The 56,803-nt window shown below is 70.2% G+C and carries 51 protein-coding genes and 1 pseudogene (1 of these 52 running past the window's edge); 27 read left to right on the top strand and 25 right to left on the bottom strand.

The features are described 5' to 3' along the window. Window positions 1-87: 87 nt before the first annotated feature. From ABT158_RS35060 to ABT158_RS35035, 6 genes are all read left to right on the top strand, one after another. Window positions 88-1,092: a tyrosine-type recombinase/integrase gene (locus ABT158_RS35060; protein WP_352360945.1), complete on the top strand. Its 1,005-nt coding sequence runs from the start codon at window positions 88-90 to the stop codon at window positions 1,090-1,092. A gap of 190 nt (window positions 1,093-1,282) precedes the next feature. After that, a complete protein-coding gene (locus tag ABT158_RS35055) occupies window positions 1,283-1,405 on the top strand; it encodes a hypothetical protein (protein WP_352321808.1) in 123 nt (40 codons plus the stop codon). Between the two features lie 95 nt (window positions 1,406-1,500). Beyond that, a complete protein-coding gene (locus tag ABT158_RS35050; RefSeq protein ID WP_352360942.1) occupies window positions 1,501-1,890 on the top strand; it encodes an STAS domain-containing protein in 390 nt (129 codons plus the stop codon). Window positions 1,891-2,163: 273 nt separating this feature from the next. Beyond that, entirely contained in the window at window positions 2,164-3,249 is a 1,086-nt protein-coding gene (locus ABT158_RS35045; protein ID WP_352360940.1) for an AI-2E family transporter, read from the top strand. Window positions 3,250-3,447: 198 nt separating this feature from the next. Then, on the top strand, window positions 3,448-4,404 hold the full coding sequence (locus ABT158_RS35040) for an acyl-CoA desaturase (RefSeq protein ID WP_502911593.1): 957 nt from the start codon (window positions 3,448-3,450) through the stop codon (window positions 4,402-4,404). After that, on the top strand, window positions 4,401-4,916 hold the full coding sequence (locus ABT158_RS35035) for a DUF5994 family protein (RefSeq protein WP_352360938.1): 516 nt from the start codon (window positions 4,401-4,403) through the stop codon (window positions 4,914-4,916). The genes ABT158_RS35040 and ABT158_RS35035 overlap by 4 nt, the downstream gene beginning before the upstream one ends. A 23-nt stretch (window positions 4,917-4,939) precedes the next feature. Here the strand turns inward: ABT158_RS35035 and ABT158_RS35030 are convergent, their stop codons facing one another. Beyond that, window positions 4,940-5,380: an ATP-binding protein gene (locus tag ABT158_RS35030; RefSeq protein WP_352361107.1), complete on the bottom strand. Its 441-nt coding sequence runs from the start codon at window positions 5,378-5,380 to the stop codon at window positions 4,940-4,942. Between the two features lie 434 nt (window positions 5,381-5,814). Between ABT158_RS35030 and ABT158_RS35025 the strand changes: the two genes are divergently transcribed. Next, entirely contained in the window at window positions 5,815-6,204 is a 390-nt protein-coding gene (locus tag ABT158_RS35025) for an STAS domain-containing protein (RefSeq protein ID WP_352360936.1), read from the top strand. A gap of 159 nt (window positions 6,205-6,363) precedes the next feature. Here the strand turns inward: ABT158_RS35025 and ABT158_RS35020 are convergent, their stop codons facing one another. Next, the gene (locus ABT158_RS35020; protein ID WP_352360934.1) at window positions 6,364-9,159 is read right to left on the bottom strand and encodes an ATP-binding protein; all 2,796 of its coding nucleotides are present in this window, start codon (window positions 9,157-9,159) and stop codon (window positions 6,364-6,366) included. A 134-nt stretch (window positions 9,160-9,293) separates the two neighbouring features. Between ABT158_RS35020 and ABT158_RS35015 the strand changes: the two genes are divergently transcribed. The 3 genes from ABT158_RS35015 (at window position 9,294) to ABT158_RS35005 (ending at window position 11,480) form a co-directional block, all read left to right on the top strand. After that, window positions 9,294-10,079, top strand: a complete 786-nt coding sequence (locus tag ABT158_RS35015) for an alpha/beta fold hydrolase (RefSeq protein WP_352360933.1) — start codon at window positions 9,294-9,296, stop codon at window positions 10,077-10,079. Further along, window positions 10,076-10,618 (top strand): dihydrofolate reductase family protein, encoded by a 543-nt coding sequence (locus tag ABT158_RS35010; RefSeq protein ID WP_352360931.1) that lies wholly within the window; start codon window positions 10,076-10,078, stop codon window positions 10,616-10,618. The genes ABT158_RS35015 and ABT158_RS35010 overlap by 4 nt, the downstream gene beginning before the upstream one ends. A 544-nt stretch (window positions 10,619-11,162) precedes the next feature. After that, a complete protein-coding gene (locus ABT158_RS35005) occupies window positions 11,163-11,480 on the top strand; it encodes a hypothetical protein (protein WP_352360929.1) in 318 nt (105 codons plus the stop codon). Between the two features lie 373 nt (window positions 11,481-11,853). Here ABT158_RS35005 and ABT158_RS35000 read toward each other — a convergent pair whose 3' ends face one another. Both ABT158_RS35000 and ABT158_RS34995 read right to left on the bottom strand, forming a co-directional pair. After that, window positions 11,854-12,555 carry an integrase core domain-containing protein gene (locus ABT158_RS35000; protein WP_352360927.1) on the bottom strand — a complete coding sequence of 234 codons (702 nt, stop codon included), beginning with the start codon at window positions 12,553-12,555 and terminating at the stop codon, window positions 11,854-11,856. 167 nt (window positions 12,556-12,722) lie between these two features. Continuing rightward, window positions 12,723-12,881 carry a hypothetical protein gene (locus ABT158_RS34995; protein WP_352360925.1) on the bottom strand — a complete coding sequence of 53 codons (159 nt, stop codon included), beginning with the start codon at window positions 12,879-12,881 and terminating at the stop codon, window positions 12,723-12,725. 236 nt (window positions 12,882-13,117) lie between these two features. On the opposite strand from ABT158_RS34995, the gene ABT158_RS34990 reads away from it, so the two are divergent. The 3 genes and pseudogenes from ABT158_RS34990 (at window position 13,118) to ABT158_RS34985 (ending at window position 16,108) form a co-directional block, all read left to right on the top strand. Next, window positions 13,118-14,005 carry a hypothetical protein gene (locus ABT158_RS34990; protein WP_352360923.1) on the top strand — a complete coding sequence of 296 codons (888 nt, stop codon included), beginning with the start codon at window positions 13,118-13,120 and terminating at the stop codon, window positions 14,003-14,005. Window positions 14,006-14,940: 935 nt separating this feature from the next. Beyond that, window positions 14,941-15,125, top strand: a pseudogene (locus ABT158_RS51350) (IS701 family transposase); the annotation flags it as partial. Between the two features lie 749 nt (window positions 15,126-15,874). Beyond that, window positions 15,875-16,108 carry an Imm21 family immunity protein gene (locus ABT158_RS34985; protein ID WP_352361105.1) on the top strand — a complete coding sequence of 78 codons (234 nt, stop codon included), beginning with the start codon at window positions 15,875-15,877 and terminating at the stop codon, window positions 16,106-16,108. Window positions 16,109-16,163: 55 nt separating this feature from the next. Here the strand turns inward: ABT158_RS34985 and ABT158_RS34980 are convergent, their stop codons facing one another. The 4 genes from ABT158_RS34980 to ABT158_RS34965 form a co-directional block, all read right to left on the bottom strand. Beyond that, window positions 16,164-16,592: a DUF6086 family protein gene (locus ABT158_RS34980; protein WP_352360921.1), complete on the bottom strand. Its 429-nt coding sequence runs from the start codon at window positions 16,590-16,592 to the stop codon at window positions 16,164-16,166. A 392-nt stretch (window positions 16,593-16,984) separates the two neighbouring features. Further along, window positions 16,985-17,338, bottom strand: a complete 354-nt coding sequence (locus ABT158_RS34975) for a tyrosine-type recombinase/integrase (RefSeq protein ID WP_352361103.1) — start codon at window positions 17,336-17,338, stop codon at window positions 16,985-16,987. Further along, a complete protein-coding gene (locus tag ABT158_RS34970; RefSeq protein ID WP_352360919.1) occupies window positions 17,338-17,598 on the bottom strand; it encodes a transposase in 261 nt (86 codons plus the stop codon). The genes ABT158_RS34975 and ABT158_RS34970 overlap by 1 nt, the downstream gene beginning before the upstream one ends. A gap of 57 nt (window positions 17,599-17,655) precedes the next feature. Then, window positions 17,656-18,156, bottom strand: coding sequence for a hypothetical protein (locus ABT158_RS34965; RefSeq protein WP_352360917.1), 501 nt, complete (start codon window positions 18,154-18,156; stop codon window positions 17,656-17,658). Window positions 18,157-18,502: 346 nt separating this feature from the next. On the opposite strand from ABT158_RS34965, the gene ABT158_RS34960 reads away from it, so the two are divergent. Then, entirely contained in the window at window positions 18,503-18,856 is a 354-nt protein-coding gene (locus ABT158_RS34960; RefSeq protein WP_352360915.1) for a hypothetical protein, read from the top strand. A gap of 530 nt (window positions 18,857-19,386) precedes the next feature. Here ABT158_RS34960 and ABT158_RS34955 read toward each other — a convergent pair. Both ABT158_RS34955 and ABT158_RS34950 read right to left on the bottom strand, forming a co-directional pair. Next, window positions 19,387-20,028, bottom strand: coding sequence for a response regulator (locus ABT158_RS34955; RefSeq protein ID WP_352360913.1), 642 nt, complete (start codon window positions 20,026-20,028; stop codon window positions 19,387-19,389). Then, window positions 20,003-22,012 (bottom strand): sensor histidine kinase, encoded by a 2,010-nt coding sequence (locus tag ABT158_RS34950; RefSeq protein ID WP_352360911.1) that lies wholly within the window; start codon window positions 22,010-22,012, stop codon window positions 20,003-20,005. The genes ABT158_RS34955 and ABT158_RS34950 overlap by 26 nt, the downstream gene beginning before the upstream one ends. Before the next feature lie 433 nt (window positions 22,013-22,445). Here ABT158_RS34950 and ABT158_RS34945 point away from each other — a divergent pair, with 433 nt between their 5' ends. Next, window positions 22,446-23,087, top strand: a complete 642-nt coding sequence (locus ABT158_RS34945; RefSeq protein ID WP_352360909.1) for a hypothetical protein — start codon at window positions 22,446-22,448, stop codon at window positions 23,085-23,087. A 221-nt stretch (window positions 23,088-23,308) separates the two neighbouring features. Here ABT158_RS34945 and ABT158_RS34940 read toward each other — a convergent pair whose 3' ends face one another. Both ABT158_RS34940 and ABT158_RS34935 read right to left on the bottom strand, forming a co-directional pair. After that, window positions 23,309-24,172, bottom strand: coding sequence for a hypothetical protein (locus ABT158_RS34940; RefSeq protein ID WP_352360907.1), 864 nt, complete (start codon window positions 24,170-24,172; stop codon window positions 23,309-23,311). 131 nt (window positions 24,173-24,303) lie between these two features. Next, complete coding sequence (locus ABT158_RS34935) at window positions 24,304-24,456, bottom strand: hypothetical protein (RefSeq protein ID WP_352360905.1); 153 nt, start codon at window positions 24,454-24,456, stop codon at window positions 24,304-24,306. Between the two features lie 381 nt (window positions 24,457-24,837). Here ABT158_RS34935 and ABT158_RS34930 point away from each other — a divergent pair, with 381 nt between their 5' ends. Genes ABT158_RS34930 through ABT158_RS34920 form a run of 3 tightly spaced genes read left to right on the top strand, consistent with a single transcriptional unit; the run spans window position 24,838 to window position 31,253 of the window. Next, on the top strand, window positions 24,838-25,221 hold the full coding sequence (locus ABT158_RS34930) for a YbaB/EbfC family nucleoid-associated protein (RefSeq protein ID WP_352360903.1): 384 nt from the start codon (window positions 24,838-24,840) through the stop codon (window positions 25,219-25,221). Next, a complete protein-coding gene (locus ABT158_RS34925; protein WP_352360901.1) occupies window positions 25,218-25,520 on the top strand; it encodes a hypothetical protein in 303 nt (100 codons plus the stop codon). The genes ABT158_RS34930 and ABT158_RS34925 overlap by 4 nt, the downstream gene beginning before the upstream one ends. A 6-nt stretch (window positions 25,521-25,526) precedes the next feature. Then, the gene (locus tag ABT158_RS34920) at window positions 25,527-31,253 is read left to right on the top strand and encodes a WXG100-like domain-containing protein (RefSeq protein WP_352360899.1); all 5,727 of its coding nucleotides are present in this window, start codon (window positions 25,527-25,529) and stop codon (window positions 31,251-31,253) included. A 177-nt stretch (window positions 31,254-31,430) separates the two neighbouring features. Here the strand turns inward: ABT158_RS34920 and ABT158_RS34915 are convergent, their stop codons facing one another. Continuing rightward, complete coding sequence (locus ABT158_RS34915) at window positions 31,431-32,342, bottom strand: LysR family transcriptional regulator (protein WP_352360897.1); 912 nt, start codon at window positions 32,340-32,342, stop codon at window positions 31,431-31,433. A gap of 228 nt (window positions 32,343-32,570) precedes the next feature. Here ABT158_RS34915 and ABT158_RS34910 point away from each other — a divergent pair, with 228 nt between their 5' ends. Together ABT158_RS34910 and ABT158_RS34905 are read left to right on the top strand one after the other, a co-directional pair. Next, window positions 32,571-34,331, top strand: coding sequence for an adenine deaminase C-terminal domain-containing protein (locus tag ABT158_RS34910; RefSeq protein ID WP_352360895.1), 1,761 nt, complete (start codon window positions 32,571-32,573; stop codon window positions 34,329-34,331). A gap of 123 nt (window positions 34,332-34,454) precedes the next feature. Next, a complete protein-coding gene (locus ABT158_RS34905) occupies window positions 34,455-35,075 on the top strand; it encodes a YczE/YyaS/YitT family protein (RefSeq protein ID WP_352360893.1) in 621 nt (206 codons plus the stop codon). A 12-nt stretch (window positions 35,076-35,087) separates the two neighbouring features. Here the strand turns inward: ABT158_RS34905 and ABT158_RS34900 are convergent, their stop codons facing one another. Then, entirely contained in the window at window positions 35,088-35,663 is a 576-nt protein-coding gene (locus ABT158_RS34900) for a hypothetical protein (RefSeq protein WP_352360891.1), read from the bottom strand. Window positions 35,664-35,793: 130 nt separating this feature from the next. On the opposite strand from ABT158_RS34900, the gene ABT158_RS34895 reads away from it, so the two are divergent. Together ABT158_RS34895 and ABT158_RS34890 are read left to right on the top strand one after the other, a co-directional pair. Further along, window positions 35,794-36,354 carry an RNA polymerase sigma factor gene (locus ABT158_RS34895; RefSeq protein ID WP_352360890.1) on the top strand — a complete coding sequence of 187 codons (561 nt, stop codon included), beginning with the start codon at window positions 35,794-35,796 and terminating at the stop codon, window positions 36,352-36,354. A 20-nt stretch (window positions 36,355-36,374) separates the two neighbouring features. Further along, a complete protein-coding gene (locus tag ABT158_RS34890; protein WP_352360888.1) occupies window positions 36,375-37,031 on the top strand; it encodes a hypothetical protein in 657 nt (218 codons plus the stop codon). A gap of 54 nt (window positions 37,032-37,085) precedes the next feature. Here ABT158_RS34890 and ABT158_RS34885 read toward each other — a convergent pair whose 3' ends face one another. From ABT158_RS34885 to ABT158_RS34875, 3 genes are all read right to left on the bottom strand, one after another. Further along, complete coding sequence (locus ABT158_RS34885) at window positions 37,086-38,288, bottom strand: sensor histidine kinase (RefSeq protein WP_352360886.1); 1,203 nt, start codon at window positions 38,286-38,288, stop codon at window positions 37,086-37,088. A gap of 84 nt (window positions 38,289-38,372) precedes the next feature. Beyond that, window positions 38,373-39,884, bottom strand: coding sequence for a glycerol kinase GlpK (glpK, locus tag ABT158_RS34880; protein WP_352360884.1), 1,512 nt, complete (start codon window positions 39,882-39,884; stop codon window positions 38,373-38,375). 36 nt (window positions 39,885-39,920) lie between these two features. Then, on the bottom strand, window positions 39,921-40,727 hold the full coding sequence (locus tag ABT158_RS34875) for an MIP/aquaporin family protein (protein WP_352360883.1): 807 nt from the start codon (window positions 40,725-40,727) through the stop codon (window positions 39,921-39,923). A gap of 110 nt (window positions 40,728-40,837) precedes the next feature. On the opposite strand from ABT158_RS34875, the gene glpD reads away from it, so the two are divergent. Further along, on the top strand, window positions 40,838-42,520 hold the full coding sequence (gene glpD / locus ABT158_RS34870) for a glycerol-3-phosphate dehydrogenase (RefSeq protein WP_352360881.1): 1,683 nt from the start codon (window positions 40,838-40,840) through the stop codon (window positions 42,518-42,520). A 96-nt stretch (window positions 42,521-42,616) separates the two neighbouring features. On the opposite strand, the gene ABT158_RS34865 is transcribed toward glpD, so the two are convergent. Then, the gene (locus ABT158_RS34865) at window positions 42,617-43,603 is read right to left on the bottom strand and encodes a S66 family peptidase (protein WP_352360879.1); all 987 of its coding nucleotides are present in this window, start codon (window positions 43,601-43,603) and stop codon (window positions 42,617-42,619) included. Between the two features lie 179 nt (window positions 43,604-43,782). Here ABT158_RS34865 and ABT158_RS34860 point away from each other — a divergent pair, with 179 nt between their 5' ends. The 3 genes from ABT158_RS34860 (at window position 43,783) to ABT158_RS34850 (ending at window position 45,773) form a co-directional block, all read left to right on the top strand. Next, on the top strand, window positions 43,783-44,229 hold the full coding sequence (locus ABT158_RS34860; protein ID WP_352360877.1) for a hypothetical protein: 447 nt from the start codon (window positions 43,783-43,785) through the stop codon (window positions 44,227-44,229). 67 nt (window positions 44,230-44,296) lie between these two features. Continuing rightward, the gene (locus ABT158_RS34855) at window positions 44,297-44,839 is read left to right on the top strand and encodes a hypothetical protein (RefSeq protein ID WP_352360875.1); all 543 of its coding nucleotides are present in this window, start codon (window positions 44,297-44,299) and stop codon (window positions 44,837-44,839) included. Between the two features lie 25 nt (window positions 44,840-44,864). Beyond that, window positions 44,865-45,773 (top strand): cation diffusion facilitator family transporter, encoded by a 909-nt coding sequence (locus tag ABT158_RS34850; RefSeq protein WP_352360873.1) that lies wholly within the window; start codon window positions 44,865-44,867, stop codon window positions 45,771-45,773. A gap of 127 nt (window positions 45,774-45,900) precedes the next feature. Here the strand turns inward: ABT158_RS34850 and ABT158_RS34845 are convergent, their stop codons facing one another. From ABT158_RS34845 to ABT158_RS34820, 6 genes are all read right to left on the bottom strand, one after another. Then, window positions 45,901-46,824 carry an ABC transporter ATP-binding protein gene (locus tag ABT158_RS34845; protein ID WP_352360871.1) on the bottom strand — a complete coding sequence of 308 codons (924 nt, stop codon included), beginning with the start codon at window positions 46,822-46,824 and terminating at the stop codon, window positions 45,901-45,903. After that, on the bottom strand, window positions 46,824-47,798 hold the full coding sequence (locus tag ABT158_RS34840) for an ABC transporter ATP-binding protein (RefSeq protein ID WP_352360869.1): 975 nt from the start codon (window positions 47,796-47,798) through the stop codon (window positions 46,824-46,826). The genes ABT158_RS34845 and ABT158_RS34840 overlap by 1 nt, the downstream gene beginning before the upstream one ends. Next, window positions 47,795-48,760 (bottom strand): ABC transporter permease, encoded by a 966-nt coding sequence (locus tag ABT158_RS34835; protein WP_352360867.1) that lies wholly within the window; start codon window positions 48,758-48,760, stop codon window positions 47,795-47,797. Before ABT158_RS34835 ends, ABT158_RS34840 begins: the two co-directional genes overlap by 4 nt. After that, window positions 48,757-49,674, bottom strand: coding sequence for an ABC transporter permease (locus tag ABT158_RS34830; RefSeq protein WP_352360865.1), 918 nt, complete (start codon window positions 49,672-49,674; stop codon window positions 48,757-48,759). The genes ABT158_RS34835 and ABT158_RS34830 overlap by 4 nt, the downstream gene beginning before the upstream one ends. 34 nt (window positions 49,675-49,708) lie before the next feature. After that, window positions 49,709-51,346, bottom strand: a complete 1,638-nt coding sequence (locus ABT158_RS34825) for an ABC transporter substrate-binding protein (protein ID WP_352360863.1) — start codon at window positions 51,344-51,346, stop codon at window positions 49,709-49,711. 77 nt (window positions 51,347-51,423) lie between these two features. Next, window positions 51,424-53,937, bottom strand: a complete 2,514-nt coding sequence (locus ABT158_RS34820) for a collagenase (protein WP_352360861.1) — start codon at window positions 53,935-53,937, stop codon at window positions 51,424-51,426. Window positions 53,938-54,090: 153 nt separating this feature from the next. Between ABT158_RS34820 and ABT158_RS34815 the strand changes: the two genes are divergently transcribed. Further along, window positions 54,091-55,047 (top strand): LysR family transcriptional regulator, encoded by a 957-nt coding sequence (locus ABT158_RS34815; RefSeq protein ID WP_352360859.1) that lies wholly within the window; start codon window positions 54,091-54,093, stop codon window positions 55,045-55,047. A gap of 25 nt (window positions 55,048-55,072) precedes the next feature. On the opposite strand, the gene ABT158_RS34810 is transcribed toward ABT158_RS34815, so the two are convergent. Continuing rightward, window positions 55,073-56,803, bottom strand: the 3' portion of a protein-coding gene (locus tag ABT158_RS34810; RefSeq protein ID WP_352360857.1) for an ABC transporter ATP-binding protein. 261 nt of this gene lie beyond the right edge of the window; the window shows 1,731 of its 1,992 coding nt (coding positions 262-1,992); its start codon lies off the right edge, out of view — the gene reads right to left on this strand; the stop codon is at window positions 55,073-55,075.

Genomic DNA, 56,803 nt, shown 5'->3' with positions numbered 1-56,803 from the left:
CTGAGTGCCAACGCTCGATAAGTCCTCGGTACCTTCAGTCTACCTCCTACTTCCGGAATCACATAATTCCGGAAGTAGACTCTGTGGATGACTTCCGGAAACTCGCCCTCGGGAATCACGGAGCCGGCCGGAGTCGCTTCCGGAAACCCGCGCCGGTCGCGGGCCGTCCCGCTCCCCGCTCCCTACGCCGCCGTCCTGGCCGACTACACCGCCGCACTTGAGCGCGCCCCGCTGGCCGACTCCACCAAGACCAAGTACACCTCCCGGCTGCGCGGCTACCTGGACTGGCTGGCCGTCCAAGCCGACGCCGCCGCCCTGGACGGCGATCCGCTCACCGATGCGGTCGCGGCCGCCGGCGCGGTACGCGACTTCCGCCGCCACCTCAAGGACGGCCGCCGCGCTCCCAACACCATCGATGCCTACCTGTCGGCCATCGACGACTTCTACGCTCGCCGCGGCCTCGGCAAGCCCCAGACCCAGCGCGAACGCGACTCCCGGCGCACCGCCCCCCGAGTCCTGGACGCCCGGCGCACCCGCCGCTACGTCCGCCACGTCCAGCTCACCGCCTCCCCGCGCGACAAAGCCGTCGCCCTGCTGCCCTACTACGCCGGACTGCGAATCTCCGAAGTCGTCGGCCTCGACCTGACCGACGTGCGCCTCTCAGCCCGCACGGGCGAACTACGCATCCGCGGACAGGGCCGCGACGACGGCAAGATCCGCCTGCTGCCCGTCCACCCCGACCTGCGCCAGGCCCTGACCGACTGGCTGGCAACCCGCGCCGGCTGGAAGGGAGCCGGCACCCACCCAGCGCTGTTCCTCAACCAGCGCGGCGGTCGCCTGAGCGACCGCGCAGCCCGCGACATCATCACCGGCCTCGGCGACGCCGTCGGTCTGGGCGAGGACCCCACCGAGCCCTTCAGCTCGCACGTCCTGCGCCACACCTTCGCCACCCAGCTCATCCGCCACGGCACAGACCCCGTCCTGGTCGCCGACCTCCTCGGCCACGGCTCGTTGGACACCACCCGCCGCTACGGCCTGCCGACCGAAGCGGACAAGGCAGCCGCCTTGAACGCCCTGATCAGCGACCACTAGCTGTACTGACCACAGAGGTTAGGTCGAGACGACACGCGAAAAATGATCTTGTAAAGGGGTGAGGGCCTTCGGTTCGGTGTGGATTGCGACATCTACACGCCGACCAGAAAGGCCCTCATGCCGTAACGCGCCGCTGACCGAACCCGGACGCCTGCGCCTGGCCCGCTGTGCCGGCCGGCTGAACGACGGCTTGAACGCCGAGCAGACGCTGGAGCGCATCACGACCGCCCTGAGCGAGTATGCCGGGGACCACCACAGCGACGACACCGCCCTGCTGCTCCTGCGCGTACCCACTGCTGAGGAGAAGCCATGACGACCGGCCGTACCGAACCGCGCCGGTGACAGGACGGGCGTCGCGACACATCAGAGAGCGGGCGCGGGGCAGAGGGCCCCCGAGAGGAGGCGTCGATGCCTTCGCAGCCGATGTCGAACGACCCGCCGCCCTTGCGGCTCAGCGTGCGCGCGGCGCCTCCGGGCCAGGTGGTGGCCGTCCACGGCGCACTGGACCTGAACACTGCCACGCACCTGGAACACGAAGTGGTCAAGGTGTGCCGGCAGCAGAACCCACCGTTAGTGATCATGGACATGTCCGGGGTGGAGTTCTGCGACTCCTCCGGGCTGAGCAGCCTGGTCCGTGTATGGAGGCAGATCGACCATGACGGCGGCGCGCTGGTCTTGATCGGCCTGCACGGCACATGTGAGCAACTGCTCCGCAGGACCGGCCTGCTGGGGCGCATATTTCCCACCCACCCCACTCTGGCGCAGGCACAGGACGCGCTGGCTCGGACACGGCAGTGATCGGCGAACCGCCATCGTCAATCCCGGAACCCAAGACGTCGGCAGGTGACCTCGCGCGTGTCGGCCGCCCCGATGGCGTTCACCCCCGCGGTGCTCACCGCAAGCCAAGTCGGCACCACGCAGGCCGCCGGGCTCGTGACGCAAATTCTCTGCTTCAACTTTCCTTTACCGAAGCCGGGAAGTGCGCCTATTTCCGACCGGTGGGGAAGTTTCCCGTGCGTGGACTCACCTCAGGAGCGCCTGTTGCGGTTGGTGCCTGCGACCTTGGCGAGGATGGCCGCGTGGTGCGCGTGCCTGATCGTCATCGGCATCGTGGCCAACTACGTGCTCGGTTTCGTGGCGACGATGCGCATCGTCGCCCTGCCGGTGGCAGTCGCCCTGTTGCTGACCGCGCTGCTGTTCCCGCTCACCCGGCGGCTGCGCGAGTCGGGGCTGCGGACGATCTACGCCACCTGGGTCACCATGCTGGTCGCGCTCGCCGTGCTGGGCGGGACGGGCTGGATCATCGGCGTGCGGGCCAATGAGGAGTTCCCCGGCCTGCTGACACAGGTCAGGCAGACGGCCAAGACGGTGGAGGGCTGGCTCTACACCGGCCCTCTGCACGTGAAGCCCGTTCAGCTCAGCGGCTGGGTGGACGAGATCGCCAAGCTGGTCACCGAGCGGCAGCAGCAGATCACCTCGACGGTTCTGGCGGGGACCGTGGTGGTGGTGGAGGCGCTGGCCTCGATCGTGCTCCTGCTGTTCGTGACGTTCTTCCTGCTCAAGGACGGTGACCAGATCTGGTCCTGGTTCCTCAAGGGGTTCGGCCGGATGGCGCCGCGGGTCGACCGGGCCGGGCGGACCGCCTGGACCACGCTGTCGCACTACGTGCAGGGCACGGTGGCCGTGGCCGCGGTGCACGGCGTGCTCATGGGTGTGGTGCTGGCCGTCATGGGAGTACCGCTGTGGGCGGCACTGGCCGTACTGATCTTCCTGGCCAGCTTCGTCCCGATCGTCGGCATCCTCTTCGCCGGCGCGGTCGCGACGCTGGTCACGCTCGGCGCGAAGGGCCCGATCTACGCGCTGATCTTCGTCGGCATCCTGATCGTCGAGCAGCAACTGGAGAACCACGTGCTCCAGCCGCTGATCGTCGGCCGGGTGCTGCACTTCCATCCGCTGGCGATCATCATCGTGCTGGCCGTCGGCGGCATCCTGGCCGGGATCGCGGGCGCGGTCGTGGCCGTGCCGATCACCGCCATCCTCTACCGGGCCGTGCCCGAACTCTTCAAGGACGACCCGCTCGCCCTCCCGGCAGGAGCGGCCCCGGAACCGCCGGCGAAGGCGGTGCCTCCCGGGAAGGAACCCGAACAGAAGGATTGACGGGCTCGGAGGCGAGCGCGAGTGGTGTCCGGGCCGTGGCGGCCTCATGCGGGACGGGCGCGCCCGATCCGTTGGCGGTGGGATGTCCCCCGCCCGTCCGAAGCTTGGCATCGACACGGGAGTGGCTTCCGTGCGTGTGGGCAAGTGAATTGCCGTCCAGGGGGCTGGAGGACGCTGCCGTGTGGGGAGGAAGTCGGCATGGCTTCGTCAGGAACAGGTGTCATCGAGCGGGCCGGCGCGGCACCGCTCATCGGCGGCCGTAAACCGGTCGCGGCGATGGTCGCGTTGTGGGTGTTCGTGCTGGTGCCGTTCGCGGCGCTGGCCGCCGCCGTGCCGGTGGCCTGGGGGTGGGGGCTGAGCTGGACCGACGTGGCGATAGCCGCCTCGGGTTACGTACTGACCGGGCTCGGCGTCACGGTGGGCTTTCACCGCCATCTCACCCATGGCGCGTTCAAGGCGGAGCGGTGGCTGCGGATCGGTCTGGCCGTAGCCGGGTCCCTGGCGGTGCAAGGCTCGGTCATCCAGTGGGTGGCCGACCACCGGCGCCATCACGCCTTCGCCGACCGTGACGGCGACCCGCACTCGCCCTGGCGTTACGGCAGCAGCGTGCGCGGCCTGGCCGAGGGGCTGCTGTTCGCGCATGTCGGCTGGATGTTCGGGCGTGACCTCACCAATCGGAAACGTTTCGCCAAGGACCTGCTCAACGACGCCGGCATCGGCCGGGTGGACCGGTTGTTCGGACCGCTGGTGGCAGCCTCGCTGCTGCTGCCGCCCGCGATCGGCCTGCTGGTCACCGGCACCTGGCGCGGCGCGCTGACCGCATTCTTCTGGGGCGCTCTGGTACGGATCGCGCTGCTGCACCACGTCACCTGGTCGATCAACTCCATCTGCCACGTCTTCGGCGAACGGCCGCTGATGACCCGCGCCGGAGACCGGGCCGCGAACTTCTGGCCACTAGCTCTCCTGTCATTCGGCGAGAGCTGGCACAACGGCCACCACGCCGACCCCACCTGCGCCCGCCACGGCGTGCTGCCCGGCCAGATCGACCTCTCCGCCCGGCTGATCCGACTGCTGGAGCGGCTCGGCTGGGCCCGTGACGTGCGCTGGCCGACCCCGGCGCGCCTGGCCGCACGACGCCGCGAGCCCTCCCCATGACCGGCTCCGAGGAGGTGCGGCTCAGCCTCGATCCCGACCTCGCACGTCGCGGCGCGGTGGACGGCGCGTGGTGGCCCGCCGGCTACGACGCCGGCGCGGAACTGCCCGCACTGATCGCCGCCATCGACCAGCGGCTGGAGCGGCGGGTCCTGCGCGTCGGCCTGCACGTCGACACCTGGCATAGCATCCCGCATCGCATCGCCGCCCCCGGCCGCCAGGTCAGAGTGGGCTGGTTCCGCACCATCGACCCCCACCTGATCAACCTCATCATTCCGGGGATCGAACACATCAACCTGCTCGTCATCCCACCCGACACCACACCCGCAGCCGCCGAGAAGGCACTCGACCTGGCCACCCGATGCCGAGGCCGCACCCGCTCCGGCGACCTCCTCACCGCCGCAGGCCACGACGGTCCCGCCGACACCGCCGCCGAGGAGGAGCAGCGCCTGGCCGGTTGGGACAACGAAGGCGGCCGGACCCGACAGCCCGCCCGCGAGGACCCCACACCCTGATCACGCGTTCGGTGGCGGGAAAGTCAGTCCCGCAGACGGACGACGATGACGACGGTCGTGCCGGCCGGGCCGGTGGTCACCGTGAGCGAGTCGCTGAGCTCGGCCATCAGCCACAGCCCGCGGCCGTGGTCACGGTCGCGGGCAGGCATCGATGCCCGCTGCTGGTAGTGGCGGGCCGGGATCCCGGGGCCATGATCGCTGATCTCGCAGCACAGCAGGCCATCGGCCTGCCACAGGCGGACCCGCCCGGACCCACCACCATGATCGAACACGTTGGCCACACCTTCGTGCACCGCCAGTTCAAAATCTTCCCGCCGAGCCGACGACAGCCCCTGCTGGGTGGCATGGGCGCTCACGCCCTTCCGCAATGCGCTCTGATCGTACGTGGCCGCACCACCCGGCCCGGACGTACTCAGTGCCCAGGTCAGCAACGGGTCTCGGCATTCCGGCGGCGGCCCGAACATCCCGCTCACCGGTCACGCCCGCTCATCGCCGGTCACCGGGGGCGACCGGCTGCCCTCCGAGGGAGCTGCCATCTGAACGCGCCGCACGCCCGCCCCCTCGTCGCGACATGTCGACAGAGGTCGGGACATCAGACGACGGAGGGGCCGCGACGGTCGGCACGGGCAATGGAATGGCCGACGGCGCCTTGGACATCATGGTCCCTTCGATGGCGCGATCAGCGTGACTTGCGAGAGCGACGACAACCGCAGTGCGATCAGATCCTGACTCGCGACACCCCTACCCCTGCGGCTAAGGGGGAAACGGCCCAGGGGTCCGGCTGCTGGCGACGCCCTTGCTCCCCATCGACAAGCCTCCTCCATCCATGAGATCGCCAAGCCCACTCGAAGAGGCTCAAGCGGGCGCGGGGCAGAGCGCCTCCCGAGAGGAGGCGTCGATGCCTTCGCAGCCGATGTCGAACGACCCGCCGCCCTTGCGGCTCAGCATGCGCGCGGCGCCTCCGGGCCAGGTGGTGGCCGTCCACGGCGCACTGGACCTGAACACCGCCACGCACCTGGAACACGAAGTGGTCAAGGTGTGCCGGCAGCAGAACCCACCGTTAGTGATCATGGACATGTCCGGGGTGGAGTTCTGCGACTCCTCCGGGCTGAGCAGCCTGGTCCGTGTATGGAGGCAGATCGACCATGACGGCGGCGCGCTGGCCTTGATCGGCCTGCACGGCACATGTGAACAACTGCTCCGCAGGACCGGCCTGCTGGGGCGCATATTTCCCACCCACCCCACTCTGGCGCAGGCACAGGACGCGCTGGCCCGAACACGGCGGTGATCGGCGAACCACCACCGTCAACCCCGGAAACCACGACGTTGACAGGTGACCTCGTGGTGGCTCGCGGACTTCGCCGAAGCCCGCATGGGGTCCTTGCGTCTGCCGACGATTACGTCCATGCAGTTCAAGCAGCATGTGAGTATCCGTGGAGGACTCCTGTTACGGGGTTCTCCTACCCGTCCTCGTGATCAGTGCTTCGAGGGCGGCTCGGCCCTCTTCGGCGCGATGTGGGATCAGCAGGAGGGTATGGGCCCGTTCCAGCCGGGCGTCGATGCCCTCCCACTGGGCGACCGAGGCCGTCAGCGCGTCCGGGTCCGCGTGGAGCCTGCCGCCGGCGCGAGCCAGGCATGCCGAGGCCCAGCGGTTCTCACCGGCTGTCAGGAGCGCGGCCGCGAGCCGGTCCGGGGCATCAGGCAGCCCGGCGACGACGGCCAGCTCGGCTCCCGCCGCCTGCGCGTACGCCGCGTAACGTCCCATCGAGAACGTGCCGAAAGCCCTCCCCACCAGGGCGGCCGCGTCGCTCAGGTCACCGGACTGCAGCGCGGCACGGGCATCGACGAACGCGCCGAAGGAAGTCAGCCGGGCATGCCCGGCCTGCGCGTGGTCGACCACCACGCCGGCCCTGTGACGCCAGAGCCGGAAACGGACCCGGTCGTCGAGAAGCCCGTGGGCGAGCGCCACGGCCGACACGGAAGGCAGCAGCCATCCGGCCGGGGGCCGGCCGGCTCGTTCCCAGCCCGCCCACATCCGTTCGCCGTAGCGCAGGGCCGCGCCGAGGTCCCCGGTGAGGACGAGCGCGGGGATCAGCCTGCTGGCCGAAATGTAGGGGTGGTCCCCGACGAGGTCGTCGGCCATCATGATCCGACCGGCGGTGATCGCCGCGGGCAGATCTCCCGCGACGATCGCGTCGGTGCAGGCCACGTGCAGGGTGTCCACGATCTCGATGGCCGAACGCGGGTCGTCGCGGTCCATCACGGACAGCAGTGCCAGCCGCTCCTCGGTGTGCCGCCTGGCTTCGCGATGCCGGCCGGCCCGTACGGCGGCGGTCGTCACCGCGTCGAGTCCCGCGCTGATGAGCACGGCGTCGCCCGTCGTCCGTGCGACGGCGAGCGCGCGGGCGGCCAGGGCCGGGTCCGGGTCGAAGGCGCCCGGCCGCTCGGTCCAGGCTGCCGCCGCGGCGATTGCCGCCGCCACGATCGGGTCGCCGGGGTCTCCGGCCTCGGCGGCTTCCGTGAGATGACGGCGAAGCCGCTCGCCGGGAATGCCGTCGGGGAAGGAGGCGAGAAACCTCGCTGCCGTCTCCACCGCACGGGCCAGGGCGATTGCGCGGCCGTTCTCGTCGCCTGCGGCGTGGGCCTGCGCCGCCGAGGCGAGCAGCAGGTCGAACACGTATTGCCCGGAGATGTTGTCCAGGGAGCAGTCGGCCGCGTTCCGCAGGTCCTTGGCCGCTTCGGCGGGGCCGGGCGCTCGTTCGGCTGCCTGCCGGTAGTGGCTTTGGGCCTCGGCCAGGAACCGGCGGGCGAAGGTGAGCTGCCCCAGCGAGCGGGCCAGGCCGTGCGCAGCCTCGCCCGGTCCAGGCGGTGCGGCGGCCAGCGCCGCCCGCAGATCGTCTGCGACCTCGTCGAACTCCCGCCGCCAGACCTCGGCGCCGTCCTTCTCGCTGTCATCGACCGGCGCCGCCGCCCCGGCGTCGTGCTGTCTGGCGGCGATCAGCCGCTCCTGCATCGCCGTCGCGGTACCGGCGGCCCACAGCAGATGGAGTTCCCGAGCCGCGTCGTGCTCGCCGGCGCCTCGTAACAAGTCCTCGGCGAAGGCTCTGACGGTCTGCAGGAGCCGCCATCGGCTCGCCGTCCCCTGGGTGCGTACGACGAGACTCTTGTCGACGAGCCGCCCCAGCACATGGCTCACGGCGCCGGGTGGGCGGCCGGCGGTGAGCGCCGTCGCGGCGGCCAGGTCGAAGCCGCCGCAGAACATCGACAGCCGCCGGAACAGCGCCTGCTCTTCCTCGTCCAGCAGGTCGTGACTCCATTCGAGCACCGCGCGCAGGGACCGATGCCGCCGGTCGGCGGCCCGTCCTCCGGTGAGCAGCCTCAGCGTGTCGTCGAGCGCGACGAGCAGTCCGGCAAGCCCCAGAGAGGCGCTGCGGGCCGCGGCGAGCTCGATGGCCAGGGGAATGCCGTCGAGGCGGGCGCAGATCTCCGTCAGCAGGGCCGGGTCGGCGTCGAACTCCGGATCGGCCGCGGTGGCCCGGTCGAGGAAGAGCGCCTCCGCGTCGGAGTCCAGGGGCAGCGGGCCGATCGGCACGGTACGTTCGCCGGGCACGCCGAGGCGCTCGCGGCTCGTCACGAGGATCCGGGTGCCCGGGCAGGCTGCCAGCATTCGCTCCGCGAAACCGGCAGCGGCGTCCAGCACGTGCTCGCAGTTGTCGAGGACGAGCAGCGCCCGACCGCGGCGGAGCCGTTCGATGACGGCGTCCTCCAACGGCTGCTGGGCGCGCTCACCGACCCCGAGCACCTTGGCCGCCGCCTGCGTGACGAACCCGTCCCGTACGGGAACCAGATCCACGAATGTCCCGCCGGCCGGGTACGAGGAGCAGATCTCTGCCGCGAGGCGGCTCTTGCCCGCGCCGCCGGGACCCAGCAGGGTGACCAGCCGGGAGGCGCCGAACGCCGCCAGGACCGCCTCGTGTTCCCGTTCGCGCCCGACGAACGAGGTCATCGGGGCGGGAACCCCGGGTTGCGGCGTGTCAGGGATGTCGCGGTCCACACCGGCCTGCACCGCCTGCTGCGCCAGCTCCTGCCGGTCGGCCACGCCGTACTTGCGCAGCAGCGAGGCGACGTGGCTCTCGACCGTGCGGACGGAGATGCGCAACCTGTTCGCGATCTGCGCGTTCGACAGCCGCGCCGCCACCGCCGCCAGCACCTCGGCCTCGCGCTGGGACACCTTTGCGATCATCCGGACATCATCACGTACGTATGGACGTCACGGACGTCTCAGTGGCGAATCAGTGGAGTCCACGGATGTCGAACAGCTGCCACGTGAAGCATTCTGATCATGCAAGCGACGAACACGAACACGAGGGAAACGACATGGACAAGGTCATTTCGCAGGACGGCACCGCGATCGCCTACGACCGGATCGGGCAGGGCCCGGCGATGATCCTCATCGGCGCCGGCCCCACCGACCGATCCGCCAACGCGCCCCTGGCCGAGCTGCTGGCCAAGGACCTGACCGTCTACAACTACGACCGGCGCGGCCGCGGCGACAGCGGTGACACCGCTCCCTACGCGGTGGACCGCGAATACGAGGACATCGAGGCGCTCATCACCGCGGCGGGCGGGTCGGCGCACCTGTACGGCACCTCCGGCGGTGGCATCATCGCCCTGGAGGCCGCCGCCCGCGGGCTCGCCGTCGACAGGCTGGCGGTGTGGGAGGTCCCCTACATCCTGCCCGGCACCCGTACGCCGGTGCCGGCCGACTACCGCGAGCAGCTCGTGGCGCTGCTGGCCGAGGGCCGCCGGGGCGACATGTGCGAGCTGTTCCTCACCGCCGCGGTCGGCATCCCGGCCGAGTTCGTGGCCCCGATGCGCGACTTCCCGGGCTGGCCGGCGATGGAGGCCGTGGCCCACACGCTCATCTACGACGCCACCATCACCGGCGACTTCTCCCTGCCCGCCGATCGGCTGACCGGCGTCACGGCCCCCACCCTGGTGATCGACGGCGAGACCATCCCGTGGATCAGCAGCACGGCGCAGGCCGTGGCCGACCTGCTGCCGGACGTCCGGCGGGCCACGCTCACCGGGCAGCCTCACAACGTGGCCCCCGAGGCCATCGCCCCCGCGCTCGCCGCGTTCTTCACCGAGGCCACAGCGTGAGCACCATCGTCTCGCAGCTGTTCGTGTCGCTGGACGGTGTCGTGGAAGCCCCCGAGCAGTGGCACTTCCCCTACTACGACGAGGAGATGGCCGCGGCCGTCTCCGGCCAGCTCGACGAAGCCGACATCCTCCTGCTCGGACGCAGGACCTACGAGGTGTTCGCCGCCTCGTGGCCCGGCAGAGGCGGCGAGGTGCCGTTCGCCGACCGGATCAACTCGATGCCCAAGCTGGTGGCCTCGACCACGCTGACCTCCCCGGCCTGGCAGAACACCACCGTCATCCCCGGCCCGGTCTCCGGCGAACTCGCCGCCCTCAAACAGGGGCCGGACCGGCACATCACCATCAGCGGCAGCCTGACCCTGGTGCGATCGCTGCTACGCGACAACCTGCTCGACGAACTGCACCTCCTCATCCACCCGGTCGTCCTCGGCCGTGGGGAGCGGCTCTTCGCCGACGGCGGTCCGACCCCGCTGCGACTGGTCCACTCGGCCACCTTCGCCACCGGCGTCCTGCACCTGATCTACCACCCTGGCCCCTGACAAGGCGGGGGCAGAAACTCGGTGGATTGACACGGATTTCGAGGCGTCCGCTGCGCGGCCGCGGAGGCGCCGCTCAGTGGTCGCGTCTCACTGATCGCTGTCCCCGCAAGTGAATACCCATCCGGCGGCGTCGAGCCCGCTCAAGTGCCGGCGTTGCCGGTGACGGCGCAGGAGGCGGATCACCTCGGCGTCCGAGGCGATCGTGCGCCGGCTCCATCTGGCGCAGCGCTCGAAGCGCCCATCCAAAAGGATGGAGCGTCCACGATGCCTCCAACCTGCAAGGATTGATATCCGGCGCCCGCACCTCCATCTCCGCCTGACCGGAACAACCACGAGATCGATCAATGCGGTGATATGAATGGGTGGGCGATGAGCGAGCGAACGTTCGAAGTCCGACTGTGCGGGCGACCGGCCCGTTCGGGCAGCTCGTGCAAACAACGCGTCTACGGATCCGACGTGGCGTGCGGTACTCACATCACCGACCATGAACGGGCCCTGTCCGAGGCGTACCAGCGCGGCCGACGGGAGGGGCACTCCGGCGGGCATGACAGCGCGCTCGACGGCCCGGCAGGAGATCGAGCGACTTCAGCGGCGTGTCGCCGAACTGGAGCAGCATCTCGACGACGCCCAGCGCTACTACGAGATCAACGGCGACCAGGTCGTCGAGGTCGGCAAGTACGCCTATCGGTGGCGTGGACAGCCACCCCTCACGGTCGGCGAACGAGTGTTGCTTCCCGAGAACTGGGTCAGCCAGATGACTGAAGGCCGAGGGACGTTCGTCGGCGAGGTGACCAGGCTCGGCGCTACTTACCGCGGCCACCTGTCAACCATCGTCAGCAGAGCAAGAACCGACCAGAGCTGACCCATATCAGCGATCGGCCGCCGTTCCGGTGTTCCGTGCTCGCCACGTGCTCTTCGGTCAGCGACACGCGTAGACATCGGGCGACAGGCCTGGGTATTTTCCGGGCGGCATAACGCGGCAGAGCGACACAATCGAATACGCCAAGATTGCTCGCGACATAAAAACTCGCGACTTTTAATCCGTAGGTTCCGGGTTCGAGCCCCGGGCGCCCTACCACTCCGTACCCTATCTGACCTGGGGTTACTCGATTTTCGACCATCTCTGGCGCGGTGAAGACACGCCGTTGAGTGCTCGCCGGTTGCTCTTCGGCACGCATCCGGCACATGCCTGGACCCACTGGCGCTGCACCTGCCGAAAGTTACGTCCGTTCAGCTCAAGCAGCATGTGAGTATTCGTGGAGGATGCCTCCGAGCCTGTCGTGTCGGCGGATGGTCATGTCGATGACGCGCGCCGGTTCGGCGATCGGGTCTGGGATGGCGCGGAGTGGTGCCGCCTGGTCGAGGGCTTGATGGGCGCGGTGCTGGTTGTAGAACTTCTCGTACTCGCCGAGGGCGTGGCGGAGGTGGCGTTCGTTCCAGAGCAGGCAGCGGTCTAGGAGTTCGTGGCGGCAAGTTTGTAGCCACCGTTCCATGATGGAGTTCGTCCGCGGCGTCCGAATGCCGGTGAGTACGGCTTGGATGCCGATGCTGGCGAGGATCTCCTCCACGAGGGTAGGGAACTTGCCGTCTCGGTCGCGAATCACGAATCGTGCCCTGCAGCCCCCATCCTCCAGATCCATGACGAGATTCCTTATCGCCTGGGTTACCCAGGCGGCGGTGGGGTGAGCGGTGGTGCCGAGCACACGAATACGCCTGGCGGCGTGCTCGATGACGGCCAGGATGTACTGGCGCTGCCCCGTAAGGGTGACGGCCTCGATGAAATCGCAGGCCAGGAGTGCGTCGGCTTGCGAGCGCACGAAGTCGGCCCAGGTGGTGAAGGCTCGCTCGGGTGCTGGGTCGATGCCTTCCTGCTTGAGGACCTCCCAGACCGTGGATGGCGCGACCTTGATGCCGAGCGTGGTGAGCTCGCCGTGCACCCGCCGATATCCCCAGGACGGGTTCTCCTGGACCAAGCGCAGCACGAGCGCGCGGACGGAGCGGACCGTGCACGGGCGCCCTCGCCGCTTCGGCCGGCAGGTCTGGGCATGCTGCCGTTTCACGATCTCGCGATGCCAGCTGGCACCGGACAGGGCGCCCACGACGTTCAGCAGGGCCGTTCCGTCACCCGAGGCTCGCAGCAGCAGCGCCCGGCCCGCACCGGGCGCCGGCCGCCCTTGGGACCCGACAGGTTCACCCGGCGGCCGGTGGTGAAGCCGTCCCACACCTTCCGCTCGGACGCGGCCAAATCCTCATATGTGATCATCCGCTGAAGGTTACCGAGCCACGCTCCAACCCAGTTCCCATCCCGCTCCAAGGCCCCGCAGGAAGAATCTTGCCGTCGTCTCCGGTAAAGGATGAGAAATGCGTGTGCTTGTGGCGTTCCTTGTGTTGCTGGCGGGACTGGTCGTATCCAGTCCGGCTCAGGCCTCGGCCGTGGTGGTCTCGGCGGTGCCGGTCGGGATCTCGCCGTCGTCGTTCAGCGGCGTCTGCTCGGGGGGCGTGCTGTTCACCGGCTCCATAGCGATCACCGTCGACGGCCCCGGCAACGTGGCCTACGGAGAGGACGTCTGGCGCGGCGACCGCACGTACTTCGCCGAGGCCGGTACGAAGATCGTCAACGTCCATAAACTGCGCTTCGCCGGCTGGGGCCCGCAGAACCTGGTCGTCACCGTGGCCGCCGCCAACGAGATCACGACCACCTTCCACTACGACCTGGGCTGCGTCGACCCCGTCCCGAGCGTGCCGCAGATCCAGCCCGCCAACGACTACGTCGGGCGCTGCGGCACCGACGTCCAGCACACGGTCTCCGGGCAGATCAGCTCGCCCGTCGCGCAGACCGTCCGCTACCGCTGGGCGGACCAGAGCGGCGGGCCGACGCCCGGCGTGGACGGCGCCGAGCGCGAGCTGGTCTTCACCGAACCGGGCACGAAGACCGTCAGCGCGCCGCTGCAGCGCGTCCCCATGACCCCCGGCATCGGCCTCGCCACGGCCAAGGTGCAGATCGTCAGTCCGGGCAGCGGGGCGACCGCGCAGTCGCTGGCGTACAGCACGGCCTGCGTGAAGGCGGAGTTCACGGCCCTGACCCGCACCGCGGGCAACTGCCGGACCGGCACCGTGTACAAGTACCGGCTGGACGGGTACGTCGAGAGCGACGCGATCGCCGCCACGGCCTACGCCTGGGCGTGGCAGGAGAGCATCAACGCCGACTGGGTGCGCGACCCGTGGACGCCCATCTCGTTCACCCTGTCCGACCCCGGCCGCAAGAACGTCACCAGGACCTGGACCGCCCCCGGCGACGGGGAGGGCGCCTGGCGGCTGGAGGTCCTGGGCACCGACGGCACGGTCGTCTCGCAGAGCCTGCCGTACTACGTCCCGTGCGGGCTGTGATCAGTCACCGTACTCGTCGGGGGACTCGACCGTTGCCGGAATGCCAGCAGTAGGTCGCCCACGACGGCTGCGCGGTGTGGCCGCCGCCAGTTCCTTGAACTGCTCGGAGTTCCTGGCGTCACCGTCGACCAGCACCTTGACGTTGACGCGTCTGGCCCGCCGTGGTCTTCAGCGCGGCGAGCACGTCGGGGTCGGTGAACTCGAACCGCCGTCACTCGGAGGTCCGACCCGGGCGCCGCGCCGTCGATCAGCGTGACGAGTTGGGGGACGATCCTCGTGCTTTCGGCGGTGCTGGGGTTGTTGAACACGGAGCCGAGCGGCGCCTGCCGTACGCCGTGGGCAGGCAGCAGCAGGGCGGGAGATGCACGGTGAGAGACGGCGCCTGGCCAGGATCTGTCTGCCCGCATGCGCGGTGATGGAGCCTCCACCCACGACACCACCAGCGTGACGCCCAGGATGCGCACACGTCGCGTTTCCACCTCCACCACGAACAACATGTACAAGCGCTTCAAGAAGACCGTGTCGACGTGGAAGAAGTCACAGGCCAACAGCCCCTTCGCCTGCAGGCGGATGTGGGCATGTCCATGCGCGCTTGATCAAACGCCGATGCCAGGCCAACAATGTGCCCGGGGTGACCAGCCGATGAGCGCGCAGCACCGACGGCAGGAAACAGACCAGCGCCGTCAGGAACGCCCTATCGGCCCAGTCCGGCTCCGGCCGCGCAACCTGACGCTTCAACACCGCCACCTCTTGGCAGAGCACATGATCTCGACATCGTTGGACGCCTGACCACACTCCAGCAACACCAGCCAACCGAACACCCGGATCAAGGTCAGATACAGCGACCAGCCGGCACAGACCGCGATCTTGCCCGGAGGGCCTCTGAAGGTCAAAGCCGCAGATCAAGCACCGCGCGACAAGTTATGAAGCGGTACAAGGTTGGACTGGACCCTTACCAGGTGCGGGCTGGAAGGTCTGGCACCGGCGCATCACGCTGGCGATGCTCGCCCCGGCTTTCTTGGCCGCTATCGCCGCTGCCCGGCGGCCATGCGACGAGGAGAACATCAGGCTGCCCCTGCCCGAGATCCGCAGACTGCTGGCCGTCTTGATCCTGAACCGACCCGGCACAGCCGGTCGCGAAATGTCGCTGGGCTCGTTTCATCCTGAATCTGCAGGTAGAGGTCCTGGTGTGAGCGTGGTTGGGGATGCTCGTGCTGGTCACGGCTGGAGATCATGACGGGTGATCATCTGCTATCGAGTGACCTCGCCGTTGGTCAGTACCAGGAGGGCTCGCAGCAACTGGGTGGCCAGGGACGGCGCCCATGCGTAGCTTGGTCAGGATGCGCCAGCCCTTCAGGTCGGCGAAGCCGTGCTCGACCGGAGCGCGCTCGACGGCGATGAGCTGGTTGGCCTGCTTCTGGGCGGCGGTGAGGGGCCGGTTGCGGGCCGATCGCTGTGAGCGCGATGCCGAAGTGGCCGAGCACGACGCCACGCTGCCGCAGTAGGTTGGCCAGGCCGATCACCCCGAGCGGGAGCAGCATCCAGCTCCAGCGGTGAGCGCGGACTGGAGCTGGGCCAGCGCTGGGCTGTGAAAGAGCTGACGGACTCGTGAGCGTTGCCCCAGGTGCCGTGGTCCAGCACGATCGCGACGAGTTGCAGGAGTGGGGAGAGCACGAGAAGTACGCCGGTGGCAACTCGCCGGGTTCGCACCGGATCGGAGAGCTTGACCATTGATCTACCCTTCCTGGGGTTCGTATCGGACTGGGACGCTAGGACCGAAGCGCCGAGCCGTACGTCCCTCGAGCGGATGACAGATCGTCCGCCTGCGACGGAAGGAGCGTCGGCGCCAAGTCAGGCCGGTTGGCTTTGGTGATTACCCATGCGTTGGCATCAGGAGGTCGTTCACATAGACGTCCGCGGGCGGCTGGGTGGGAGGTACGGGAGGCAGTGGTGCTCTTCGACTCCGCCATTCCCGGTGCTGAGCTGGAGCCCGACGGCCGACTCATTATTGATCTCGAGCCTGGCCAGTACAGGGTCCGAGCGACCTACACGAAGGACGAGGACACCTGGATGATCCTCGTCCAACTCCAGCCGGCAACCTGAGCCTTGGGCGTACTCCGCGCCTGTGTCTCCCTTGCAGTCAGGTGTTGCAGAAGCCTCAGCGGGGCATTGCCCGAGCGTGCTGCGCCGAAAGGGCCGCCCATCGCTCGACATCGACTACCTGGCCCCCTGGCGGCCGTGCGGAATGCTCGCTCACCTGTACATCCCTCCGGCCGCCGTCGTTCGCATCAGGCACAGGAAGTTCTGCTCCACCGCGCTCGACGAGCACCAGGGCCGTCGCTATGAAGCCCTCCATGAGTGAATGCAGGATTGGATGGTTCGAACGCTCGTAGCGCCCGACAAGTGCACTCACGAAGGCCGCAAAGGTGGCCAGGTCGACCTCACATTCGTCGCTCTTCATAGGGCCGAGCCCTGTCGGTAATCCCGCCTCGAGGCCAAAAGCCTCCGAGGATCGTATGAATAGACCAGCGACTCCGTTAGAGGGGTTCCAGAGGACTTGTTCGCCAACCTTGAAATATTGACTCATGTTCTCCTCGCTCCACTACGGCCCGGCGTCCTCGACGTCAGAGACGCCGCCCATCACCTCCGGCGGGGGCGCTCACGGCTCCGGAGTCCCGACGAACAGTAGCGTGAACCACGCTGAACGGCTCTGAAGATCGTTTGGGGACCTTGCAACAGGCGAGTGATGGCGCCCTGGCTGTACAGCCACGAGTACAGCCAGAGGGCGAACGAAGACGGAATCCGGCGAACGTCCACGGACACCGCGACCGCAGGTCAGAGCCTCTGACCTTGATCGAATCAACTTCTTCTAATCCGTAGGTTCCGGGTTCGAGCCCTGGGCGTCCTACCTCGACTACCTGGGCGGACTCCCCGATCTTCATGATCTGGAAGCCCGCCCGGTTGCATTTCGACTTGCGGTTATCCCCGAAGTGCCCGGCCCATGCGGACTGCGGCTTCGGTCGAGAGTGTCGCCGTGATGTGGGTGTCGCGCTTGGTCGTGGTCAGTTGTGAGTGGCCGAGGATTACCTGAACGACGCTGATGTCCACGCCTTGCTCTATTAGCGTCGCGGCGGTGTGGCGGGCGTCGTGGACTCGGGCGTCTTTCTCGACCTCGGCGAGGCGGAGGGGTTCTTTCCATTCGTCCCAGTCCTGGCCGGCGTCGATGAGGCGTCCGTCCGGGTGGCACCAGACGAGGTCGTAGTCCTGCCACCGCTCCCCCGCTGCCTCCTTCTCGGCCTGTTGGGCTTCCTGGTGGAGCCTGAGGAGTGGGATCAGTCGAGCGCGTCGGCAGCCCGTAGCCGATCCAGCAGCACCTCATGCAACCACTGCCACACGCCGGAGGCGTTCCACTCGGCCAGGCGTCGCCAGCACGTCATGCCTGAGCCATGGCCGAGCTCTTGGGGCAGGTGCTGGCAGGCGATCCCGGTGTGCAACACGAACAAGATGCTCTGCAGTGCCAGCATGTCATCCAGCCGCTTACGCCCTGGATGCCGGAACCGCCGCTGACGCTGTGGCAACAGCGGCTCGATCACCGCCTACAGCTCGTCGCTGGCCTCTCACGGCTTCAGCTTGGCCACGAGATCATTCTGTTAGGCGCTCTCAGCCGGTGGCGAATGACGAGTGACCAACTCACCAATCGGCTCCATGTGCCAGTCAGAGACGTAGACGCCTACTTGAATCCGCCGATCGGCGCCGATCTTGTAGACCTTCGAGGGAACCGCCTTGCGTCGATGCCCTTGCGCGTTGATCGGCTCCACAATGCCGACGCTGAAGGTCATCACGTCGACTGGATACAGGCCACCAATACGTTTGGGCTGGACGTCGACGAAGTCGGCCCAGTTCACGGTGACCCTGTAGGCATCGCGCTGAGCGATCATCCTGTCCTCGGTGACAGTCAGGGTTCGTCGTCGAACCCTGACCACCACCAACGCTAGGTAAGTAACGCTCAGCACCACAGCAACCACGGCAATCAAGCCCGCAGGCTGACCAAGAGCGACAGCTAGGAGGCAATAAGCAAGAGCGAATACTACGGCACTGATGCCACCAGAGAAGAGAGCGATCGACCAACGTGGACGATATGTGATCTGCACGAGCAAACCGTATCGCCGAACGACCACATTCGGTTCCATTGCCTCCGGCAAGGGCGTTCCAGCTCCGGGATGGTCGCCAAAGGCAAGACCGGTACACCCTTACGATCGCCTGATGTCGGTTGGGTCGCCATACAGGGCCGGGGGCGATCGACGGGTCTGGGACTTCGTTCCTCAGCCCCAGCCCACCGGGCACCCGGGTTGCACTTCGGGTTGAAATACAGGGTCATTCAGAGCGTTCAGGGCGGACCGCGTACCGTCTCTGACCTGCATTGAACGATCTGGAGCAGCTCGAACTGGATCTTTTGATCCGAGGGGTCAGAGTTCGAGAGCCTGTCACAATCAGGGCGTGGACCTGGACTCTTTGCTGTTGAAGGCCGCTCAGTTCTGCTCCCCCAACATCCGAACCGAGGCCGGTGCCGGCGTCTCCGATGTGCTGGAGTACCTGGAACACGGCGAATGGGAGATGGTCCTTCTTTTGCTGGAGGGGCTCGGCGACGTGCGCCCCCAGCCGCCCGACTTCTGGGGTCTCCTGGCTGATGCCGCCCGGGTGATGTGGCTTGAATGGCATGTCTCCTGGTACGAGTGGCGATGCGGCGAGGCCCGGAACGGTGTTCTCCGGGCTGAGCTCTGCCTCTTGCCGACCGAGGAGGCAGGTCGCAAAAGGTCGATAGATCCGGGTGAAGGGCTTCGACCCATGTGAGATATCGGACGACGTACGCCCGAGGGTGAGCTGTCGGTCAGTATCGCCTCTCTCTGGATGGAGGGTCGTACTCCGCTGGGACCGGGAGAGTGTGCACCTGTGCGACTTGTTCCCTTGACCCCTGAACACTGGCGACACGTCAAACCGAATGACGTGATCACTATGCACGAGATGCGACCGCCCAGCGGAACAGCCCGCATCATCGAGATAATGCCGCCCGTGGTGACCGCTCCCTAGTTGCAGTTCTGGTTGCAATCCAGCACCGTTCCAGGCGGACCAGCTGCGTTCGTAGGTCCAGGCTGAACCGATCAGGACGGGCAGGATCCGAGCTGCGCTGCCCCATCGCAAACGATCTCGCCTTGATCCGCGGCATGGTCCATATCTGCGTCCAACACGGCGGCCACACCGGCCTGGTGACCGTGGCCCGCCCCGCCGAGGGCATCGCCGTGGAGGTGCTCGACACCGCCGACGGCCTGACGGTCGGCCATCTGGCAGGTCCCGTCCGGACAGGGGCGAGGTTGGGGAGATCGCTACTGGGACGTGCCCAGACCTGCTTGGCGTGCGCGCATGATGGCCTGTGACCGGTCGGCCACCTGAAGTTTCGTGAAGATGGCCGAGACGTGGTTGCGGACCGTTTTCTGGCTCAGCCCGAGCCGGGCCGCGATCTGTGGGTTGGTCAGGTGTCCGGCGATCAGGCCGAGGATCTCGCGTTCTCGCTGGGTCAGGCCGGGCAGTTCCGGCTCGGGCCGATCGCTCGTGAAGTAGCCGGCCAGGCGGGAGGCGAGGGCGGGGCCGAAAACGGCGCCGCCGTCGGCCACCGCCTGCACCGAACGTACGAGTTCCGCCTTGCGGGCCCCTTTGAGGACATAGCCGCGGGCCCCGGCCCGCACGGCGGCGAACACCGAGTCGTCGTCATCGGACATGCTGAGCACCAGCACCCTGACATGGGGATGATCACGAACCAGCAGTTCGGTCGCCGCGATTCCGCCCATCCCCGGCATGTCCAGGTCCATCAACACCACATCCGGCTGAGCCCGCCCGACCAGCGCGAGCGCCTGCTCCCCGCTGCCCACCTCATCGACGACCTCGATCCCGTCGGCCCCCGCCAGCAGCGTCCGCAGCCCGGCCCGGAACCCTGGGTGATCGTCAACCACCAAGATTTTGATCACCATCGTTCCCTTCCTGTCCGGCGGGCAGTTCGACCCGGACCCGGGTCCCGCCGCCGGGACGTTCCTCAATCGTGCAGGATCCGCCCAATTCGGTGGCCCGTTCGTGCATCGACGCCAGCCCGACCCCTGATCCTGCCGGGCCGGCCACCCCGGGATCGGGCGGCGCAGCGGCCGGGAGGGCAGGTGGGTGCTGTCCGATTCCGCAGCCGTCGTCGCTGATCTCCAGATGCAACCGCTCTCCGGCGATCTCGACACGCAGCTGTGCCCAGGTGGCGCCGGCGTGCTTACGTGTGTTGGCCAGGGCCTCGGTGGCGATCCGGTAGGCGGCCACCTCCGTGGCGGCGGGCAGGGCGGGCAGGTCGTCCGGGGCGTGCACGTCCACACGCAGCCCGGACGGCTGCCGGGCCGCGTGCGCGCGCAACGCCCCCGCCAGCCCCAACGAATCAAGCGCGGGCGGACGCAGCCCGTCCACCAGTGTTCGTACGTCGGCCAGCGCGGCCTCGGCATCGCCGACGATATCGGCCAGCAGCAGCCGCGCCCGCTCCTCGTTCACCAGGTCGTGCGCCGCATCGGCCCGCATGGTCAGCGCGGCCAGGGTCGGGCCGAGCCCGTCGTGCAGGTCACGCCGCAGCCGCCGCCGCTCCTCCTCGCGGGCCATGACCAGTTGCTCGCGGGAGCGACGCAGGTCGGCGGTCAGGCGTACGGTGTGCACGGCCACCGCGACCTGCCGGGTCAGGTCGGCCAGGACGCGCAGATCGCGTGGGCCGAAGCCGCTGTCGCCCGACCGGGGCAGCAGGATCAGGCCGCCGACCTGTTCGCCGTTGTGCGTCAACGGCAGTCGCACCTGCTTCGCGTCGCTCGGCCGTGCCGGGCCGTTCGGCGAGTAGGCGTACCGGGCGCCCTGGGCGGTTTCCACCGCCGCATACGGCAGGCGCAGCGCCTCGGCGATCGACCGCGCGATGCCGGGCAGCACGGCGTCGGGACCGGCGGTGTTCTCCAGCCTGCGGCCCAACCGGGTGAGCGCGGCGTACGGGTCGTCGCGCTCACCGTAGATCAGCAGGTTGACCCAGCCCTGCAGGCGCTGGCGCAGCGGCGCGAACGTCAGCGCCACCAGTCCTGCGGCCAGGACCGAGACCGGCAGGTGCTGGGCGGGGAAGAGCGCGCCCAGATAGCCGACCACGAGAACGTACCCTCCGGTCACACAGCCCGACAGCAGCACATAGACCAGGGTGCGATTGATCACCATGTCGATGTCGAAGAGCCGGTGTCGCAGGATCGCCACACCTATGGTGACCGGGATGAGTCCGGCGCCCAGGGCGGCGATCGACTCCCACACCGGGTCGTGGGCGGGCCACGCGGCGCCGGGGACGTCGTCGGTGAGCCCGGCCGTCAGCCTGGCCGCGATCACCAGCGCCTCGATCCCGGCCCCGTACAGCAGCCATGCGACCTGGCGGCGCTGTGCGCCGCCGCTGCGCAGCACCCGCATGCCCAGCTCCACGGCGCCGAGGACGAACACCACCGGGAGCAGCGCGACCAGCACGTGCTCCGCCACCGGCGCGACAGCGGCCAGACCGGGTACGCCGAGCGGGTTGGGCACTCCGTCGCCGAGGCCTACCTGAGTGTTGTCCCCGGGGCTCAGTGCGCTCACCACGGCCGTGACGGCGGCGGTGGCCACCGCCGCCGCGATCAGCGGGCGTAGGGCGGAGGAGGAGAGTCGCCCGCCGGGGAAGAACAGCGGGATCAGCGTCGCCGCGAGATTGGCCGGGATCCACAGCCACGTCTGAGGCCAGGCCAGTGCCGCGGCGAACGGCAGCCCAGGGTGGGTGATCAGGCCGAGAATCGCGTACTGTCCGCAGGCTTCGTACAGCGCGAAGCAGAAGGCGGTCAGCGCGAGCAGTCGCCCCACCATGTGCCCCGGACGTCGTGCGCAGATGAGGCCGCCGACCAAGGCACAGGCCGTCACGAACAGCAGATGCGGGACCGACATCGGACCACCGCCGTTGGCGACGGCCAGCGTAAGTGCCGCCGCCGTCAGAACCAGGGTGGACGCGCACCACCACCATGCGGCTTTGACCGCTGGTCCCGGCCCTGCCGCAGTCGCCGTCACTACCCCTCCGATCAGTCGCCACACGCTATCCGCTCACGAGCCCAGCCGGCCGGGACACTGTCCCAGGACAATGCCGACCTCCCGCTACCGGCCGCCGGGCAGCGCGGACTCGACCTGATCGACCCGCCGCAAGGGCTCGACTGCCTGGACGGCGCACACGTCGCGCCGGAACTCCACCGAAGTGAGGGCACACCAGGCCGTCCCAGGACATGGGGGCATTCTTCCTGCCCGAACAGGACCAGAGCCCAGGCGATGCGGGACCGGTTCCGGCTTTGCTGAACGGGTGCTGAAGAATCCTGACAGGTTTCGCCGGGTGGCAGCCGGCCTCGCCCTGCTCGCCTGGCCGGTGCTGGAGTTCCTGGCCTTCCTGACCACACCGCCGGCAACTCATCACGATCCCGACATCTTCCGCGCGAACGCGACGGCGGTGCAGGTCAGCGCTCTGCTCTACGTCTGGGCGGTGCTCAGCCTCATCCCGGTCGTGCTGGCCATGGGGCACCTGCTGCGCGAACGCGCCCCTGTGGTGAGCGGGATCGGGACCGCGTTCGGACTGGTCGGCGCCGGTCTCGGCCTGACGCTGTTCACCACCGACTTCTACGACCTGGCCCTGGCCCAGGCCCTGCCCGACGCCCAGGCCGAGGAGATCACCCGGCAGGCCAACCAACTGTGGGGTTTCGTGTACGGCATGCTGCTGCCCGGGTTCCTGCTGCACATCGCCCTGCTCACGCTGCTGATCACGCTGGCCGCGGTCAAGATCGCGCCCTGGTGGGTGCCGGTCGCCGCGCTCGCGGGCACCGTCGTGCCGTTCGTGACCATGGCGCAGGCATCCGTGGTGCAGTCCACCGGTGCCCTGCTGCACCTGGCCGCCTATGGCTGGATCGCACTGCGCGTGCTGCGCATGTCAGACATCGAGTGGCACGGCGGGACCAAGGATTTGCACGCCGTGTCCCCGTGATCCACGGGCTGCCTCGCGCGCGGCGTTCGGACCGCACCGCCGGAAACCTGGTGCTGCGTGTGGGCTTCTCCAGCCCGCTGGCCGGCGAGCGGGTCATGCGAGGGACAGCTTGATCTCGGTGACGACGGGTTCCCTCCGGGAGAAGGGGCACGGGACGCCATCCGCCCCATGGGTGCTCGCCGGAACGTGCGGCACGGCTTGGCAGGAATGTCTGTCGACGTTCAGTGGGCCGTGCCGGGTGGCAAATCGATGGTGTCGAACGTGAGCTCGCCCGCGGTCGTGGGACGGAAGCCCAGTTCGTGGAGTTCGGGAAGGTCGATCGCGGTGACCACGCGGAGAGCGCCGTCCTCGGTCACCGTGCGGACCGCGAGACGCGCCAGGGCGCCGCGCACCTCCGTCGGGACGCCGGGCTGGATGTGGACCAGGTCGAGACGTGCGGTGGTGCGCCGCGTGTCCTGCCAGGAGGCCACCGCATGGCCGACGTCAGGGTGCCCGCTGTCGTTGTTCACGTACGCCTGCAGCCAGCAGGCGAGCCTGTCCTCGGCGATCAGCCGGTGGGGAACGCGCACGTCCATGCCCGCCTCGGCCAGCCAGGTCCCGGTCTCGGACGCGGGCAGGGGGACCGGTTCCTCCGAAGATCCCCAGGTGACGTACGTCCCGCGCCGGCGCAGCCGCCGTGGGAGGGACGGCGCGCCGACGAGGGGGACCGGGCCGAGGTGGAAGCCGGGGGGAGAGACGTCCGGGGCGTTGCGGGCGTCCAGGACGACGTAGCCGTCGCGGATCTTCCGGCGGCTGCGGCTCACCAAGCCGGTCGCGAGTTCCTCCGCGAGGCTGGACAGGGCCTCCGCGGCCCACTCGTCCGCCGAGGTCACCGGTAGGCCGGTCCATGGACTCATGGGTGCGGTCGGGAACCGGACCTCGACGGCGTAGACGTTCGGATCACGCCGCCAGCGGAAGGTCACCAACAGGTTGTCCGGCTCCGCGACGACATCGGCGCCGGAGAATCCGTCCGTTATCGCGCCGGACCGGAGCAGGTAGGTCCTGACCGCTTCGACGATTTCCTCTCGCGACCATACAACCGCCATCTTTTCAGGCTGCCACTCGAAATGGCGGGCCGCGGTGATTCGGGCTGCTTCTGCGGGCGTTGGCTCGTCCGTAGAAGCAGCCCGATGGCGGCGGAGCCTTCTCGGTCAGACGCCGGCAGTCGCTCTTCCTGTCACTTGGTTCCCCAGCCGGGCGAGTGGCACGCCGGGCCGTTCGGGCCGGTGTTGCACGACTGGCCTTCGGTGGCCTGGGCCGGCAGGGACATTGCCCCCATGAAGGCCGCGGCCAGCAGCGCGGCGGTGAGTGCGGGACGAAGACGGGTCACATGGACTCCTGCGGTGCGGTCGCGGCGTACGCGAGGTGCGGGTCCTGCATCTGTGGCGGCCCCCGGATGCCCCGAGGATCTCCGGTGCCGTACTGCCGATTGTGGGGCGGGGCGAGCGATCCGCACTCCTCCCGGAGAGTGATCCTGCGCGGCCACCGGGAGGACCCGTCCCCGGCCGGAGGGAGGAGGGCGATGTCCGGGTGCCGGTAAAGGAGGCCGGCTCCAGGGATTTGTGCTCGCCTTTGTACGACACGGCGGACGTTACTCAGACACCTCGTGACACTTTTGTTAACAGAAGGTAAACGATCCGGACACCCATAATCCTGTAAAAAAGGGTGTCGTATGATGCTTCGCGGTAATAGGCGGGTGAAAGGTGCTTCTGTGGCGGACGCGTTCGAGGCGGAGGTCAGTGCGCTCGCGGGCGAGATCAACCAGCAGGTGGCCCGCGTACGCGAAGCATTCGGCGAGCTCTCCGCCCTGGAGCACACGGCACGGTCGGCGGACGGGATGGTGACCGTGACCGTCGGCCGCCACGGTCAGCTGCGCGGCATCGAGCTGAACCCCCGGGCCTTTCGCAACCTGTCCCCCACGCAGCTGGCCGACGCCATCATGCGGCAGGCCAACGAGGCCACCGCCGCGGTCTCCGAGCAGAGCAGGGAACTGCTGAACCCCCTCATGCCGGACGGCCTGCCCTATGAGGACGTCTTCGGCGAGCAGGCCACGCTCGACGCGTTCTTCCCCGGCCCCGTGGAGCCGGCCCCGTGAGCGGCTACTACGTGCAGCGGGAGGCGCTGCACCGGGAGGCCAGGACGTACGAGCTGGTCGCGGGGAACGTGGAGCAGGTGCGCGCCGACCTCCGCGCGGCCTTCAACCGGGACCGGAACACGCTCGGCGACGACGAGTACGGCGCGGAGCTGGCCAAGAAGCTGCCCGAGATGGAACGCGGCATCTTCGACGCCCTGACGGCGTACATCGACGAGCTGGAGAACGTCGCCCTGGGGCTGAACGCGAGCGCCCGCAACTACAAGACGGCGGAGCCCCCTCCCGCCGTCACGTGGACCTGATCGTCCATGGGGTTCGACGGGTTCCTGGTGCCCGACTGGGCCAAGCCGTACGTCGGCTGGGTGGTCGGCATGGACTGGCCGGAAGGGGACGAGACCGGCTGCTTCCGGCTGGCCGACGCGTGCGTGATCGCCGCGCACCGGCTCGTCGAGGGCACCCGCGCCGACCTGCCGGGCAGCGCGCGCAGGATCGGCAAGGACTGGGACGGGGAGGCCCATCTCGCCTTCGCCGCCCACGTCGACAAGGTGGCGGGCGGTCAGGTCGCCCTCGCGGTCAAGCGGCTCGTGGACGCCGCGGTGGCGCTCAACGGCGTGGGCGTGCAGATCCAGTACGCCAAGTACATGATCGAGGTCACCGTCTGGCTGCTGATCATGCAGCTGGGGTATCTGCTGGCCGCGGCCCTGGCCACCGGCGGGGCGAGTCTGGCGCTCGTTCCACCGCGGTTGCAGCTCGCCCGGCTGACGGTCGCGCAGATCGCCCGGCAGTGCCGGCGCAACATGCTGCTGTTCGCCGGGATCGTGGCCGGGATGGACCTGGGCATCCAGGGCGTCCAGATGTTGCAGGGCCGCAGGGACGACATCGATGTCCAGCAGCTCGTGATCTCGGCGGCGAGCGGCGCCGCCATGGGCGGGCTCATGGGGGCGGTCTCGGGCGGGCTGAGCCGCCTGGCCACGCCCACGCTGCGCGCCGGTCTGACCAGGGCCGAGATGTCCACGGCCGAGAAGCTGCTGGCGGCGGCGCACTCGTCGTTGTACGGCCAGGCCGCGCAGTTCGCCGTGACCGGCGGCCTCACGACGGCCGGCTCCATGCTGGCCCAGGGCAACTTCAGCTGGGACCTGCTGGCCAAGGGCATCACGTCCAGCGCGCTCGGCGCGGACGGGCAACACCTGGCCGCACCCCTGCCGCACGGCGCCGGCGACCCGTCCGCGCCCCACTCGTCCTCTTCGTCCGGACATCCGCTGTCCGGCCCGGACGGCGGGAACGGGCACGGGCCCAAGAGCGGCGCCGACACGCTCCTGGCGGCGGTGAACCACAACCAGCGGACCATCGAGTCGCCCGCCTGGCACAGCCCCGACCTGCCGTCGGAGGTGCTCCAGGGTCTGACGTCCCAGCTGGCCTCCGCCGACCCGGGGCTGCCGAAGCCGGAGATCCATCCGCCTCGCGTCGTCGAGATGGGGGCCCTGGGCGAGACGGCCGTGCACGACGTCAGGGTGCCGGTGGACCCGAGGGCGGCGGCGCACGCCATGACCGCCGGGATCACGGGGATCGTCCCGCGGGAACGAGCCGTGATCCGCCTCTGGCTGGCGGAGGCGCTCGCCAGCAGCGACCGCGAGGTCTGGACCAACCACCTCCAAAGAGGCGTGGCGCTCGGCGTCGGCGACAAGGTGATCTACCTCAAGCTCCGGCCGAACGAGTTCACGCACGTGGAGCAGCCGAGTCTGCCCCCGGAGAAGCCGGTCGCCTTCGGCGGGGACGGTGTGGAGGGCAAGTCCTCGCGGGGCTCCTCGCTGGACCGGACCGCGGGGCTGATGAAGGGGCTCTACCACTCGCCGGACGAGGCCGAGGCGAACGCCCTGCCCCGTTCGGGCGTCACCAGCACGGCCCGGACGACCCACACGAACGGCGTCGAGGTCATCAGCGGGCACAAGGCCATCTCCCCCGCCCATGACTACTTCGCCGCGGACGTCGTCCTCGACGTCTACCGCGACGGCGAGCGGGTCACGCGGACCGCGGCGGTGCCGGACCTCTCGTTGACCATCCCCTTCCCCAAGCAGTTCACCCGGGAAGGGCCGCTGCTGAGCACCGACCACCCGTCGCCGCTCCCCCGCCACGAGGTGCCGGAGGGAGCGGGGCACAAGTTCCGTGACCACGGGATCGCGATCACCGGGCTGGACGTCACGCCTCTCGTGCTGGAGGTGCAGCGCCGGGGGCTGGCGGCGGGGCTGCCCGCGAGCGAGGTGGTCAAGATCACCGACCATCTCACCTCCACGCTGCTCAGCGAGCAGGGGATGAAGAACCGCAGCCAGTCGATGTTGTCGAGCGGGGTCTCCTCCGAGGCGATCCGGTACAAGACCTCGCTGCTGCGGTCGGCGGAGGACTCCGTCCGGATCAGCGGCGAGATCACGCGGGTCGAGCCGATCGACGGAGGCGGGCGCGCGCCGGTCGAGACGATGTTCCGGGACGACCTGGGGCGGCGCGAGAGCGAGGGCACGTCGCACCGGCAGGGCGCCAGCGTCGGCGTCCACGCGGGCGGCAAGCTCGGCTTGCCGCTGGGCGAGCACGCGGAGGTCGTCGCGCGGGCCGTCGGCGGGGTCGGCTACGGGACGGACCACGTCACCTCCACCAACCGGGCGCACGGCAACCACACCGTCCTGACCAGGCTCGGCGACGTCGCCATGTACGACGCCCGGATGCGGCTGCAGGTCGAGACCGAAACGCTCGGCGCCTTCGAGGTGGAGGTGAACGCCGAGCTGATCGTCCCGACGCGCGACGCGTCCCGGATGGAGCAGGACGTCTTCGGGCACGATCTGCGCCCGCTGGGCGAGTTCAACGACATCCAGCGCAAGCTCGCCGACCTCCACCGGGAGATCGACGACGTGGGGACGAAGTTCGCGCTGAACGAACCGGCCGGCGAGTACCCGGCCAGGGGCGAGCACCCCAACCGCGGCTACGACCCGCACGTCCTGGAGCCGGAGACGCTCGCGGCCGGCCGGGGCACGGGGCTCGGCAGCGGCGTCCGGGTCCACGGGGAGACGATGCTCAGCGCGGAGCTGCGCCAGGCCGTCGACCGGGCGCTGCCCGACCTCCCGCCGGAGATCAGACGGCAGGTCATGCGGGACCTGGAGAGCCGCTTCGGCGCCGTGGCGCTGGAAGCCGACCTGACGCACGCCCTCCACGGCATCAGGTACGACAGGACGATCGGCGGCTACACGATCGAGATCCTGGCCGAGGGCACGCTGGGCCGGCGGCACGAGGTCGGCGCGTCCGACCTGACCGTCAACGAGCGCCGGATCACCTCGCGCACCGACACCAGCCAGCGGGAGAGCTCCCGCACGGGCCGTGCGGAGGTGCGCGGGGTCGCGCGCGTCGACGTGACGGAACGGCTCAAGATCGACCCGGTCAACCTGTCGCTCAGCGGGAGCGGCACGAAGTCGGAGAGCACCGGCTTCTCCTCGGGTCACACGAGGTACGACCGCACGGAGACCAGCGGCGGCTTCACGATCACGCGGGATCTGTCCTTCGACGTCAGGATGCGGATCTCGCGGGACGGCACGGAGACGCTGAACACCTCGTGGGAGGTGCACGGCAGCCGGGCGGAGATCCTGGTGCCGGACGTCCACCTGCCGCAGCGGCCGGTGCTCGCGCAGGACGTCGCGCATCTGGGCCGGGTCGAGTCGTCCACCGAGCGGCCCGCCGACCTGTGGCGGCCCGGCGCCGACGAGTTGTCGGCCATCGTCCGGATGGGGGCCATGCCCGACCTTCCCTCGACGCTGGCCGGGGCCTACAACCGGTGGGCGGGACTGCCGGCGGCCGCGGAGCGGCTGGACGTGCCGCCGGTGTTCGAGACCGCCACCGACGTGATCAACCTGGAGACCATGATCACGTCTCATCCGGACGGCCTGCACTACACCGTGTCGGACCGGGCGGGAACGCGGCACGACCTGCACGTCAAGGCCCACGTGGCCGAGGTGCGGCACGTCAAGTCGGAGAGCGGGGTGGAGCACGAGAGCTACTCCAGCAGCAACTCCAGGGCACTGGACGGCGAACGCGGCAGGCGTGCGGTCGGCGGCCACGCCAGGACCGGCCTGCGCGTCACCCTGAGCGACGGCGAGGCCGCGGGGGCCGCGCGCGGAGCCGGGGAAGCCGGCGGGACCGAGCGCAAGGTCGTGGCGCGAGCAGGGGTGCACGGCGCCGCCAAGCGCAGTGCCGTGGAGAGCTCCTACCTGGGCAGCAGCGACGTCTCGCGGGTCACCTACTCCGACGGCAGCACCTCCCACTGGTACCGCGCGGACCTGGTCCTGGAGGTCACCCCCAGCAGGACCAGCGCAGGCACGGTCGAGCAGGGCCCGACCACGTACGTCCGGGTGGCGGACATCGTGGACCTCGTGCTGCCCGACGAGGTGGCCCGCCGGCACGGGCTCGACGGCCCGGAGGCCGTGGAGCCCGTCAGGCCGGCCGGGGACACGACGCGGGCCTACGTGGCGCCCGAGGCGGCGTTGAACACCGCCTACGTCCAGCACCTCGACGCGGAGGGCGTGCTGCCGCAGATCGTGGAGCTGCTGCGCCGCGACGGCCTCCTCCTCCCCGGTCAGGAGCTCACGAACCACCCGGTGGCCGAGCACCTGCGCGGCAACTTCGGCCAGCACGCGCTCGGCACCAAACTGGGCGAGCTGCGCGGGAACGGCGTGTCCTCCTGGTTGTTCGTCACGGACGCGAACGGCCGGGTCACCGAGCGCGTGGGCATCCGGGTCACGGCCGAGGTCGGCGACGGCGTCCACGTCGGTGAGCGTCCTGACACCGGCCTCATGCTGCGCAACGAGCGCCTGAGCGGCGACCTGAGCGTGCGCGAGGCGGGGACGGACCGCGGCGCGGAGGCGATCGCGCGGTACATGGAGTCCTCGGGCGGCGAGCTCCGAGGAGGCGAGGCGGGGTTCGCGAACTCCCGCGACTCCCACACCGTGGACGGGGAGGGGACGATCGCGAAGCAGATCAACCGCTACCAGACCCGCGAGGCCCCGCAGGAGTTCCGGCATCCGGTCCGGTACGAGATCACGCTCGAACACGTCCCGGTCCGCCCGCTCCTGGAGCCGGTGCAGAACGTGGCCCGTGACGTGCTGCTCAAGGTGGGCGAGATGACCGGGCACGACGGCGCCGGAAGGCTGTTCGACCGGCACGCCGGGGTCACCGAGACGTCCCGGGCGGTCGTGGACGGCGAGGTCGGCGTCCTGGTGCCGGGCCACCTCACCACGGAGGTGCCGCAGGGCACGCCGGTCGCGGGGCGTACGCCGGTCGCCGCGGCGGACCCGCGCTGGGCGGACGCGACGGGGCCCAACCGCGTGTCCGCCACGCTGGGCGAGGGCGTGCCGAGGGGGGACGTCAGCCAGGTCGCGTTCCCGGCCGCGTCGCTGGTCGAGGAATGGGCGCCGCTGAGCGCGGTGCCGCCGCGGCTGCGGGGCGAGGTCCCGTCCCTGGCCGACCGGCCCGACGGGTTCGAGCTCTCCCGCCCGGCCGGCATGTCACTCGCCGAGGCCGCCAAGGAACGGACCATGCGCGCCCATCTGGACCAGTTGCTCGCGCACGAGTACGAGATCCCCGGGATCGGCCGGGTGGGCATCGACGTCACCGGAGCCCGCGAGATCACCACCGCGCTGGTCAAGCAGCGTGTCTACGCCCAGACCATGAGCACGGTCGGGCACGGCCAGGAGCAGGGCCGGGGCGTGGCGGCCCGAGCGGGCGGGTCCGCCGGGGCGCAGGACGGGGGCCTCGGCTTCGGCGGCGTCGGCGGCAGTGTGAAGACGGCGGACGAGGCCGCGTCGCGGAACGCCAACATCGTCGAACGCAACTTCCTGGAGGAGCAGCACGACAACACCTACCTTGAGCTGGATGTCTCCCTGGTGTTCTACGGCAGGGACAGGCCCCTGACGGTGGACGTCGCGGGCGGCCTTCATCTCCGGCTCACCGCCGACGGACTCGCCGCCTTCGAGGCCGCACACCCCGGCGTGATCGTACGCTGACCCCTTTTCCTGCGCGCGGCGACAAGCGTGGAAGCGCCGGAGAATGCAATTCATGGAATTGACCGGCCGGCAGCCGGAAAAGGGTGGTCAAGGGCAGAGTCAGGCGATTGTCGGACTGGTTGCAGAAAGCGTCCGTCACAGGGGTGGTGCTCGCCCTGAGGCTTCGGCGGGGTCTGCTCACAGAGGTGGGTGGGCGACGGATTCCAGGGTTTGGATGATTTCTTCGGCGAACAGCAGGGCGGCGGGGCCGGGGCCGTGTTTCTCGCGGCGGACGAGCGAGAGGATGTTGTTGCTGAAGGCGCGGTCGCGCACCGGGCGGAAGGCGAGGGTTCCGTTGTGGTGGTCCTCGGCCATGTCGAACCTGCTGAGAAAGGCGATGGCCTCGCCCGCGGCGGCCAGGCGTTTCATCGTCTCGATCGAATTGGTGTGGAAGGCGGGCTCGACCTTCAGGCCGGCCTCGGCGAAGGTGTCGGCGATGATGCCGTGGATCACCATCGAGCGGTCGGCGAAGATCAGCGGGTAGGCCGCGCACTGGGCCAGGGGGATGGATTCCAGGCGGGCCAGCGGATGGGCGGGGGCGATCACCGCGCCGAGCCGGGTGTCCATCTGCCAGCACAGCTGGAGCTGCGGCGAGGACGGAACGTTGAATCCGAGGCCCAGGTCGGCCTCGCTGTCGGCCACCGCGCGGAGGATCTCGTGGGTGGACAGGGCGCGGATGGAGATGCGCACCTCGGGGTGGCGGGCGTGGAAGTTCACGGTGGCGGTGGAGACGATGCTGCTGGCCAGGCCGGTCATCGTGGCGATCACCACCTCGCCGCTCGGCAGTGACTGCAGGTCGCGGATCTCCGTCACGGCCTCGCGGTACTCCTGGAGGGTCCGGCGCACGTGGGCGAGGAGGACCTCGCCCGCCGGGGTGGGCCGCATGCCGCGCGGCAGGCGTTCGAACAGGGGCTCGCCGAGCTCTTCCTCAAGGAGCAGGATCTGCCGGTTGATGGCCGACGGGGCGACGTGGAGCCTGGCGCCGGCGGCCCGGATGGAGCCGTACCGCGCCACCTCGTCGATGTAGTGCAGCACGCGTGAGTGGAGCATGGGGCCTCCCTGGGCTGGACCGTGCGCAAAAAGAGTACAGTCCGTGCGAAAACGGCTGCTTGTCAGCAACGGTGCCGTGCCATTTCATAGCCACAGCGCGTACGAGCGACACGGCCACGGCGGCCCTCTGATGAAACTCCGCGACCGGCCGCCGGCATCCCGGAGCCGCGTCCTCGGGTCTCGTTCCGCGAGCGGAATCCAACAGCCGAGCAACGAAGCGAGGAAATCATGCTCCAACAGGAGAAGACGAGCCAGGCCGGTGGGACGGACCAGGTCTCGGTCCACTACGACCACGTGCGGGCGGTCTTCGACATCCTGAGCGGGGAGAGGGAGGCAGATCTGCTGCTGCGCAACCTCAGCGTGCTGGATGTGCACAGCGAGAGCGTCTTCCAGGGTTCGATCCTCGTCTACAACGAGCGGATCATCGCGCTGAACCCGGACGAGTCGATCGTGCGGGTCCGCGAGGTGTTCGACGGCCAGGGCCTTTACGCGATCCCGGGGCTGATCGACGCGCACCTGCACTTCGACGCCCAGCTGGCCCACCCGGCGGCGTTCGGGGAGGCGATCGTCCCGAGCGGCACGACCACCATCTTCGCCGAGACCCTGGACTTCGCCAGCGCGGCCGGTGACGAGGCGGTCGAGGCCGCCGCGGCGTTGTTCAAGGACTACGAGAAGCTGCCCTACCGGATCTACGCCTTCGCGCCGGGCAAGAAGACGTCGGTCGAGGTCACCGACGCCATGCTGAAGATGGACCCGGTGATCGGGCTGGGCGAGCTCGCCCACCTGTCCTACATGACGGGCAACGAGGACGACTTCCGCAAGTCCGCCCTGGGCCGGGCCAACGGCGGCTTCGTGAACAGCCACTGGGGCGTGACGGCGCTGCCGGACATGCTGCTGAACTACATGCCGGCGATCGGCGCGCACAACAACCACGATGTCTGGAACGAGGACGACATCGAGAAGAGCATCCGGTACGGCTTCCAGACCCAGATCAAGTTCGGCGTCGGCAGCCCCGAGGTGATCAAGACCATGCTGCGCGCCATCGTCAAGCGCCGCTGGCCGGCCGAGAACTTCCAGATGTGCGCCGACAACATCTCGGTCGACCGGGTGCTGACCAAGGGGCACATCGACTGGGTGATCTCCCTGGCCGTCGAGATGGGCCTCAACCCGATCCAGGCGATCAAGATGGGCACGCTGTACGCCGCCCGCTCCTTCGGCATGGACCACGACTTCGGCTCCCTCGCGCCGGGCCGCTTCGCCGACATCGTGCTGACCGACAGCCTGTCGAAGATCAACCCGCTGTACGTGTTCAAGGGCGGCGAGCTGGTCGCCAAGGACCGCCAGCTCCTCAAGCCGGTCGATCTGGACTATTCGGTCATGGTGCAGGAGCCCCGGCCCGGCCTCGCCGACCTGGCTCCCGAACAGCTCGACCTCACGCCGATCGAGATCTCCGACGACGGGACCCGGGCGAAGGTCCTGCTCTTCGACGTCTACGGACGCGGCCACCTGAAGTTCGCCCAGGAGGTCTGGGTGCCGTTCGCGGACGGCGCCGTCGTGCCCGAGGTGGACGGCGTCACGCTGAACCGCATCTCCGTCGTCCAGCGGTACGCCGACGGCACCCGGCACGTCGTCAACGGCCTGTTCAAGGGGGTCTCGATCGACCGGGGCGCCGTGTCGACGTTCTGGCCCGCGCCCTTCGCCTACTTCGTGGTGGTCGGCAGCGACAGCGCCGAGATGTGCGACAACCTCCGGCAGCTCGACGCCTTCGTCGGCGGCTGCCTCGTGACCGAGGACGGGCAGGTGCGGGCCGCGCTGCCGCTCGACATCTACGGCGTGATGGCGGACATGAGCCTGGCCGAGCTGGTGGACGCGACCCGGTCGATCGACGCCGCCCTGGAGAAGCTGGGCAACCACAACGAGGGCGAGCCGGTCGTCAACAAGCTCCTGACCCTCTTCATCTCACTCGACCGCTTCGGGTTCATGGTCTGAGCCGTGCTCTGAGAAGCGGACACCGGGTCGTCCGGCAGGCTCCGGCCGGAACAGCTAACAGCCAAGGAGGCAACTGTGCTACAGCATGAAAAAGAGGCCGGAGTCGTCGACACCGGAAGTTTGGTGCGGCGTTGGATCACCTACGGCGCCGGCATCTACCTGCTGACCCTGGGGGTCAGCCTGGCCATCAGGGCGGGGATCGGCATCTCGCCGCAGAGCAGCCTCACCCGGACGATGACCCTGGTCTTCCCCTCGATCAGCCAGGGGACGTTCAACTTCGCCCTTGAGCTGCTGATGTTGCTGCTGACCTATCTCGTCCTGCCGAAGGACTTCAAGCTCAGGAACTTCCTGGCGTTGATCCCGGCCCTGGTGCTGGCCACGTTCCTCGATCTGAACCTGATGCTGACGAGCTGGATCGCGCTGGACGCCTACGCCGCCAAGTTCGTCCTGCTGGTGGTCGCGGACGCGACATTGGCGTTCGGCCTGTTCCTGATGATCCGGGCCAACCTGGTGCTCATGCCGGTCGACATGTTCGTCAACACGGTCTTCAAGCGGACCGGCTTCAAATGGGGCAACCTCAAGACCGGCTTCGACTGCACGCTGCTGGTGGTCTCCGCGGCGATCGGGCTGATCTTCCTGGGCGGCCCGCAGTTCATCCGCGAGGGGACCATCATCAACGGCATCCTCGTCGGGCAGTACATCAAGCTCTACTTCTTCCTGTTCAAGAAGTTCTCGCGGTCCTGAGCCCGGCGGTCGTCACCGGAGCTCGTCCAGGATCGGGCGCCGGCGGGCGGCCGGGACGCCGGCGGCGTCCATCGCGCGGCGCAGCAGGCCGGGGTCGAAGCCGTGGGTGCGCAGGTGGCCGACGAGCGGGCCGTACCGGTCGGCGCGGTCGCGCAGGAGCTCGGTGGCCAGCCGGATCTCCAGCCGGACCGCCGGCACCTGGTGCGGACCGCACGCGACCAGGACGTGATGCCGCCACGGCCCTTCGCCGACGCATTCCAGGGCGTCCGAACCGGCCGGCCGCTCGACGGTGCTGAGCTCGACCTCCACCCCGTTCACCGCGAATCTGGCGAAGTACTGGCCGCTCCCCGGGATCCAGGCGGGGGCGTGGAGGCAGGGGAACGGCGACAACGCCGCGGCGAACGCGCGCAGCTCCGCCCGCCCCGGCATCAGCAGGTCGATGTCCCCGGCCGGCAGCGGGACGCCTTGCAGGAGCGCCGCGCTCGTGCCGCACAGGCGGTAGCGGACGGCGGCGCCCGCGGCGTCGAGGGTCATGGCCAGCGCCGTGGTGACGTCCGCGCGGCTCAGTGATCTGTTTCCGTGGCCCATGCCGGGCAACGTAGCAAGGCCGCGCCCCGCGTCGTCAGAGACGGCGCGGGGCGTCTGTTCTGTTGGCTCTCATAACGTTTTCTCGGCTACTGACCAAGAAGGGGTGTAATCGACGAAGGGAGCACGGCCGGTGCGTCGCAAACAGCCGGATATCGCCACAGATCCGGACGCTTTCGAAGCCTTCTACCGGCGCCACGTCGATGCGGTCACCTCGTTCCTCGCCCGCCGGGTCGATGATCCCCACACGGCCGCCGACCTGGTGGCGGAGGTGTTCATGGCGGTGCTCGACTCCGCCCACACCTACCGGCCCGGACGCGGCAGTGAGATCGCCTGGCTGTACGGCGTCGCGCGCAACACGCTCTCGGCCGAGCGGCGGCGGGCGTACAAGGAGTCGAGGCTGGTCGATCGCGTCGGCGGGCGACGGCATCTCGACTCCGACGACGTGGCCGAGCTCGTGGCGCGGATAGACGCCGAGAACCTGGCCAGACGGGCCTTCCAGGCCATGGCCGGACTGCCCGACGGTGACCGCGCGATGCTCGAACTGGTCGTCATCGACCAGCTCACGATCAGCGAGGCCGCCGCCGCCCTGGGCATCCGGCAGGGAGCCGCCCGGGCCAGGTTGCACCGCGCCCGCCACGCGCTCATGGACGTGCCGGAGATGGCTCCCTTCGTCATGGAAGGAATCCGATGAACTTCAAGGAGCACGTACTGATGGAACTGAAAGCCGAGATCGAGGCCCGCAACGGGGCCCGGCGCCGGCGCACCAGGCGGCGCCTGCTCACCGGCGCGGCGGTGGCCGCCGTCGCGGCGGCCGCGGCGGTCGTGACGCCGTTCCTCAACGGTTCGGACGCCCCCGCCTACGCGCTCACCAAGAACACCGACGGCACGATCACGCTGCGGATCAACGAGTTCCGCGACCCCACCCAGGTGGAGAAGGACCTGAAGGCGCTCGGCGTGCCCTCCGACGTCTCCTACCTCAAGCCCGGCACCCGCTGCGCCCCCGACCGCGCCCCCGCCGACGCCGGCCCCTCCTTCACCAAGGAAGAGCTCCAGAGCAAGGACCCCGCGGTCCACAAGAGGATCAGGGAGGCGATCGAGAACAGCCCCAACGCGAAGACGTTCCGGATGGGCGACGGCCAGGTACGGATCGACCCGAAGCGCATCAAGACGGGGCAGACCGCCGTCCTGGAGTTCACCGAGAACGCCGACCAGACCTCCGGCCCCGAGAAGCCGAGGGCGCTGTGGCAGTTCAGCGGCTACCTGGTGGACGGGCCGGCCAAGCCCTGCAAGGTGATCGACGACCCGTCCTGGGACCAGCTGCCCGACCCGAAGGAGCACCCGGAGGCGTACCCGCCGTCCGGCATGTGAGCGAACCGCCCACGAGGCGGCCCGCGCCCGGATCGGAGGCCGGGCGGGGCCGCCTCAGCGGCCGGGAAGGCTGATCGTCACGGACAGGCCGCCGCCCTCGCGCGGGGTCGCGGTCACCTCGCCGCCGTGGGCCTGGACGACCGCGCGGACGATCGACAGCCCGAGCCCCGAGCCGTTCGCCGAGTCCACCCGGTCGGCGTTGAGCCGCCGGAACGGCTCGAACAGGCTGCCCACCTCGTACGCCGGCACGGGTTGCCCGGTGTTGGCCACCCTGACGACGACCTCGCCCCGCAGCGTCTCCTCCGTGCTGATCCAGACCTGCCCGTCCTGCGGGAGGTTGTACTTGATGGCGTTGTCCACCAGGTTCCCCACGGCGTGTTCCAGGAGGACGGGGTCGCCCGCCATGATCGTGCCGCCGAGGCGGGAGACGACGGTCACGCCGCGCTGGTCGGCGACGGGCGTCAGCTGTTCCACCGCCGTCAGCGCCACGTCGTCGATGTCCACCGGCTGGCGGCGCGCGAGCTCCCGTTCGCTCCTGGCCAGGAGCAGCAGCCCTTCGATGAGCTTCTCGTTGCGCGCGTTGACCTCCAGCAGGGTGCGGGCGAGGGCCTTGAGGTCGGGTGAGGCCGCCGGGTCGGAGAGCGCGATCTCCAGGACCGTGCGGTTGATGGTCAGGGGCGTGCGGAGCTGGTGGGAGGCGTTGGCGACGAAGCGGCGCTGGGAGTTGAAGGCGCTGTTGAGCCGGGTCAGCATCGAGTCGAAGGTGTCGGCCAGTTCCTTCAGCTCGTCGTCCGGGCCCTGGAGGTCGATGCGCTGGTGGGCCAGCGTGCTCTCGGAGAGTTTGCGGGCCGTCGCGGTCATCTTGGCGACGGGCCGCAACGCCCGGTCGGCGACCAGGTAGCCGAAGACGAGCGCGAACAGGCCGACGCCCAGCAGGATCAGCACGGACTGCTGGACCATGCGGCTCAGGATCTGCTCGTCCAGCTTGACGGCCTGGATCTCGATCTGGTGCCGCCAGACCGTCACCAGCTCGTCGGGGATGCCCGGCGGCACGTCCAGCGAGAACTCCACGCCGTCGAGCACCGCGCGCAGCAGCAGGTAGGCGACGGTGAGCAGGAGCGTGCCGCCGACGAACAGCATGGATCCGTACGTGAGCGTCAGGCGGGCGCGGATGCCCAGCTTTCCGAACAGCTCCGCGGCCCTGCCGGGCGGAGCGTGGCCACCAGGGGTCCGGCCGGCATGGGACGGTAATCGCACGCTGTCTCCTTCCGCTGGAGACCTCATTCTGGGTGCCGCCCCGGTAAGCGCACGGTAAGGGCGTCGCGGGCCGTCGCCCGGCGGTCAGGACTCCCAGTCGAGGGTGCGGCTCACCGCGCGTTTCCAGCCCTCGTACCCCTTCTCGCGCTGCTCGTCGGTCCACTCCGGGTTCCAGCGCCGGTCCTCGGCCCAGTTGGCGCGCAGTTCGTCGGTGTCCTTCCAGTAGCCGACGGCCAGCCCGGCGGCGTACGCGGCGCCCAGCGCGGTCGTCTCGGCCACCACGGGACGGCTGACCGGCACGCCCAGGATGTCGGACTGGAGCTGCATGCACAGGTTGTTCGCGGTGACGCCGCCGTCGACCTTGAGCACGTCCAGCACCACGCCGGAGTCCTGCTGCATGGCCTCCACGACGTCCCGGCTCTGGTAGCAGATGGCCTCCAGCGTGGCGCGCGCCAGGTGGGCGTCCCTGTTGTAGCGGGACAGGCCGACGATCGCGCCGCGCGCGTCTGGCCGCCAGTACGGCGCGAACAACCCCGAGAACGCCGGGACGAAGTAGATCCCGCCGTTGTCGGTCACCTGCCGGGCCAGGTCCTCGCTCTGCGCGGAGGACCGGATGATGTGCAACTGGTCGCGCAGCCACTGCACGGCCGACCCGGTCACCGCGATGGAGCCCTCCAGCGCGAACACGGCCGGCTGGCCGGCGAACTTGTAGGCGACGGTGGTGAGCAGGCCGCGCTCGGAGCGTACGAGGTCGGTGCCGGTGTTGAGGAGCATGAAGTTGCCGGTGCCGTAGGTGTTCTTGGCCTCGCCGGGCGCGAAGCACACCTGGCCGACGGTGGCCGCCTGCTGGTCGCCGAGGATGCCGGTGATCGGCACCTCGCCGGCGAACGCGCCGTACCTGCTGGTCGTGCCGTAGGAGGCGGGCTCGGAGGACGGGCGGATCTCCGGCAGCATCTCGCGCGGGATGCCGAAGAAGGACAGCAGCTCGTCGTCCCACTCCAGCGTCTCCAGGTCCATCAGCATGGTGCGGCTGGCGTTGGTCACGTCGGTGACGTGCACGCCGCCGCGGGAACCGCCGGTGAGGTTCCACAGGGTCCAGGTGTCGGTGTTGCCGAAGACCGCCTCGCCCCGCTCGGCGGCCTGGCGCACGCCCTCGACGTTCTCCAGGATCCACTGGATCTTGCCGCCGGAGAAGTAGGCGTCCGGCCGCAGGCCCGTCTTCCTGCGGATGACCTCGCCGCGGCCGTCCCGTTCGAGCTGCGCGGCGATCCTGGCGCTGCGGGTGTCCTGCCACACGATGGCGTTGCAGTACGGGCGGCCGGTGCGCGGGTTCCACACGACCGTGGTCTCGCGCTGGTTGGTGATGCCCACGGCGGCCAGGTCGGTGTCGTGCAGCCCGGTGCGCTGGAGCGCGGTCTCGATCACCGCGGAGGTCCTGGTCGAGATCTCGATCGGGTTGTGCTCCACCCAGCCCGCCCTGGGGAGGATCTGCTCGTGTTCGAGCTGGAACTTGCACACCTCCAGACCGCTGTGATTGAAGATCATGAACCTGGTGCTGGTGGTGCCCTGGTCGACAGCCCCCACGAAATCGGGCATGGTCGTTCTCCTCCGTTCGGGTCGGACGCGGCCGGGTCAGACGCGGCCCGCGTCCTCGATGTCGGGCTCGGGCTCGGGGAGGAACCGGGCGATCATGAGCTGGTAGAGCCCGGCGCCGGCCAGGCCGCCGAGCAGGGGGCCGACGATGGGCACCCAGAAGTACAGGTCGCCGTACTGGTCGCGCCAGGCGCCGGAGTAGCCGGTGAGGTAGCTGGCCAGGCGCGGCCCGAAGTCGCGCGCCGGGTTGATCGCGTAGCCCGCGTCGGCGCCCCACGCCATGCCGATGCCGACGATGAGCAGGCCGATGACCACCGGGCTGAGGTTGGCGCTGGGCGCGAGGTTGTGCGAGTCGGACAGGGCGTACAGGACGAACATCAGGATGGCGGTGCCGATGATCTGGTCGCGGAAGCCGCCCCAGGCGCTGACCGGGAGCGAGCCGTTGCCGGGCAGGGTGGAGAAGACGGTCTGGGTCTTCAGCGTGTGCCCCGGGTCCACCTTGTTCAGCACCTCGGTGTAGTTCCAGCGCACCAGCAGCGCCCCGGCGAACGCCCCCACGGTCTGCGCCAGCGAGTACGGCAGCACCTTGGCCCACGGGAACCCGCGGAAGGTCGCGAACGCGAGCGTGACGGCCGGGTTGAGATGGGCGCCGGTGATGCGGCCGGCGACGTAGACGCCGAGCGCGACGCCGATCCCCCACGCCCAGGCGATGCTGTTGTGATCGCCGATGCCGGCCGCGACCACCTGGGCGACGACGCCCACACCGAACAGGATGAGCACCATCGTGCCGGCGAACTCGGCGATGAGCTCACCGGCCAGTTCGAGGCGTTTGACACGTTCGACCACCGCTGTCCCCGCTTTCGTGGTGTCGGCGTTGTGTGCCATTCCCCGATCGGGGAAACGTATACGGATCGTGAGTGTTTGAGCACAAAGCGTTGTTCGGGGGATCCATGAACATGACCGGGGCGATGGACGCCAGGAACCGTCAGGCAGCCATCGACCGGCTGGCGGAGCAGTCCTTCGACATGCTGGTGGTCGGCGGCGGCGTGACCGGCGCGGGCGCCGCGCTGGACGCCGCCTCCCGCGGGCTGCGGGTCGCGCTGGTGGAGAGCCGCGACCTGGCCGCCGGCACGTCGAGCAGGTCGAGCAAGCTCATCCACGGCGGCCTGCGCTACCTGGAGCAGTTCGACTTCAAGCTGGTCCGCGAGGCGCTGAAGGAGCGCGACCTGCTGGTCTCGCGGCTGGCCCCGCACCTGGTCAAGCCGGTCACGTTCCTGTATCCGCTGCAGCACGGGCTCATCGAGCGGCCGTACGTGGGGGCCGGGCTGACCCTGTACGACACGCTGGAGGGCATGCGCCGGCCGATGCCCCGGCACCGGTACCTGTCGGTCAAGGAGTCGCGCCGGATGGCGCCCGGCCTCCGCGAGGACGCGGTGTCGGGCAGCATGATCTACTTCGACGCCCAGGTGGACGACGCGCGTTTCACCCTCACCCTGGCCAGGACGGCCGCCGCGCACGGCGCCGTGGTCGCCACCCGGACGCGGGTCGTCGAGATGCTGCGCGAGCAGGGCGGCGAGCGCGTCGTCGGCGCCCGCGTGCACGACGAGGAGACCGGCCGCGACCTCGACGTCAGGGCGGACGCCGTGGTGGTGTGCGGGGGCGTGTGGACCGACCCGATCAACGGGCTGCCCGGCTCGGCGCCGGCCGGTTTCAAGGTCAGGATGTCGAAGGGCGTGCACGTCATGGTGCCGGGCGAGGCCATCGACTCGTCCACCGGCATGATCATCCCGACCGAGAAGAGCGTGCTGTTCATCATCCCGTGGACGCGACGGCGGTGGATCGTCGGCACCACCGACACCGAGTACGACGGCGACCGCGAGGAGCCGGCCGCCACCGGCGAGGACATCGACTACATCCTCGACCGCGCCAACGCCGTGCTGGCCCGGCCGCTGACCCGCGACGACGTGGTCGGCGTCTACGTGGGCCTGCGCCCGCTGGTGGCGGCCGACGAAAGCTCGGCGACCACGAAGCTGTCCCGCGAGCACGTCGTGGACGTGCCGGCGCCGGGCCTGGCCACGATCGCCGGGGGCAAGTTCACCACGTACCGGGTCATGGCCAAGGACGTGGTCGACGCGGCGCTGGAGGGCTTCGACGTGCCGGAGTCGGTGACCGACCGGCTGCCGCTGATCGGCGCCGACGGGCTGCCGGCGGTGCGCGCGTCCGTGCGGCGGCTGGCCGAGGACCACGACGTGGACGCCGACGTCGTGGAGCATCTCGTCCAGCGCTACGGCACGCTCGCGATGGAGGTGCTCGCCCTGGTCGACGACGACCGCTCGCTCGGCGAGCCGCTGGTGGAGGGGTGCCCGTGGATCAGGGCCGAGGTCGTGTACGCCGTCACGCACGAGGGCGCGCTGCACGCCGAGGACGTCCTGTCGCGCCGGACCCGGATGCTCATCGAGGCGATCCCGGCCGCGCTCGACGCGGCGCCGGTGGTGGCGCGGCTGATGGCGGGGCTGCTCGGCTGGGACGAGGCCCGGGTGGAGGCCGAGGCGGCGCGCTGCCGCACCCTGGTCGAGGCCGAGCGCAAGGCCCTGGCCGAGGCCACGGCCCCGCGCCGCGAGCCCGCCGCCGCGTCCTAGCGGCGGCGGGTCGCCGGCCGGTCGAGAGTCAGTCGCGGTCGAGAGTCAGTCGCGGTCGAGAGTCAGTCGCGGCCGAAGGTCAGTGGCGGACGAGGGTCAGTGGCGGACGAGGGTCAGCGACGGTTCGGGGCCGACCGTCAGGCGGGCCCGGCCGCCGACCGGGAAGGTGGCCAGCGGGTTGGTGTGGCCGACGTCGACGTTGGCCAGGACGGGGACGTCCCGCAACCCCGGCTGCGTCTCGACGATCTGCTCAAGGAGCGCCCTGGTCATCTGGCTGGCCTGCTGGAACCGCCCGATCACCAGCCCGCGGACGGTCTCGGCGCTCGGGACCTGGAGCAGCGAGGTGAGGTTGCGGGCGAAGATCGCCGGGTGGGACTCCAGGTCGTCCTCCACGATCAGCAGCGCGTCGTCGAGTGACGGCATGTACGGCGTGCCCTGCAGCAGGTTCAGGGTGCAGAGGTTGCCGCCGACGACGCGCCCCTCGGCGGCGCCGGGCCGCAGCGGCCACCAGCCCTCGTTGGGCATCGGCTCGCGCCCGTCCTGGTCGAGGAACCACAGGTCGTCGGTCCAGTACTTCGACGCCCCCAGCTCGACCGGCGCGTCGCCGAACAGGACGGCGGTGAACCACTCCAGGGTCTGCTCGAAGTGGTCGCGCATCCCGAACGTCGACCAGTGGGGCCCCGAGTACGTGACCAGCCCGGCGCGGGCGAGGACGGCGTTCTGCAGGGCGGTGATGTCGGAGTAGCCGCACAGGATCTTGGGGTTGGCCCGGATCAGCTCCCAGTCGAGATGCGGCAGGAGCTCGTTGCAGTTGTAGCCGCCGATGACCGTCAGGATCGCCGCCACCGACGGGTCGGCGAAGGCGTCGTGCAGGTCGGCGACGCGGGAGGCGACGCTGCTGGAGTGGAAGGCGTCCCGCTCGTCGATGTGGCGGCCGTAGGTGAGCGTCAGGCCGAGCTCGGCGAAGCGGGCGTCGATGTGCGCGGTGTGGTCGTGCTCCATGACCATCGCGCGCGAGCAGGCCGGCGCGACGACGCGGACGACGTCGCCCGCTTTGAGTTTGGGGGGATGGATGACGTCCATCCACTGAAGCATAGGCGAGCCCGGCGGCCGGGTGACGTGGCCGGTGCGGCCGGCCGGTATCGAGGGCTTCGGCGAACGACTCTCGTACTACAGGGTGTTCCATCCCGTCCAGGACCCGTTCCGTTCGTGACCGGCCCGCGGGTGCGCCGGCCGGTGCGCCAGACAGAGGGGATCTCGGCATGACGATCCGAAAGACGGCGTCTCTCGTCACTTCCTGCTGCCTGCTGTGGCCGGCGACGGCCTGCACGGCCGCGCCACCGGCCGGTCCACCGGCCGTACGGCGGGAGGCCACCCCCTCCGGCACGCCCTCACCCGGTCATGAGGCCCTGCGCCTGCCGGGTATGGAGGCCGGGACCACCACCGTGCTCAAGGCGGGACCGCGGAGGGGCAGCATGGTCGTGGGCGACGTGCCGCCCGGCAAGGACGAGCTGTGGGTGCTGTTCCGGTGCCGGGGCGACGGCCAGGCGGAGATCATCCTGGAGCCGGGCATCAGCATGCCCTTCACCTGTCTCGACGACCTGATCAGCCCCATCATGAACCGCCTCGACCTGGGCCGCAGGAAGACCCTGACGGTACGGGTCCAGGCCCCGGACTCGGTCGAGTGGGCCCTGCGCGTCACTCGTTGAGCACGTGCGGCGGCGCGCCGGGCGAGGCTCCGGGGCCGGGTCCGTCCCGGCGCCTAGGGTGTTTGCCATGGTCAAGTGGCTTGTACTCCTGCTGGCATGCTCGCTGACCGGATGCGCCGGTCCCGTCGGGACGGCCGGGCGCTCGTCGCCGTCCGCGCCCGCTACGTCCGGATCCGCCGCCTCCGAGTCCGCGCCGGACGGGTCCGCGTCCGACGGGTCCGCGTCCGACGGGTCCGCGCCGGGCGGGTCGTCTCCCCGTGCCGCCGCGGGCGAGGGCGGGCGGGAGGTCGGCGGGTGCGCGGACGCCCGGTGCGAGGTCACCCTCCGGGCGGGCGACGTCCTGAAGTTCGGGCAGCGTCACGGGGTCTCCCGGTTCGCCGTCGCGAGCGTCCAGGGCGACAAGGTCACGTGGGAGGCCGACTTCACCGGTGGCGGGGACATGAGCTCCCAGGGCGAGCAGGGCGGCGCGTCCACCTGCAAGTTCGACGAGGGCGGGGGCTGCTCGGGCTACATCCGGGGCGTCACCACGCTCACCCTGAACGACGTCGTCCTGCGCTTCCTCTCCTTCGACCGCGGCCGCGCCGTCGTACGGGTGACACCGAAGCGATGACCGCCGGCCGGGAGGTCGTGCGGGCATGAGCGCGCAGCCCAGCAGCCGGACCAGCGTGATCGTCACGATGGCGGTCGTGGGGGCGCAGGCCGTCGTCCTCGGGGTCCTGGCGGCGGTCACCGGCTCGGCCATCCTGTACGCCGAGGCCATGTTCAGCGTGGCCGACTTCGGGGTGGAGGTGTTCCTGCTCATCGGGCTGGCGCGGGTGGCGCGTCCGGCCGACGAACGGCACCCGCTCGGCTACGGGCAGGAGATCTTCTTCTGGTCGCTGTTCGCCGCCGTGGGGCTGTTCGTGGGCGGGGGCGTCGCCTCGATCGTGGAGGGTCTGGGCGAGCCGTCGGCCTCGGGCGGTTCGTACGCGCTGGGCTACCTGGTGATCGTGCTGATCACGGTCACCGACGGGTGGGCCCTGGCCGTCTCGGTGCGGGCGCTCGGCGCGCGGGCCACGGTCACCGGGCGGTCGTTGTGGGCGGAGCTACTGGCCGGCAGCGACCCGGCGGCCAAGACCGTGACCCTGGCCAACGCGGCGGCCGTGGTCAGCGGCCCGATCGCGGTGGCCGGCCTCGCGCTGCACCAGGCGACCGGGAACGAGGTCTTCGACTCGCTGGGCAGCGCGCTGATCGGGATCCTGCTGGTCGCGGTCTCGGGCCTGCTGCTGCGGCTCAACCAGAACCTCATCGCCGCGCCCAGCGTGGACGCCGCCGACCTGGCCCGCATCCGCCGCGCGATCGCCGAGGTGCCGGACGTCACCGGGGTGCGCGAGGTGATCGCGGTGATCGTCGGGCCCCACCAGGTCATGGTGGCCGCCCGGGTGACCCTCGCCTCGGCCACCGACCTTCCCCGGGCCGAACGGGCCATGGCCGCGGTCGAGGAACGGCTGCGGCGGCGTCCAGAGATCCGCGAGGTCTACGTCACGCCAGTCGCCCCCGAATGAGCCCGCACCCGGTCGTCCCGCCGGTCGCCCCCGAATGAGCCCGCACCCGGTCGTCCCGCCGGTCGCCCCCGAATGAGCCCGCGACCTGCCGAGCCGCGGGGTACCGGGCTCGGGGCGACCGGCCTGCTCACTCCTCCGGGAAGTGGCAGCTCACCTGCCGTCCCCTGACCGTCGTGAGCGCGGGCGGCTCGGTGCGGCACAACGGCTGCGCCTTCGGGCAGCGGGGATGGAAGGTGCAGCCGGGCGGCGGCGCGAGCGGGCTGGGCGGGTCGCCGTGCAGGACGATGCGCTCCCGGGTGGCCTCCACCTCCGGATCGGGCACCGGCACGGCCGACAGGAGGGTGCGCGTGTAGGGATGGGCGGGATCGGAGTAGACGGTGTCCGACGAGCCGGTCTCCACGATCCGGCCCAGGTACATGACGGCGACCGTCTCGCACATGTGCCGCACCACCGACAGGTCGTGGGCGATGAACAGGTAGCCGAGCCCGAGGTCGGCCCGCAGGTCGGCGAGCAGGTTGACGATCTGGGCCTGGATGGACACGTCCAGCGCCGAGACCGGCTCGTCGCAGACGACCAGACGGGGCCTGGAGGCGAGCGCGCGGGCGATGCCGATCCGCTGCGCCTGGCCGCCGGAGAACTCGTGGGGGTAGCGGTCGGCGTGCTCGGCGTCCAGGCCGACGAGCCGGAGCAGCTCGACCACGCCGTCCCGGTCGACGGTCCGGCGCGGCCCGGCGACGATCTGCCGGACGGTGTGGCGCGGGTTGAGCGACGCGTACGGGTCCTGGAAGATCATCTGAAGCCGGCCGCGCATCGGCAGCAGGGCCCGGGGGCCCAGGTGGGTGATGTCGTGGCCGTCGAAGGTGACGGTCCCGCCGGTGGGCTCCAGCAGCCGCACGATCATGCGGCCGGTGGTGGACTTGCCGCAGCCCGACTCGCCGACCAGGCCGAGCGCCTGGCCTTCCGGCACGTCGAAGCTCACGCCGTCCACCGCCCGGACCCGTTGCCCGCGGCGTCCGGAGAAGGTCATCCGCAGGTCGCGCACGGAGAGCATCAGTGGTCGGCTCCTTCCAGGTGGCACGCGACCCGGTGGGGGTCGCCGGTGAGCGGCGGGCGCGTGGTCGCGCAGACGTCCAGGGCGGCCGGGCAGCGCGGGTGGAAGCGGCAGCCCGGCGGCGGCGCGAGCAGCGAGGGCGGCGCCCCCGCGATCGCCCGCAGCCGCGCCCGGCCGGGGGCCGCCGCTGTGCCGGTCGGCGCGTCCGGCGGCGCCGCGCCCGGCACCGAGTCCAGCAGGGCCCGCGTGTACGGGTGCAGCGGCCGTTTGAAGATGTCCCTGGCGGGCGCGTGCTCCACGGTCCGGCCGCCGTACATGACCAGGACGTCGTCGGCCATGCGCGCCACCACGCCCAGGTCGTGGGTGATCAGGACGACCGCGAGCCCCCGCTCCCGCTGGATGCGCGCGATCAGGTCGAGGATCTGCGCCTGGACGGTCACGTCGAGCGCCGTCGTCGGCTCGTCGGCGATCAGCACGCCCGGCTCGCAGGCCAGCGCCATCGCGATCATCGCCCGCTGCCGCATGCCGCCCGAGAAGCGGTGCGGATGCTCCCCGGCGCGCCGCCGCGGCTCCGGGATGCCCACCTCGGCCAGCATCTCGACCGCCCGCTCGCGGGCCGCCCGCCGGCCGGCCCGGCGGTGCAGCCGGTACGCCTCGGCGATCTGCTCCCCCACGGTGAAGAAGGGGTGCAACGACGACAGCGGATCCTGGAAGATCATCGACACCGCGCTGCCGCGCAGCCGGCGCAGCCGTTCGGCCGGGGCCCCGACGAGCTCCTCCCCGTCGAGCTCGATCGACCCGGCGACGGTCGCCCGGCGGTGCAGCCCGAGCAGCGACAGCGCGGTCACGGACTTGCCGGACCCGGACTCGCCGACGACGCCCAGGGTCCGCCCCCGCTCGACGCCGAACGACACGCCGTCCACGATCCGGATGTCGCCGAAGCTCACCGACAGGTCGCGCACGGAAAGGATCACGAGTACCTCACCCTGGGGTCGATGACCGCGTAGACCAGGTCCACGAGCAGGTTGGCCAGCACGATGAAGAAGGCCGCGAGCAGCGTCGTGCCGAGGATCACGGGCTGGTCAGACTTGACGATGCCGTCGTAGGCGAGCCGGCCGACGCCGGGCAGGCCGTACACGGTCTCGGTGATCATCGCGCCGGCCAGCAGGCCGCCCAGGTCCATGCCGAAGACGGTGACGACCGGGGTCATGGCCGCGCGCATGCCGTGCTTGGCGACGACCGTCCGCTCGGGCAGGCCCTTGGCGCGGGCCGTCCTGATGTACGGCTCGGCCATCGTCTCGATCATCTGCGCCCGGGTGAGCCGGGCGTACATGGCGGCGTAGAGTGCGGCCAGCGTGACCCAGGGCAGGATCAGGTTGCCGGCCCAGGCGGCGGGGTCGTCGGTGAGCGGCACGTACGCGGGGTACGGCAGCAGCCCGGTCACCCGTACCGCCAGCAGGAGCAGCACCATCGCCACGAAGTAGACCGGCAGGGACGCGCTGGTCAGCGTGGCGATCATCAGCGTCCGGTCCAGGGCGCTCCCCCGGCGCAGCGCCGACACCACCCCGACCGTGACGCCCACGGCCAGCCACAGCAGGGCCGCGCCGACCGCCAGGGACGCGCTGGCCCCGAGCCGGTCGATCAGCAGGTCCCAGACCGGCAGCGCGTTCTGGTAGGAGAACCCGAGGCAGGGCACGTGGCAGCCGGGGCGCCCGGCGACGATGCCCGCGACGTAGCCGCCGAACTGCTCCCACAGCGGCCGGTCCAGCCCCATCTGCGCGCGCACCTCGGCGACCCGCTCGGGCGTGCAGGTCTTGCCGCACGCCTGGACCGCCGGGTCGGACGGCAGCACGTAGAAGATCACGAAGGTCACCGCGCAGATCACCAGCAGCACGCCGGCGACCGCGAGGGCCCTTCTGGCCAGGTACGACGTCATTGCGCCGCCCCCTTGGGATCGACGGCGTCGCGCAGGGCGTCACCGAGGAGGGTGAAGGCGAGCACGGTCAGGAACAGGCAGGTGCCGGGGACGAGCAGGTACATCGGGTCGACCTCGTACCAGAGCATCGCCTCCTGGATCATCTGCCCCCAGGAGGCGGTCGGCGGGCGCACCCCGACGCCGAGGAACGACAGCGCCGCCTCGGTGCCGATGTTGGCGGGCACCGCGAGCGTGGCGTACACGAGGATCGGCGCGGTGATGTTGGGCATGATCTCGCGGAAGACGATGACGCCGTTCAGCGCGCCGCCGACCCGGGCGGCGTCCACGTACTCGCGGTGCTTGACGGAGATCGCCTGCCCCCGCACGATCCGCCCGATGTACGGCCAGCCGAACCCGCCCATCACACACACCAGCAGGACCATCCGGTCGCCGTCGGGCATGACCGAGATGAGGGCGATCATGAAGATCAGGCTCGGGAACGACATGAGCAGGTCCATGGTCCGGCTGATCACCGCGTCCGCCCAGCCGCCGAGGTAGCCGGCCAGCAGCCCGAGCACGGTGCCGAGCAGCACCGACACCAGCGTCGCCAGGGTGGAGACCATCAGCGAGACGCGGGCGCCGTAGACGACGCGGCTGAACACGTCGCGGCCGTTGACGGGCTCGACGCCGAGCCAGTGCTCGCCGCTGACGCCGCCCAGCGCCCCCTTGGGCACGCCCGCCAGCTCCTGGTCGATCGCGGACGGGTCGAAGGCGTCCGGCGGCCAGCCGTTCAGCTTGGTGAGCAGCGGCGCGGCGAGCGCGACCAGCACCAGGACCGTCACCACGACCACCGCGAACCGGGTGGCGGCGCCGCCCAGCAGGCGTTTCCTGACCAGCCGGGCGGGCGGGCTCGCCGCGACGACCGTCGCCGTCATGTCCGGCTCCGCCGGTATCCGGGGTAGCCGTTCCTCACTTCTGCCTCACCCCCAGGACGGCGAAGTCGAGCTGCCCGGACCAGACGGGATGGCCCACCGCGCCGGAGACGTCCTTGCCGACCAGGATCGGCTTGCGGTCCCACGCGTACGGCACCGCCGGCGAGGACTGCATGACCTGCCGGTCGAGCTCGACCCAGGCGGCTTCGGCGGCCTTCGGATCGCTCATGGCCTGGATCTCGTCGATGCGCTTCTGCACCGCCTCGTCGCGGAACTGCCAGACGTTGCCGGAGTTGCCCTTCTCGACGATCGTGCGCCCGTCGAACAGCAGCGGCAGGAACGTCGCCCCGGACGGGTAGTCGGGGCACCAGCCGTAGGTGAACAGGTCGGGCGTCTTGGCGGTGTCGCCGACGGTGTCGTAGTAGACCGAGGGATCGACGGGCGTGAGCACGACCTCGACGCCCGCCCGCTTCAGCGACGCCTGCACGGCCTCGCCGAGCGCCTTGTCGCCGGTCGAGATCGTCATCCGCACGTTCAGCGTCTTCCCGCCCAGCAGGGCCTTGGCCTTCTCGACGTCCCCGGTCGGCGGGAGGTGGAACACGTCCTGCGGCGTGCCGCCCGACAGGGCCGGCGGCAGGTAGGAGGTGGCGATCGAGGTCATGGCCGGGCCACCGGCGGCGGTCTGGAGCGCCTGCTTGTCCAGGGCGAAGTGCACCGCCTGCCGGGCCTTCAGGTCGTCGAAGGGCGGCTTGGAGGTGTTGAAGCCGATCATGTCGGTGCACCCCGACATGGCGTTGACCAGCCGGGACTTCACGTCCGGCCGGGGCAGGATCTTGGCCAGGCTGGCGGCGCTGACGTCGGTGTAGGCGATCGAGGTGGCGTCCTCGCCCCTGCTCTCGATGAGCCGGTCGTCGATCACGCCCTGCCGCAGGCCCTGCTTGACCACGATGCGGTCGGGCGCGGCCTTGCGCACCGGGTCGGTGGCCGCCGACCAGTGCGGGTTGCGGACCAGGACCATCTCCTTGCCCCGGTCGTAGCGCTCGATCTTGTACGGCCCGGAGGAGAAGGGCCGGTTGTCGTACTGCGCGCCGGTCTCCTTCGCGGCCGGCACCGGCGCGAACGTCGGCAGCGTCACCGTGGAGGAGAACTCGGCGACCGGCCGCTTGAGGCGGAAGACGATGGTCCGGTCGTCGGGGGTCTCGATCGAGTCCAGGTGCCGGCCCTTCAGCGGGCCCTTGTAGCCGTCGGCGCCGGCCAGGTAGAGCTGGGCGTAGTTGGGGCCGCCGGGCAGCTCGGGGGCGAAGGAACGCTCCACGTTGTACTTGATGTCCTTCGCGGTGACGGGGGTGCCGTCCTCGTACTTGACGCCGTCCTTGAGGGTGAAGGTCCACACCTTGCCGCCCTCGGAGGCGGTGCCCAGGTCGGTGGCCAGATCCGGGACGATCTCGTGGCTGCCCGCCTTGAAGGTGGTGAGGGTGCGGTAGAGCAGCCGGATGCCGAAGTCCATCTGGGGCATCGTCCAGTTGCGGGCCGGGTCCAGGTGGGAGAAGTCCTGGTTGGACAGGATCGTCAGGGTCCCGCCCCCGGCCGCCGTCGCCGGGGTGGCGGCCTTGCCGCCGCCGCAGGCCGCCACGCCGAGCAGGAGCCCCGCGGTCAGCACGTTACGGAGAGTCACGGATCACTCCAGTGAGGTGAGAGGGCCCGGGCCGGGACCGGCGGGAGAGGGTTCGCCGGCCCCGGCGCCCGGGCGGTCTAGTACTCGGTCTTGACGCTCGCGCCCGAGAAGGTCTGCGCGGCGTGGAGGCTGATGTAGTTGTAACCGGCGGGCGGGTTGTTGATCACCAGGGTCTCGGCGTTGCCCGACGCGGTGGAGCGCTGGGTGTAGGCCGAGGTGGTGGCCCAGGTGGCGGCGTTGTAGTAGAGGTCGGCGTTCCCGGTGCCGCCGGAGGCGGTGATGGTCAGCCTGGCCGTCCCGGCGGGCAGGTAGATGTAGAGGTAGGCGTAGTTGCCCTGGGTGGCCGACAGGTTGCTGCGCTTGCAGTTCTTGTCGAGCGTGCGGGTGTCGGAGGCGGTGCACTCCGGCGTCGAGCCGCCGCCGGTCGTCACCGTGACCTGCTTCGACGTCGTCGCGGTGGCGCCGCCGTTGTCGGTGACGGTCAGCGTGACGGTGTACGTGCCCTGCGCCGCGTAGGCGTGCGACGGGTTGGCCGCGGTGGAGGTGGCGCCGTCGCCGAAGTCCCAGCGGCGGGCGGCGATGGTGCCGTCGGAGTCGGTGGAGGTGTCGGTGAAGGCGGCCGTCAGCCCGCTGGCCGTGGAGGTGAAGCTCGCGGTGGGCGCCTGGTTGCCGGTGCCGCCACCGGAGCACGCCCCGGCCGCGCAGGCGGCGAGCCAGGTGTACCAGTCGGAGTCGTAGCGGCTGCCGAGCGTGCCGGTCAGGAACGACCTGGCGGTGCTCCACGCGCCGGTCCGGTACGAGCCGAGCAGCGTCGCGACGTCGGCCGGGTGCTTGTCGAACATGTAGCGGACGGCCAGGTAGCCCCACCGGTAGATGCGGGTGGTGTCATGGTCGTAGGTGGTGTTCCACAACGTGCTCAGCGCGTACGTGCGCTTGCCCGCCTCGGTGATCGCCGCGTCGTAGACGACCTTGCGGTAGGAGTAGGAGACGTACTCGGCGAAGCCCTCGATCCACCAGATGGTCGGCGTGCTCACCCCGGCGGTGAAGTCGCCGTACATGTCGAACCGGCCGTCGAGGTAGTGGGTGTACTCGTGGTTGAGGTTCCAGATCTGGAAGTCGGGGCGCAGCCACTCGGCCTCGTAGGCGATGAACCGGGGCTGGTTGCCCGCGGCGGCGGGATCGCCCTCCAGGTACATGCCGCCGTTGTTGGTGTCGATGCCGAACATCGCGCCGGCGTAGGTCTGGTAGTCGGTGCTGGAGTCGAAGACCACCACTTCCAGCGTGGTGTTGTTGTCGTTCGCGACCGGGCCGTTGTCCTTGACCAGGTTGTGGAAGAAGGCGTCCTGGTTGGCCAGGCTGGCGCAGGTGGCGGCGAGCTGGCTCGCGGTGACCTCCTGGGCCCGGATCCTGATGCTGGCGCTGCAGGTGTGGGTGATCGGCAGCACGGCGGCCGTCAGACGGGCGGCCAGGTCGCAGGTGCCGTAGGAGGAGCAGTTGGCCTTGTCGTAGGAGTCGGTCATCTCGGCCACGCCCACCCACAGCGGCGCGGTGGCGCCGGTCATGGCGCTGCGGCCGAGCAGGTTCTTGGCCAGCGGCCGGACGACGGCCTGCAACGCCGTGTGCTGCAGGAAGCGGCCCAGCTCGCGCCCGGCGTTGGAGACCAGGTAGGAGCGGTCGGTGCCGAGCATGCCGAGGTGGTTCGCGGCGAAGGAGTTCAGGGAGTCCAGGACGCTGCGGTCGGCCTGCACGGCGCTGACGAACGCGGGCACCTGGTGGCCGCGGAACAGCACGGTGTAGACGTTGTTGACCGCGTTGAGCATCCACCACGACGCGTCGTAGGAGCTGTTGTAGCCGTCGAGCAGGCGCTTGACCACGTACAGGTAGCGGTCGTTCTGCTCGGCGCTGTCGATGAGGGTGACGGCCTCGCTCAGCACCTCGCCGTTGGCGTCGCTGACGGTCGAGGACCGGGAACTGCCGAAGAAGGCGTCCAGGCCGGACCGGATCGCGGTGGTGAGCGCCTGGCCGTACGAGCCGACGTCGCCGGAGTTGTACCAGTGGACGTAGTAGCCGGCCCGCAGGTAGAGGACGAGCTGGGCGGTGCTGGTGGTGTTGTCGCCCGGGTAGTTCGCCGAGTTGTCGCGCAGGGCGTAGGCGACGGTCGTCATCTGCGCCTCGCGGAAGGCGTTGTAGGCGTCCGTGCCGGTCAGGTTGAACAGGGTGTTGACGCAGTCGGTGGCGCTGGCCTTGATCTGCTGGACCAGGGCGCTGCCGGTGCGGCTGGTGAAGTCGGAGACGTTGCAGGCGGCGGCCGCGGCGACGCTCTTGCGCGCCGACGGTCTGGCGTGCTCCGGCCGGGTGGCGGGTTGGTCGTAGTCGCGGCGGAGTGCGTCCTTGGCCGCGGGCTGGGGCGCCCGGTCACGGGTGTCGAGCCGGGACTTGGCGACGTGCGGGGCGTCGTCGGCCGGGACCGCGAGGCGGGCGGCCGGGGGCGGTTCGGCCGCCGCGCTCGCCGGTGTCGCGGCGAACGGCGGGAGTAGGGCTAATGCGGCCAGGGGGACGATCATCCGCCAGCCGTGCAGGACCTTGCGCACAAGAACCTCCGGGGGGTATCCGCATGGATGCGAGGTCGGGTACGAGTGTGCGGTCCGTCCGGAGGGCGTGGTCATACGACGCCGCATAAGTGTTGCCTATGGGCGTTCTCAATACGTCGCCAAGAGCCATCACATGTCACATAATCCTGAGCTATGGACCTGGATCTCCGGCATCTCCGAATGGTCTGTACGATCGCCGAGGCCGGCAGCGTGACCAAAGCGGCCGCACGCCTCGGGCTGTCCCAACCGGCGATCACCACCCAGCTCCGCAGGATCGAGGAGATGGTGGGCGGTGAGCTGTTCACCCGCAGCCGGAACGGCGTCGAACCCACCCAGCTCGGACGTCAGGTCATCGCCCGCGCCCGGATCGTCCTGTCGGAGATCGACTCGCTCTTCGGCGACCTGCACGACGCGAACCCGGCCGTCACCGGGCTGCGGCTCGGGTGCAGCCACCTGGCGTGCGTGGCCAGCGTGGTGGACCGGGTCGGCGAGGCGTTACCCGGCCGGTCGATCTCCCTGCGCATCGAGCCGTCCAGCGTGCAGCTCGCCGACGCGCTCACCCACGGCCAGCTCGACGCCGCGCTCATGGGCATGATCGAGGGGTTCGACGTGCCCCTCACGCCGCCGGTCGTCACCCGCACGCTGGTGCCCAGGTATCCCATCTTCGTGGCCATGGCCGCCGGGCACCCGCTGGCCGAGCAGGCCGAGGTGCACCTGTCCGACCTCAGGAACGAGCGCTGGATCAGCCCGCCCGGCGCCGACGACGGCTCGCTGGCCGCCCTGCGCGCCTCCTGCCGGGCCGCCGGCTTCGAGCCGGACGTGCGCTACGACGCCCCCAGCGGCGCCGGCCGCCCGCTGGTCGCCGCCGGGCTGGGCGTGCGCCTGGTGGACCCGACCTGGCCGGTGCCCGAGGGCACCGCCGTACGGCCGCTGGCAGGCGAGCCGCAGGTCGGGCACCTGGTCATGGCCTGGCGCAGGGACCTGATCGGTGCCGACGCGGCGGCGGCCATCTACCGCGGGCTCGCCGCCGCCTTCGAGGACCACATCGACGACAACCCCCTCTTCCGCCGGTGGTGGGACGAGCACCCGGGCGCCCATCCCCTCCGCTGACGGCCGCGACCGGCGCGCGTGGGCCTCACTCCGCCGTGCGCAGCGGGAAGTGGCAGGCCACCTGGTGCTCGCCGCCCGCCAGCGGCGGCTCGGTCGCGCAGATCTCCTGGGCGAGCGGGCAGCGCGTCCTGAACCGGCATCCCGAGGGCGGGTTCTGCGCGCTGGGCAGCTCGCCCTCGATGGCGACGCTGGTGCGCGGCGCCACGCCCGGCTCGGCCGAGGGCACGGCCTCGATCAGCGCCTGCGTGTACGGGTGCCGGGCCTTCCTGACGACGTCGCGGGCCGGCCCGACCTCGACGAGCTTGCCCAGGTACATGACGCCGATCCGGTCCGACATGTAGTCCACGACGGACAGGTCGTGGCTGATGAACACGTACGACAGGCCCAGCTCGCGCTGCAGGTCGCGCATGAGGTTGAGCACCTGGGCCTGGATGGACACGTCGAGCGCGCTCACTGGCTCGTCGCACACGATCAGCCGCGGCTCCAGGGCCAGCGACCTGGCCAGCCCGATGCGCTGGAGCTGGCCGCCGGAGAACTCGTGCGGGTAGCGGTCGAGCACCCGTCGCGGCAGGCCCACCTGGTCCAGCAGGGTGCCGATGCGGGAGCGGCGGCCGGCCCGGTCGCCGGCCTGCTGGATCTCCAGGGGCTCGGCCAGGATGGAGTCGATGCGCATGCGCGGGTTCATCGCCGCGTAGCTGTCCTGGAACATGAGCTGGACCCGCCGGTGCATGGCGCGGCGGGCGCGCCGGTCGAGCGTGGCGATGTCGGCGCCGTCCACCACGATCTGGCCGGAGGTGGGCTCCTCCAGGCCGACGATCAGCCGGCCCACGGTCGACTTGCCGCAGCCCGACTCGCCCACGAGCCCGAACGTCTCGCCGGGGCGCACGTCGAAGCCGACCCCCGCGACGGCGCTGACCTGCGGCGCCTTGCGGCCCAGCGAGCCCGTGCCGTCGTAGTTCTTGACCAGGTCGCGGACGGACAGGATCGGCGCGGCCCCGGCCTGCGGCCCGGCCCGGTCGGGCCGCGGCCCGGCGGCCTGGGCGCGCGCCCGCGGCTGGAGCACCGGGTGCAGGCAGGCGTGCTGGTGCTCGCCGTCGGACAGGGTCACGTCGGTGGTGCGGCACTCCTCGGTCGCGAAGCGGCAGCGGGGCGCGAACCGGCAGCCGGTCATCGGCCGGGACAGGTCCGGCGGCAGGCCGGGGATGCTGTAGAGCGCGCCGTCGTCGTGCTCGGCCGCGCCGGGCAGCGACTCCATGAGGGCCTCGGTGTAGCGGTGGCGCGGCTGCCGGAACAGCTCGGCGGTGGTCGCGGCCTCCACCACGCGGCCGGCGTACATGACGGCGACCCGGTCGGCGCGGCTGGCGATCACGCCCAGGTCGTGGGTGACCAGGATGACCGCCATCTGGAACTCTTCGCGCAGGTCGTCGATGAGTTCCAGGATCTGGCGCTGGGTGGTGACGTCGAGGGCGGTGGTCGGCTCGTCGGCGATGAGCAGCCGGGGCGAGCAGACCAGGGCCATGGCGATGACCACGCGCTGGCGCATGCCGCCGGAGAGCTGGTGGGGGTAGGCGTCGGCGATCTTGTCGGGACGCGGCATGCCGACCCGGCGCAGGATCTCCACGGCCCGCTCGCGCGCCTCGGCCTTGCCGACGCCCTGGTGCACCCGGAGCGGCTCGGCGACCTGGGCGCCGATGCGCATGGTGGGGTTGAGCGAGGTGAGCGGGTCCTGGAACACCATGCCCATCTCGACGCCGCG

The organism is Nonomuraea sp. NPDC001636, from assembly GCF_040298265.1.
In the GTDB taxonomy this organism is placed as follows: Bacteria; Actinomycetota; Actinomycetes; order Streptosporangiales; family Streptosporangiaceae; genus Nonomuraea.
This window is presented reverse-complemented; position numbering and strand designations above follow the sequence as displayed.

Excerpts from the sequence above, each read along its gene's own strand:
- ABT158_RS34940 (WP_352360907.1), bottom strand. The coding sequence starts at position 24,172 with ATGGCGGTTGTATGGTCGCGAGAGGAAATCGTCGAAGCGGTCAGGACC.
- ABT158_RS34920 (WP_352360899.1), top strand. The coding sequence starts at position 25,527 with ATGGGGTTCGACGGGTTCCTGGTGCCCGACTGGGCCAAGCCGTACGTC.
- ABT158_RS35005 (WP_352360929.1), top strand. The coding sequence starts at position 11,163 with ATGACAGCGCGCTCGACGGCCCGGCAGGAGATCGAGCGACTTCAGCGG.
- glpD (WP_352360881.1), top strand. The coding sequence starts at position 40,838 with ATGACCGGGGCGATGGACGCCAGGAACCGTCAGGCAGCCATCGACCGG.
- ABT158_RS34855 (WP_352360875.1), top strand. The coding sequence starts at position 44,297 with ATGGTCAAGTGGCTTGTACTCCTGCTGGCATGCTCGCTGACCGGATGC.
- glpK (WP_352360884.1), bottom strand. The coding sequence starts at position 39,884 with ATGCCCGATTTCGTGGGGGCTGTCGACCAGGGCACCACCAGCACCAGG.
- ABT158_RS35040 (WP_502911593.1), top strand. The coding sequence starts at position 3,448 with ATGGCTTCGTCAGGAACAGGTGTCATCGAGCGGGCCGGCGCGGCACCG.
- ABT158_RS35020 (WP_352360934.1), bottom strand. The coding sequence starts at position 9,159 with ATGATCGCAAAGGTGTCCCAGCGCGAGGCCGAGGTGCTGGCGGCGGTG.
- ABT158_RS34950 (WP_352360911.1), bottom strand. The coding sequence starts at position 22,012 with ATGTCGGTCCCGCATCTGCTGTTCGTGACGGCCTGTGCCTTGGTCGGC.
- ABT158_RS35050 (WP_352360942.1), top strand. The coding sequence starts at position 1,501 with ATGCCTTCGCAGCCGATGTCGAACGACCCGCCGCCCTTGCGGCTCAGC.
- ABT158_RS34850 (WP_352360873.1), top strand. The coding sequence starts at position 44,865 with ATGAGCGCGCAGCCCAGCAGCCGGACCAGCGTGATCGTCACGATGGCG.
- ABT158_RS34865 (WP_352360879.1), bottom strand. The coding sequence starts at position 43,603 with ATGGACGTCATCCATCCCCCCAAACTCAAAGCGGGCGACGTCGTCCGC.
- ABT158_RS34835 (WP_352360867.1), bottom strand. The coding sequence starts at position 48,760 with ATGACGTCGTACCTGGCCAGAAGGGCCCTCGCGGTCGCCGGCGTGCTG.
- ABT158_RS34830 (WP_352360865.1), bottom strand. The coding sequence starts at position 49,674 with ATGACGGCGACGGTCGTCGCGGCGAGCCCGCCCGCCCGGCTGGTCAGG.
- ABT158_RS34995 (WP_352360925.1), bottom strand. The coding sequence starts at position 12,881 with ATGATCACATATGAGGATTTGGCCGCGTCCGAGCGGAAGGTGTGGGAC.
- ABT158_RS34845 (WP_352360871.1), bottom strand. The coding sequence starts at position 46,824 with ATGCTCTCCGTGCGCGACCTGCGGATGACCTTCTCCGGACGCCGCGGG.
- ABT158_RS34910 (WP_352360895.1), top strand. The coding sequence starts at position 32,571 with ATGCTCCAACAGGAGAAGACGAGCCAGGCCGGTGGGACGGACCAGGTC.
- ABT158_RS34900 (WP_352360891.1), bottom strand. The coding sequence starts at position 35,663 with ATGGGCCACGGAAACAGATCACTGAGCCGCGCGGACGTCACCACGGCG.
- ABT158_RS35030 (WP_352361107.1), bottom strand. The coding sequence starts at position 5,380 with ATGTTCGGGCCGCCGCCGGAATGCCGAGACCCGTTGCTGACCTGGGCA.
- ABT158_RS34980 (WP_352360921.1), bottom strand. The coding sequence starts at position 16,592 with ATGAGTCAATATTTCAAGGTTGGCGAACAAGTCCTCTGGAACCCCTCT.
- ABT158_RS35025 (WP_352360936.1), top strand. The coding sequence starts at position 5,815 with ATGCCTTCGCAGCCGATGTCGAACGACCCGCCGCCCTTGCGGCTCAGC.
- ABT158_RS34815 (WP_352360859.1), top strand. The coding sequence starts at position 54,091 with ATGGACCTGGATCTCCGGCATCTCCGAATGGTCTGTACGATCGCCGAG.
- ABT158_RS35045 (WP_352360940.1), top strand. The coding sequence starts at position 2,164 with ATGGCCGCGTGGTGCGCGTGCCTGATCGTCATCGGCATCGTGGCCAAC.
- ABT158_RS34915 (WP_352360897.1), bottom strand. The coding sequence starts at position 32,342 with ATGCTCCACTCACGCGTGCTGCACTACATCGACGAGGTGGCGCGGTAC.
- ABT158_RS35060 (WP_352360945.1), top strand. The coding sequence starts at position 88 with ATGACTTCCGGAAACTCGCCCTCGGGAATCACGGAGCCGGCCGGAGTC.
- ABT158_RS34860 (WP_352360877.1), top strand. The coding sequence starts at position 43,783 with ATGACGATCCGAAAGACGGCGTCTCTCGTCACTTCCTGCTGCCTGCTG.
- ABT158_RS35035 (WP_352360938.1), top strand. The coding sequence starts at position 4,401 with ATGACCGGCTCCGAGGAGGTGCGGCTCAGCCTCGATCCCGACCTCGCA.
- ABT158_RS34890 (WP_352360888.1), top strand. The coding sequence starts at position 36,375 with ATGGAACTGAAAGCCGAGATCGAGGCCCGCAACGGGGCCCGGCGCCGG.
- ABT158_RS35015 (WP_352360933.1), top strand. The coding sequence starts at position 9,294 with ATGGACAAGGTCATTTCGCAGGACGGCACCGCGATCGCCTACGACCGG.
- ABT158_RS34955 (WP_352360913.1), bottom strand. The coding sequence starts at position 20,028 with ATGGTGATCAAAATCTTGGTGGTTGACGATCACCCAGGGTTCCGGGCC.